The sequence below is a fragment of the Burkholderia sp. LK4 genome (assembly GCF_001043615.1).
GTDB classification, from domain to species: Bacteria; Pseudomonadota; Gammaproteobacteria; order Burkholderiales; family Burkholderiaceae; genus Burkholderia; species Burkholderia cepacia.
Genome location: NZ_LDUL01000029.1, coordinates 173014 through 223742 on the forward strand (window position 1 = coordinate 173014; position 50729 = coordinate 223742).

Annotated in this window: 44 protein-coding genes and 1 pseudogene (1 of these 45 running past the window's edge); 30 read left to right on the plus strand and 15 right to left on the minus strand. The window is 63.8% G+C overall.

The genetic code is table 11. The features are described from left to right. Positions 1 to 124, minus strand: the 5' end (the start) of a protein-coding gene (locus tag VK92_RS15700; protein WP_048028133.1) for a flavodoxin family protein. 368 nt of this gene lie to the left of the window's left edge; the window shows 124 of its 492 coding nt (coding positions 1–124); the start codon lies at positions 122 to 124; its stop codon lies beyond the left edge, outside the window. A gap of 188 nt (positions 125 to 312) precedes the next feature. Next, positions 313 to 966 (minus strand): TetR/AcrR family transcriptional regulator, encoded by a 654-nt coding sequence (locus VK92_RS15705; RefSeq protein WP_048028135.1) that lies wholly within the window; start codon positions 964 to 966, stop codon positions 313 to 315. 83 nt (positions 967 to 1049) lie between these two features. Between VK92_RS15705 and VK92_RS15710 the strand changes: the two genes are divergently transcribed. After that, positions 1050 to 2174 (plus strand): MBL fold metallo-hydrolase, encoded by a 1125-nt coding sequence (locus VK92_RS15710; RefSeq protein WP_048028137.1) that lies wholly within the window; start codon positions 1050 to 1052, stop codon positions 2172 to 2174. A 125-nt stretch (positions 2175 to 2299) separates the two neighbouring features. Next, positions 2300 to 3316: an AraC family transcriptional regulator gene (locus VK92_RS15715; protein WP_048028138.1), complete on the plus strand. Its 1017-nt coding sequence runs from the start codon at positions 2300 to 2302 to the stop codon at positions 3314 to 3316. Positions 3317 to 3821: 505 nt separating this feature from the next. Here VK92_RS15715 and VK92_RS41815 read toward each other — a convergent pair. Further along, the gene (locus VK92_RS41815; protein WP_131723256.1) at positions 3822 to 4124 is read right to left on the minus strand and encodes a hypothetical protein; all 303 of its coding nucleotides are present in this window, start codon (positions 4122 to 4124) and stop codon (positions 3822 to 3824) included. 998 nt (positions 4125 to 5122) lie between these two features. On the opposite strand from VK92_RS41815, the gene VK92_RS15720 reads away from it, so the two are divergent. Then, complete coding sequence (locus VK92_RS15720) at positions 5123 to 5818, plus strand: ParA family protein (protein ID WP_011350423.1); 696 nt, start codon at positions 5123 to 5125, stop codon at positions 5816 to 5818. Continuing rightward, a complete protein-coding gene (locus tag VK92_RS15725) occupies positions 5811 to 6842 on the plus strand; it encodes a ParB/RepB/Spo0J family partition protein (protein ID WP_048028140.1) in 1032 nt (343 codons plus the stop codon). The genes VK92_RS15720 and VK92_RS15725 overlap by 8 nt, the downstream gene beginning before the upstream one ends. Before the next feature lie 94 nt (positions 6843 to 6936). Here VK92_RS15725 and VK92_RS15730 read toward each other — a convergent pair whose 3' ends face one another. Together VK92_RS15730 and VK92_RS41820 are read right to left on the minus strand one after the other, a co-directional pair. Continuing rightward, entirely contained in the window at positions 6937 to 8253 is a 1317-nt protein-coding gene (locus VK92_RS15730) for a replication initiation protein (protein ID WP_021163671.1), read from the minus strand. Positions 8254 to 10072: 1819 nt separating this feature from the next. Then, positions 10073 to 10510 carry a hypothetical protein gene (locus VK92_RS41820; RefSeq protein WP_131723257.1) on the minus strand — a complete coding sequence of 146 codons (438 nt, stop codon included), beginning with the start codon at positions 10508 to 10510 and terminating at the stop codon, positions 10073 to 10075. Between the two features lie 293 nt (positions 10511 to 10803). Between VK92_RS41820 and VK92_RS15735 the strand changes: the two genes are divergently transcribed. Further along, positions 10804 to 11115 (plus strand): hypothetical protein, encoded by a 312-nt coding sequence (locus VK92_RS15735; protein ID WP_048028142.1) that lies wholly within the window; start codon positions 10804 to 10806, stop codon positions 11113 to 11115. Between the two features lie 187 nt (positions 11116 to 11302). On the opposite strand, the gene gcvA is transcribed toward VK92_RS15735, so the two are convergent. Beyond that, positions 11303 to 12208 (minus strand): transcriptional regulator GcvA, encoded by a 906-nt coding sequence (gene gcvA, locus VK92_RS15740; protein ID WP_048028143.1) that lies wholly within the window; start codon positions 12206 to 12208, stop codon positions 11303 to 11305. 140 nt (positions 12209 to 12348) lie between these two features. On the opposite strand from gcvA, the gene VK92_RS15745 reads away from it, so the two are divergent. Both VK92_RS15745 and VK92_RS15755 read left to right on the plus strand, forming a co-directional pair. Continuing rightward, a complete protein-coding gene (locus VK92_RS15745; RefSeq protein WP_048028144.1) occupies positions 12349 to 13647 on the plus strand; it encodes an adenylosuccinate synthase in 1299 nt (432 codons plus the stop codon). Positions 13648 to 13945: 298 nt separating this feature from the next. Further along, positions 13946 to 14887: a LysR family transcriptional regulator gene (locus tag VK92_RS15755; protein ID WP_048028146.1), complete on the plus strand. Its 942-nt coding sequence runs from the start codon at positions 13946 to 13948 to the stop codon at positions 14885 to 14887. 210 nt (positions 14888 to 15097) lie between these two features. Here the strand turns inward: VK92_RS15755 and VK92_RS15760 are convergent, their stop codons facing one another. After that, the gene (locus VK92_RS15760; protein WP_048028148.1) at positions 15098 to 16066 is read right to left on the minus strand and encodes an AraC family transcriptional regulator; all 969 of its coding nucleotides are present in this window, start codon (positions 16064 to 16066) and stop codon (positions 15098 to 15100) included. A gap of 596 nt (positions 16067 to 16662) precedes the next feature. On the opposite strand from VK92_RS15760, the gene VK92_RS15765 reads away from it, so the two are divergent. The 4 genes from VK92_RS15765 to VK92_RS15780 all read left to right on the plus strand — a co-directional run bounded on the left by VK92_RS15765 (position 16663) and on the right by VK92_RS15780 (position 23777). Next, complete coding sequence (locus VK92_RS15765; RefSeq protein WP_048028150.1) at positions 16663 to 17547, plus strand: LysR family transcriptional regulator; 885 nt, start codon at positions 16663 to 16665, stop codon at positions 17545 to 17547. Positions 17548 to 17778: 231 nt separating this feature from the next. Further along, positions 17779 to 19035: an efflux RND transporter periplasmic adaptor subunit gene (locus VK92_RS15770; RefSeq protein ID WP_048028152.1), complete on the plus strand. Its 1257-nt coding sequence runs from the start codon at positions 17779 to 17781 to the stop codon at positions 19033 to 19035. 15 nt (positions 19036 to 19050) lie between these two features. Further along, a complete protein-coding gene (locus tag VK92_RS15775) occupies positions 19051 to 22242 on the plus strand; it encodes an efflux RND transporter permease subunit (RefSeq protein ID WP_021156318.1) in 3192 nt (1063 codons plus the stop codon). Positions 22243 to 22244: 2 nt separating this feature from the next. After that, positions 22245 to 23777 (plus strand): efflux transporter outer membrane subunit, encoded by a 1533-nt coding sequence (locus VK92_RS15780; RefSeq protein WP_048028154.1) that lies wholly within the window; start codon positions 22245 to 22247, stop codon positions 23775 to 23777. Between the two features lie 133 nt (positions 23778 to 23910). Here VK92_RS15780 and VK92_RS15785 read toward each other — a convergent pair whose 3' ends face one another. Beyond that, entirely contained in the window at positions 23911 to 24624 is a 714-nt protein-coding gene (locus VK92_RS15785) for a dienelactone hydrolase family protein (protein ID WP_048028156.1), read from the minus strand. Between VK92_RS15785 and VK92_RS41825 the strand changes: the two genes are divergently transcribed. Continuing rightward, the gene (locus tag VK92_RS41825) at positions 24623 to 24931 is read left to right on the plus strand and encodes a hypothetical protein (RefSeq protein ID WP_131723258.1); all 309 of its coding nucleotides are present in this window, start codon (positions 24623 to 24625) and stop codon (positions 24929 to 24931) included. The two genes, VK92_RS15785 and VK92_RS41825, sit on opposite strands and share 2 nt — an antisense overlap. Positions 24932 to 24938: 7 nt before the next feature. On the opposite strand, the gene VK92_RS15790 is transcribed toward VK92_RS41825, so the two are convergent. Together VK92_RS15790 and VK92_RS15795 are read right to left on the minus strand one after the other, a co-directional pair. Next, positions 24939 to 25250, minus strand: coding sequence for a DUF4148 domain-containing protein (locus VK92_RS15790; protein ID WP_011349305.1), 312 nt, complete (start codon positions 25248 to 25250; stop codon positions 24939 to 24941). 322 nt (positions 25251 to 25572) lie between these two features. Continuing rightward, complete coding sequence (locus VK92_RS15795) at positions 25573 to 26538, minus strand: GlxA family transcriptional regulator (protein WP_048028157.1); 966 nt, start codon at positions 26536 to 26538, stop codon at positions 25573 to 25575. A 214-nt stretch (positions 26539 to 26752) separates the two neighbouring features. On the opposite strand from VK92_RS15795, the gene VK92_RS15800 reads away from it, so the two are divergent. The 4 genes from VK92_RS15800 (at position 26753) to VK92_RS15810 (ending at position 29533) form a co-directional block, all read left to right on the plus strand. After that, on the plus strand, positions 26753 to 27394 hold the full coding sequence (locus tag VK92_RS15800; RefSeq protein WP_048028159.1) for an HD domain-containing protein: 642 nt from the start codon (positions 26753 to 26755) through the stop codon (positions 27392 to 27394). 92 nt (positions 27395 to 27486) lie between these two features. Beyond that, positions 27487 to 27618: a hypothetical protein gene (locus VK92_RS42950; protein ID WP_269434865.1), complete on the plus strand. Its 132-nt coding sequence runs from the start codon at positions 27487 to 27489 to the stop codon at positions 27616 to 27618. Between the two features lie 983 nt (positions 27619 to 28601). After that, entirely contained in the window at positions 28602 to 29057 is a 456-nt protein-coding gene (gene parS / locus VK92_RS15805; protein ID WP_006480981.1) for a type II RES/Xre toxin-antitoxin system antitoxin, read from the plus strand. Next, positions 29054 to 29533 carry an RES family NAD+ phosphorylase gene (locus tag VK92_RS15810; protein ID WP_027792217.1) on the plus strand — a complete coding sequence of 160 codons (480 nt, stop codon included), beginning with the start codon at positions 29054 to 29056 and terminating at the stop codon, positions 29531 to 29533. Before parS ends, VK92_RS15810 begins: the two co-directional genes overlap by 4 nt. 38 nt (positions 29534 to 29571) lie before the next feature. Here VK92_RS15810 and VK92_RS15815 read toward each other — a convergent pair whose 3' ends face one another. Further along, positions 29572 to 30510 carry a tyrosine-type recombinase/integrase gene (locus tag VK92_RS15815; RefSeq protein ID WP_048028161.1) on the minus strand — a complete coding sequence of 313 codons (939 nt, stop codon included), beginning with the start codon at positions 30508 to 30510 and terminating at the stop codon, positions 29572 to 29574. A 261-nt stretch (positions 30511 to 30771) separates the two neighbouring features. Then, positions 30772 to 31809 (minus strand): AraC family transcriptional regulator, encoded by a 1038-nt coding sequence (locus VK92_RS15820; RefSeq protein WP_048028163.1) that lies wholly within the window; start codon positions 31807 to 31809, stop codon positions 30772 to 30774. A gap of 291 nt (positions 31810 to 32100) precedes the next feature. Here VK92_RS15820 and VK92_RS15825 point away from each other — a divergent pair, with 291 nt between their 5' ends. The 6 genes from VK92_RS15825 to VK92_RS15850 all read left to right on the plus strand — a co-directional run bounded on the left by VK92_RS15825 (position 32101) and on the right by VK92_RS15850 (position 38281). Next, positions 32101 to 32886, plus strand: coding sequence for an enoyl-CoA hydratase/isomerase family protein (locus VK92_RS15825; RefSeq protein ID WP_048028165.1), 786 nt, complete (start codon positions 32101 to 32103; stop codon positions 32884 to 32886). Between the two features lie 51 nt (positions 32887 to 32937). Then, a complete protein-coding gene (locus VK92_RS15830) occupies positions 32938 to 34179 on the plus strand; it encodes a thiolase family protein (RefSeq protein WP_048028167.1) in 1242 nt (413 codons plus the stop codon). A gap of 10 nt (positions 34180 to 34189) precedes the next feature. Beyond that, the gene (locus VK92_RS15835; RefSeq protein WP_048028168.1) at positions 34190 to 35347 is read left to right on the plus strand and encodes an acyl-CoA dehydrogenase family protein; all 1158 of its coding nucleotides are present in this window, start codon (positions 34190 to 34192) and stop codon (positions 35345 to 35347) included. 23 nt (positions 35348 to 35370) lie between these two features. Further along, the gene (locus VK92_RS15840; RefSeq protein WP_048028170.1) at positions 35371 to 36147 is read left to right on the plus strand and encodes an SDR family NAD(P)-dependent oxidoreductase; all 777 of its coding nucleotides are present in this window, start codon (positions 35371 to 35373) and stop codon (positions 36145 to 36147) included. Positions 36148 to 36221: 74 nt separating this feature from the next. After that, positions 36222 to 37814, plus strand: coding sequence for a class I adenylate-forming enzyme family protein (locus tag VK92_RS15845; RefSeq protein WP_048028172.1), 1593 nt, complete (start codon positions 36222 to 36224; stop codon positions 37812 to 37814). A gap of 83 nt (positions 37815 to 37897) precedes the next feature. Next, positions 37898 to 38281 (plus strand): BON domain-containing protein, encoded by a 384-nt coding sequence (locus VK92_RS15850; protein WP_048028174.1) that lies wholly within the window; start codon positions 37898 to 37900, stop codon positions 38279 to 38281. 426 nt (positions 38282 to 38707) lie between these two features. Here VK92_RS15850 and VK92_RS15855 read toward each other — a convergent pair whose 3' ends face one another. Next, positions 38708 to 39799 carry an AraC family transcriptional regulator gene (locus tag VK92_RS15855; RefSeq protein ID WP_048028176.1) on the minus strand — a complete coding sequence of 364 codons (1092 nt, stop codon included), beginning with the start codon at positions 39797 to 39799 and terminating at the stop codon, positions 38708 to 38710. A 236-nt stretch (positions 39800 to 40035) separates the two neighbouring features. Here VK92_RS15855 and VK92_RS15860 point away from each other — a divergent pair, with 236 nt between their 5' ends. From VK92_RS15860 to VK92_RS15875, 4 genes are all read left to right on the plus strand, one after another. After that, positions 40036 to 40452, plus strand: coding sequence for a hypothetical protein (locus tag VK92_RS15860; protein WP_048028178.1), 417 nt, complete (start codon positions 40036 to 40038; stop codon positions 40450 to 40452). 159 nt (positions 40453 to 40611) lie between these two features. After that, the gene (locus VK92_RS15865) at positions 40612 to 41736 is read left to right on the plus strand and encodes a porin (RefSeq protein ID WP_048028180.1); all 1125 of its coding nucleotides are present in this window, start codon (positions 40612 to 40614) and stop codon (positions 41734 to 41736) included. Positions 41737 to 42095: 359 nt separating this feature from the next. Continuing rightward, positions 42096 to 43130, plus strand: a complete 1035-nt coding sequence (locus VK92_RS15870; protein ID WP_048028182.1) for an MBL fold metallo-hydrolase — start codon at positions 42096 to 42098, stop codon at positions 43128 to 43130. A 131-nt stretch (positions 43131 to 43261) separates the two neighbouring features. Beyond that, complete coding sequence (locus VK92_RS15875; protein WP_048028183.1) at positions 43262 to 43756, plus strand: hypothetical protein; 495 nt, start codon at positions 43262 to 43264, stop codon at positions 43754 to 43756. 174 nt (positions 43757 to 43930) lie between these two features. Here VK92_RS15875 and VK92_RS15880 read toward each other — a convergent pair whose 3' ends face one another. Together VK92_RS15880 and VK92_RS15885 are read right to left on the minus strand one after the other, a co-directional pair. Then, the gene (locus tag VK92_RS15880; RefSeq protein ID WP_048028243.1) at positions 43931 to 45292 is read right to left on the minus strand and encodes a uracil-xanthine permease family protein; all 1362 of its coding nucleotides are present in this window, start codon (positions 45290 to 45292) and stop codon (positions 43931 to 43933) included. Between the two features lie 59 nt (positions 45293 to 45351). After that, a complete protein-coding gene (locus VK92_RS15885) occupies positions 45352 to 46476 on the minus strand; it encodes an aryl-sulfate sulfotransferase (protein WP_048028184.1) in 1125 nt (374 codons plus the stop codon). A gap of 102 nt (positions 46477 to 46578) precedes the next feature. Here VK92_RS15885 and VK92_RS15890 point away from each other — a divergent pair, with 102 nt between their 5' ends. The 4 genes and pseudogenes from VK92_RS15890 to VK92_RS15905 all read left to right on the plus strand — a co-directional run. Continuing rightward, positions 46579 to 47535 (plus strand): LysR family transcriptional regulator, encoded by a 957-nt coding sequence (locus tag VK92_RS15890; protein ID WP_048028186.1) that lies wholly within the window; start codon positions 46579 to 46581, stop codon positions 47533 to 47535. Positions 47536 to 47759: 224 nt separating this feature from the next. Next, positions 47760 to 49748 (plus strand): gamma-glutamyltransferase family protein, encoded by a 1989-nt coding sequence (locus VK92_RS15895; protein WP_048028188.1) that lies wholly within the window; start codon positions 47760 to 47762, stop codon positions 49746 to 49748. A gap of 82 nt (positions 49749 to 49830) precedes the next feature. Next, positions 49831 to 50196, plus strand: coding sequence for a hypothetical protein (locus VK92_RS15900; RefSeq protein WP_231616451.1), 366 nt, complete (start codon positions 49831 to 49833; stop codon positions 50194 to 50196). Between the two features lie 328 nt (positions 50197 to 50524). Beyond that, positions 50525 to 50729, plus strand: a pseudogene (locus tag VK92_RS15905) (hypothetical protein); the annotation flags it as partial.

Sequence of the window (50729 nt, forward strand, 5' to 3'; positions counted from 1 at the left end):
TCGCGTCCGCGCGCTGCAGCCTGACGTCGACGCCGGATTGCTCGCGCGCCGCGCCGGCAGCCGCTTCGGCCATCTGTTGCGTGCCTCCGGTCATCGTGTGATAGACGATCAACAGTGTCTTCATGCGTCGTCACTCGCGTTCGGCTTCAGGTAAGCCGGCGGCATCGCCGGGTTCCGCTGGATGGCCAGCGATCATATGAGGCGGTTCTGCATCCGTGGAACTGCCGGTTTGCCGACGCGTCATGCCAGGGCGCGCATCGAACATGCACATTGTGCCGGCCTCGCTTTGCGCATGATCGACCGGATGCACGATCAGTCCGCTGCGGCACGTGATGCGTCGGGGTCTTCCGGTCGCGCGTAGTACGCGAGAAACATGTCTGCGGCTGATTCCGCGACTTTTTGTTGCTCCGGCGCCGCGAGTGGCGGCTGGCCCATCGTGATCTGCGGCCAGAACGCGAATGCCTTCACGACACCGTGCAGCTGATGCGCGGCAAACACCGGATCGGTGACCGACAGGCGTCCGGCCGCTGCGGCCGTTCGCACCCAGACCGTCATGTCTTCCTCGCGCTCGCCGAGACGCTCGACCATGTCGCGCGCGCGTTCCGGCGAATGGATGGCCGCACCGATCGCGACACGTGCGAGCGCGAGAAATGCCTCGTCGCCGAGCAGGCGCATTTTGCGCTCCAGCAACGCGAGCAATTGCTCGCGCAGCGGCACGTCGGGACGGTAAGTTGGCGAACTGCCGGTTCGGGTCGCATCCCACAATTTTTGCAGGATCGCGGCGAACAGCGTTTCCTTGCCCGGAAAGTGGTTGTAGACCGTGCGTTTCGACACGTCCGCGCGCGCGGCGATTCGGTCCATGCTGGTCGCGTCGTAACCCGACGCGAGAAATTCCTCGATGGCCGCGTCGACGATGGCCGTGCGCTTTCGATCGGTCAGGCGCTGAGGGGGAGTGCTGGTATCCATTCGGAAATTTTACACCGCGTAGTTTACTTATCCCAAAAATAAACTACACTGTTTAGTGTACTTTATTCTCCGGACGAACCCACATGGCATCGCCTCTCGTTTTGATTCATCGCATTCTGGGTCTTGCGGCCGCCCGACGCGGCCGCGTGCTGTCTGGCGGCTCGCCGCAGCACAATGGCGAGCGCTTCAGCAATGTCGCGCCCCGGCCGGCCGAGGGGTTGGGCAAGACACTCGGCATCGCGTGGAACATGTTGTTCAACAAGCCGCGCCATACCGTGCCCGCAGGGGTGCTGCCGGTCGATTCGCTGACCCGCGCGGAACTCGACGCGGCCCCCGATCGCAGCCTGTACCGGCTCGGCCATTCAACGCTGCTGCTCAAGCTGCGCGGCGAATTCTGGCTGACCGATCCCGTCTTTGCCGAGCGCGCGTCGCCGTTTCGTCGCGTCGGCCCGAAGCGTTTTCATGCGCCTCCGATCGCACTCGAAGATCTTCCGCCGCTGCGCGGCGTGATCCTGTCGCACGATCACTACGATCACCTCGACCGCGACACGGTGCTCGCGCTCGCGGCAACCACCGGGGTGTTCGTGACAACGCTGGGTGTCGGCGACCGCCTGATCGAGTGGGGAATCGACGCGAAGAAAGTCCGTCAGCTCGACTGGTGGCAGAGTGTCGACGAGGCCGGCTTGACGCTGACCGCCACGCCTGCCCAGCATTTTTCCGGGCGCAGCCTGTTCGATGGCAACAGCACGCTGTGGGCATCCTGGGTCATCGTCGACGACGACTTGCGCGTGTTCTTCAGCGGCGACACGGGCTACTTCGATGGTTTCCGGACGATCGGCGAGCGCCTCGGGCCGTTCGACGTCACGCTGATCGAAACAGGCGCATACGATGCGCAATGGCCGTACGTCCACATGCAGCCGGAAGAAACCGTGCAGGCGCACATCGATTTGCGCGGTCGCTGGCTGGTCCCGATCCACAACGGCACGTTCGATCTCGCGATGCACCGCTGGCAGGAACCGTTCGAGCGCGTTACGGCGCTGGCGATCGTGCGTGGCGTCGAATTGTCGACGCCCAGGATGGGCGAGCGCCTCGCTCTGGCCGAGCCGCACCGCGGCGAGCGGTGGTGGCGCACGGTGGACGAGCGCGTGCCATCCGTTGCCACGAAATCGCGCCGCTGGTCGCTTTGCGCGTCGCAAACGGCGAAGTAGGCCCACCGGACGTTGCGCATTTTCCCGGGAGCGCGGCAATGCCGCGCCTCCGGGAAGTTCGTTTCCGGCGTACCTGCATGTCGATGGGCCGCGCCTGTAGACCCGATTACCCGAGTAGAGAAGTCATGCATCCGGCACCTGTCCAATACTCCCCCGGCCAACAGGTCGACACCGCCCCCCTCGCTGCATTCAATCGCGTCCCTCCCCGATCGACCCGCCAGAGCCGGGAGAGCGACCTGCGGCTGACACTCGCAGAACGCGTCGCGAGGTGGACGGATGGAGTCGACCACCTCACCACGGCCATTCCGAACCTGAGCCTCCATCGAAGGGAAACACCGACGCAGCCGATGGGCTGCATGGTCGAGCCAAGCTTCGGGCTCGTCGTCCAAGGCACGAAGCGGATCATTCAGAGCGGCGATGTGTATCTATGCGATGCCAACCGTTTTCTGATCACGTCGCTCGACTTGCCCGGTTCAACGCAGGTCATCGAGGCCAGCCGCGAAACGCCGTTTCTCGGGATCGGGCTCAAGCTTGATTTTCGCGCCATGGCCGAACTGATGGCGCAGGTCGCACCGGATCACGAGGATGCCCCCGCAGGTCGCGGCCTCGTCGTCGGCGACATGACCGAACCGCTCTACGACGCAGTCAACCGGTTGCTGGCGTTGCTCGACGATCCCAACGCCATTGCAGTTCTCGCTCCGTACGTCGAGCGGGAAATCTACTACCGGCTGCTGGCGAGCGACCAGGGCGGCCGCCTGCGTCAGATTGCGTCCGCCGGCAGTCAGGGCAACCGCGTGTCGCGGGCGATCCAGTGGTTGCGAACCCATTACGACGAGTCGCTGCGAGTCGACGATCTGGCGACGCAGGTTCAGATGAGCAGTTCGACTTTCCATCACCACTTCCGCCAGCTCACTGGCATGAGTCCGCTGCAGTATCAGAAATGGATACGACTCAACGAAGCACGTCGGCTGATGCTGTCCGAGCGACTCGACGCCACGTCGGCATCGTTCCGGGTTGGATATGCGAGCCCGACCCAGTTCAACCGCGAATACAGTCGGTTGTTCGGCAATTCGCCGAGAAGAGATATCGATAACCTGCGCAGCGGAACGGATGTCGTTCTGTCGGTGGCGGCAACTTACTGATCGCCGGAGTTGTACCGAAGATGCAGGATGCCGATTTTGGCGGTATCCGCGGAATGGTTGGATCGGTTTCACACCTGATCCGGGCGAGTCACACGCTCGCAGCGGGACGCGCGCCTCTCGATTTCTTGCCGACTCAGGACTGATGGCTTGATGGCCGCCTGAGGACTTGCAATTGAGTATCGAGCGATTCGTGAGCTCCCCTCGGAGTCGGAAGTTTCGCCAACTTGCGATCAAAGCGCAGACACAAGCAGGTCGTCCCATACCGTTCTCATGAGCCGGTGATGACTTCGCCCCCTCTTCAACGACCAGGCCCCTTGACGGTCTCCCCGGCGCTCTGCCACAAACTCTTTGGTGCCGGGATTCTCGCGTCACTCTGTCATCCAACGAGTTGAGCAACCCATGCGCGTTGTCACGTGACAACTCGCGCCGATTATTGGCGCGGACACCCGATCAGAGACTCAACAGCGTGCCGTGGTGTATGTGATCCGCGGGAGTTTGATTTGTCTCAGATACCTGGCGGGGCCACATAAATTTCAAAAACTACATAATACGTATCAATAGATACAAATCGACGCATCTTTATACGAGCTGCCGGATGCAGGGCACGAAATGACCATGCGCCCCCATTTAAACGCGCGATCTTGTCGATATTGCGTGAAACAACATGAAGAATATTGCGCAACCGCTTGCTGGATAAGGATTTCCACGAACATCGAATTTCTTGAAATTGTTTCACGATCTGGCCCGTTTGAGCTATCGCGCGACCTTCAATCGCGGAGTTTGCCGCAAATCGACGCCTGGCACGCACGACCGTCGCGTGAAGGCTGAGACTGCGCTGGCGGGAACGGGGGTAGGCACGACAGAGCGTCGCCCTACCCTGCTGGCTAACGTTCGATGAAGATGCAACTGAGCGGTCCAGTTAAATGGGGTCACATCATGGACGCTTATGATATGCGGTTGGCTTGCTGTCCCAGTGAGGAGCTCCATCGTTTTGCAGGGGGTGTGAATGCAGATGGCCCACCACGATGGGAGCAGAATCTGCGATCAATCGATGCATCAAACTCTTCGATACAGTGTGTGCCGCCCGACGCGCAGGCCAGCGTGCCACTCAACGCACACGCGCCTCAAACAACACTCCAGTTGTCACGTGACAACTCAGCAAACAACCGCCCCGGAGAATCTCTTCGCGGCGAGCCAACAGCGACAAACCTCTCCTTTACCGATCTATCTGTTCATTCTCAGCGGAGTTCGGTCGCAACGGGGCTGACAATCGACCCAGAGCGGTCGTCACCGTCCGCTCTTGAGGCGATTGTCACGTGACAACTCACCTCGGCTGCGAGGTAGTCGCGCGAAACCAGCGATCGAACGTTGAAATAACTTCGCCGAGATCGTCACCGCGATCTGGCCAAAGATTCTTCGGTGTCTGAGTGCACCGGAAAGCACCAAATCTCTACGTCTTGTCACGTGACAACTGAGCTTCCCGACGACATTCTCCAAGCCGACCTACTGGAGTCACTGAGAGTTTTGCCAGAAATTTCGCAAGATCAATCGGCCAGCCTCCAGGCGTTAATCCGTCATCACTGTTAAAGCTCGTCGAACTTTCTATCGATCTTTGTACGTGATTTTCGAGCGATATCGTCAATTTTATTTTTACTCGATCACCGCCCATCGCTGACTCGTTAGCCATTCGGCTACTTGTCACGTGACAACCATCTTGATCATCAAGTCATACATTCCGTCGAAGGCTTTTTCTGGACATTTCGCTAATAACTGCATATATTACGCAAAACTCCGTGGAGAAATTTAATGGCTTTCAAGATCGCCGTCAGTAATCAAAAAGGTGGGACTGGGAAGACAACCATCTCCGTCAATATCGCGGCTGCGTTCGAAGCAGGCGGCAACAAGGTCGCCCTGATCGATGCCGACCCTCAAGGCACGTCCGTCCGGTGGGTAACGAGCGGCGAGAACACGCTGCCGATGACGGTACTCTCGCTGGCCCCAGCCGGCCGAGGCATTGGCGGCGAAATCAAAAAGCAAGACGCGAACTTCGATGTGATCGTCGTCGACTGTCCCGGCAACCTCGAAGATCCGCGAATCGCATCGGTACTCGAAGTTGCCGATTTCTGCCTTGTGCCGCTGTCGCCGTCGCCGGCCGATCTTTACAGCACCGTCGCGATGATCCGCATGATCGAATCGATGCGATCCGTCCGTAACCCAAATCTGTCTTCCGCATTAATGCTGAATAGCGTTAATGGAAAAACTAAAATGCGTGAAGAAATTTTAAAAATTCTAAGAGCAGAAGAAATAGGGGAGCATCTGCTCGACAGCCAGATCGCGCAACGCGAGGTCTACCGTCAGACGTTTGCGCTCGGCACCACGATCCATCATCACAATCGGTACCTGAAGGGCCTGAAAGAAGCCCGAGCGGAAATCGAAAAGCTGGTCACGGAAATGGCCCAATACATCGCGTCGACGCGCGCTACCGGAGCCGCCCATGGCTAAGGACACCTCGAAAGACAAGAAGCCGACCGGCAACCTGCATCTCGCAGCCGGCCTGCTGCGCGGGCTCGCGCAGGAAAATGCGGCACTCGAAACGCGGCTGCCCGAACCGGCGGCCGCACCGAACGCCATCGCCGAATCGGCGCCCGCCAGCGCCCCGACCGCGGCCGCACCCGCCGTCACGGCCGATCTTGGCGCGCCACAGAAGGTGCTGCTCAAGGATTGCATTCCGAACCCGTTCAACCCGCGCGTGTTCTACTCGGAGTCGAGCCTGCACGAGCTCGCCCTGACGCTGAAACGGGAAGGGCAGATCGAGCCGATCAAGGTGACGCGGCTGCCGGAGTTTCCCGGCAAGCTCGTCGTGATCGACGGGCAACGCCGGCTTCGCGCGACGAGCATCAACGGCGACGAAACCATCAACGCCACGTTCCGCACGGATCACACGCCCGAGCAGCTCTACACGATCGCGTATCGCGCGAACCACGACCACGAACGCCAGACGATCTTCGACGATGCGGTCGCGTGGAAGCGTCTCCTCGACGAGAAGGTCTTTTCCGACCAGAACACGCTGGCGGAAAAAATCGGCAAGGACAAGGCATCGATCAGCAAGACGCTGTCGCTCAACGCACTCCCGAACACACTCCTTGAACGGATGGCGAGCGCGAACGACGTGGTCGGCCTGCAGGCGGCGTATTTCCTGAAGCTGATCTTCGAACGCCTGGGCGAGCCGACGGCCGACCGGCTGCTGACGGCCGTGATCGACCGGAAAAAATCGGTTCGTGATCTCGAGAATTTCCTGCGTGCGCAGAGCGACGGCAGCAAGAAGGCAGGGCGCACCCGTTACAGCGTCCGGCATGACTTCGCGCTCGAATCGCAAGCGATCGGTCAGTTGAAGACCTATCCGGACGGCCGCCTGGATCTGCAGCTCAAGGGCGTCGACGCATCGCACCAGGAGGCGCTCGCCGACAAGCTGAAGACCGTCATCGACGCGTACGTTGCCGAGCTGGCAACGGCTACGCAAAAGTAACGCGCGAAAAGCAGAAGGCCTCGCATCCGCGTTGCATCGCGAAGCCGGACGACGACGTCCGGCACGCGACACGCACCCGACTGCGAGGCCTCGTTCAGTTGCCAGCGAGACTGCTTTTCAGCAAGAATTCCAGCAAGTCGTCCGAGGTCGGTTCGCCCCATGTATCCAGCGCGAGCCATCGGAAGAAACTGGTCTGCGCAAGTTTGCTCGCCTTCTTCTTCGGCGACAGCGTCAGATCCTTCGAGCCTGCCACCGTCTCGTTGTAACGCTCGATCAGCTTGGTCTGGTCGTCGATCTCCAGTTCGCGGAAATACGCGCCGGCTTCCTCGACCTTCGCCGCCAGATATTTGTCGCGAATCTGTTCCTGCTTGCTCTGCGCGGATTCCTTCGCCGGTGCGGCCGCCTCCGTTCCCTGCCCGTCGGCCAGCGTATAGCCGTGCGTCAGCGCCTTGCGGAAGTATGCGGCCACGTTGTCGACCGGCGCCGCATTCTTCTTCGTAGTCCGATTGAGCGTGTAGGCAATCGCAGCCTTGATGCGCTGCACGCCGTATTGCGTGATCAGCCGGCGCGCTTCCGAACGCGGAATGCCGAACTTGGCGACCTCCTCGACCAGCGCTTCGTTCTTGACGTCGCCGTCCTCCACCGTATCGGCGCTCTGCTTGCGCGTCACCTTGAACTGGACGGCTTCCACGCTCCGGCCGGACTTGTGTTCGATCAGCTCGAGCGTGTGATCCGAAACTTCGTTCACCTCCTGAATGCACGGCACCAGGACCTTGCTCTTGAACAGCTTGTATTCCTTGTACGACTGCGACGCCTTGTCCTGGCCGAGAATGAGGTCACGAAATTTCGGCAGCGGGATCTTCGCGGTGATGCCGATTCCTTCGTAGCGCACCGTGTTTTCCCACAACGCGAGCGAGTGCGACCGCCGGAACTCGCGGGCGATCCGCATATCGATCAATGCGTAGATCTCGGGGTTGAGCAATTCGCTGCGAATCTGGTCGGAGAAGCTGTACTTCAGCACCGATTGCTCGAGCTCCGCGCCGGCGAGGAGGCCTGACGCTTTCCAGACGGTGGATCGGTCCGCGGCCAGGTAGTCCCAGTTGACGACGGTACTGATCAGCGAGTTGACCGTGTCCTTCACGTATTTCGTGTTGTTGCTGTTCAACCCGCTCTCGTGCGAGAGCGACGCGATCGAGATCGAAAAGCTCGTCCGGCCCGGCTCGAAAGCCTCCTGCCGAAGCGCGTTCTTGATCAGCGAGCTGAACATCTTGCGCTGCTGCAGCCCGATCTTCCCGGACTTGGGCGCGATATGAATCGCCTGGACCGCCTTGCGCAGCAAGTCGGGAGGCTCGGGTGTCTGAAACAGCGAAACCTGTTTGTCTGAGCCTTTGCTTGCGGGCTTGCGCGGCATCGTAATGTCCGGATAAGGTCACCTTGTTGAGAGCGGACTTTATACCTTTTCGCGGCGACGGGCAACGCCCTTGTTCCTGCTTTACTTGCACTATCTCGGCTAACCTTCAGATACAAAAGGAAAATCTTCGATCAGACGATTTTTTCGGGGCCCCATATCCATCTACCTTTCGACCAAAATGCTTCCCACAAGCTGCTACCTTTCATGCCCGGTCACGGAAACCCGGCACGGGATTTGCCCTCGCCAAGGTAACCATCCATGGGAAACAGATGTGCAGAATCGAGATCGTTGGGCACATTCATGGTGCCTTGCAGCACAGTCTCGTTTTCCTCCCATAACTTGCTACCTTCATCGATTCCCACAGAAGGGTACCTTTCAACCGGCCTTGATTGCATGGATGCCGCAGACAGCTCCCATAAACGGCAACCCTCCGGTTTCCCCATAAAAGGTTACCTGTCCGTGCCGTCGATCCTGTCCATGGGAACCAACCACTGGAAAATTTGGAAAAAGGCAATCAGGTGGCCCCGGATCCTACCCATAACCGGCTACCTTTGAAGCGCCCCATAACCGGCTACCCAAGAAAAATCTCTGTGCATTCAAGCATCTACGGATCAAAAAAATGCCCCATAAAAGGCTACCTGCATACGTTCCCATAGACGACTACCCAACGTGTTCTGTGGCCGATTTCCCATAACCGGGTACGCTTGCCCCATATCCACAACCCTGACTCCCCACAACCCGGTACCCCAAACCCCAAATCCACAGACCTGAAACCCCAGACCCTTACACCTGTGCTCCCATAAATGGGTACCGAACACCTGTCAAACCCTTGTGGGATAAGGCTGTGAGCCGTCTAAAAGTAGTTAAAGAAGTAAACGTCGTTAACAAAAGATGTAAACACACGTGCGCGTCCACAGAAAGACGAACCCCATAAACCGCTACCATTGAGTAGCCGTCTATGGTGTTGCAGGCACCTCAACGCTTCGATTCAGGATTGGGAAACAGTGACCGGGCTCCTCGTTTCGCACAGGTTCCAGGCCCAACAAGGCTTCCAGAAGAGGTGAGTACATACTCACATCGACTGAAACGTAGAAACTTATGGGAGAAAAACAGGAGGAAACTGCCCGTTTCCAGGTACAGGTTCCCGTTTATGGGATCGAAAAACCGTCCCCGTAGCCTCGCGAATGCACGTTATCGACCGGCAAAGTCCATCGGCCCGCCGGAAACATAGATCTCTTCGGTTTCGTTCACAGCAGTTTGAAATCATCCGCTACGGCTGGCGAAGGAATTTTTACACTCAGGCCTGCTCGTCTACGAAGAAAGTTCTCCGATCGTCGGCTCGCGTCTCCGCTCAAACCCAGCCTGTCGGCTGTGCACAGAGGAAATCGCCGCAACTCGCTTCGCCGCGCCCGGGGCGTCCAACTTTCTACCTTTGGCTCCATCAACCGAAAATCAATGCTGTGCCTCCCATCCACAACGAGAGGCCCTGGAACGGCTTTCCCGAGATCAAGTAGGGGGGCGGCATCATTTGCACGCGTTGCCGGGTCCTGGGTCGATCCAGCATGCGTCGCGGGCCAACGTGAAGATGGAGGGATCACGAAGCTCACCCCAGTCGAATTCGAGCGATGATCCCGAACATTCTCACCTTCCGACGCTTTCGAATCTCGTGAAAGCTCGCCGGCCTGACTAGGCCACAGGTATCGGCATGCTGTGCGGGCGGCAATGCTCGCCACGATGCATTGAGGCCAAGGTCGCGGAATGAAAATCCTGTGTTTCGGGCATGCGGTCCGATGCGTTCCTGCGCAGAATCGGCCGGATCTCACCTGGCCGCGACATCATTTCTGCGGATCACGTTCGCCCGACGACCGTGGTGACATCCGCGCGATGCCGTCAGCGCAATCGTGAAGCGGTCCGTGCCGATGTCTTCACCGTAGGCAATGTCGACGCTTTTCGTCATACGGACCACATGGCGACCGTATTTGCCCGCTAAGGCAGCCCTCGGGATCACTGTTCGGCGATTGGTTGCTGTATCGAACTGCAAACGCTGTGTGCGATGCAATCGTGCTTGCCTTGATCGCCATAACATCGAATCGTGGTCGTTTATGGGAGGAACTGTCGCTTGAACCACGTCGACCGGCAACGTGACACACAGTTCGACTGCTGTGACTGCGGTGATCGTGATTGGCCGAATGACGATCACGTCCCGGGTGAGCGCGCCGGCATCCCCACCTATGAAACAGTCATGGGTATTTCGCATCGCACCTCCATACATCAATCGTCCGCGTCTTCAGGGCGCAGGCACGTCGCCGGTTTCCGGTTCCCCAATGGCGCGATCCACAATTCCCGTCCTGTCAGTGACCGTCCCGGTCGAGTGCCATCCACGTTTTCTCCCATACGTGTATCCCCGAACCCCGTTGCACGTTGACGCCATATTTTTCACGACGCGGTTATGATGCACAGGTCCCGGATGCGGCATGACAACCGACCGGGGCAGGGGCGGTATCTCGATGGTCTTCCAATCCGTGATAAACCAGAAAAGAGAGTTCAGCGATGCGAATCCAGATCAGAAAACTCACGTTGGCTGCTACCGCAGCCGCGTTCCTGTTCGGCTCGGCAGTTCCCGCGTTTGCGCAGACCGACGCCAGCGCGTCCGCTGCACAGGACGCCAAGGCAGCGAAGAGCCAGGCACGCAAGGCGGCCAGGGCCCAGCGCAAGGCAGAGCACAAGGCCGCGCGTGCGAAGAACAACGCCGAGCTGAAGAAACTCGAAGATGCCGGTTACAAGCCGGCGGCCAATGATCCGAACTATCCGCAGAACCTGCAGAACGCGGAGAAAAAAGCCGGCGTCGGCGCAAGCCAGTAAGCGTCTTCCGGCGGCAAGCCACGGATCGATCCGCGGCTTGCCGCATGCGTCGCCGTTCCACGGCGCACATCAAACGCAGCAATCCCGGTATCGACGAAAGCCGAAGACAATACGCAATCCAGTCGCTTGCGTTATTTGATTCGCATTCCTGCATTTTGTGGCGCGTGCCACCCGCACTCCGACGCGGTCAGCTCCGCCCGCCCGGCGCAGCCGCATTTCCCGTCACCCTCAGCCAGTCCTTGAACGCCCGTACTGCGTCGTCGTTCGCGCGTGCGGAGGCGACGTACGTGAAGTAACGCCACGGCGGCAGCGCCGGTTCGCGGAACGGCTGCACGAGCCGACCTTCGGCGATGTCGTCCGCGACGAGCGCGATCGGCCCCATCGCGACGCCGAGCCCGTCGAGCGCACCCTGGAGCGTCAGGTAGAAATGCTCGAGCGTGAGCGAGTGGCGCGGCACGAGATTCGGATGTCCGGCTGCCGCGAGCCATTCAGGCCACATGCCGGGATAAGTGGCCGCGTGCAGCAGCGTGAAGCCGGCGAGATCGGCGGGCGTATGCAATGGTCGCCCTTCCAGCAGCTTCGGTGCACACACCGGCAGCCGGACTTCCGACAGGAATTCCTCGGCAACGTAGCCGTCGATGGCCTGCGGGCCGCCGCGCACAATCAGGTCGACCTTGTCGCGCAGCTTGTCGATCGGCTCGTTCGACGTCGACAGCCGTACCTCGATGGCTGGATGGGCGACCTGAAACGACGACAGCTTCGGCACCAGCCAGCGCAAAGAAAACGTCGCGGGTGCACTGACGCGCAGCACGCGCTGCTGCGCATGGCCGAAATGCTGCGCGGTGGCGAGCGCGATCCGGTCGAACGACGCACCGACCTCGGCGAGATACGCGCGGCCCGCGTCGGTCAGCTCGACCCGCCGGTTATGGCGTTCGAACAGCGGCCGTCCGAGCCACGCCTCCAGTTGCTGAACGTGCCGGCTGATCGCGCCGTGGGTCACGCACAGTTCGTCGGCGGCCAGCGTGAAGCTGCCGTGGCGCGCGGCAGCTTCGAACGCGCGCAGCGAATTCAATGGAGGGAGGCGTCGGGCCATTGCGTCATTTCACGTGATATTTACTCACGCGATGGTTCAGGTTTAATCGTTTGATCGGGTGCTCAAGCTTCGCCAATATGGCACACAAACGGCCGGCTCGGCCGAACGATTGTCTGAATTTCTCACATGGAGTGCGGAGCATGCCGAACGTGGTGGTCGTGGGCGCCCAATGGGGCGACGAAGGTAAGGGACGCGTCGTGGACTGGCTGGCGGCACAGGCCGATCTCGTCGCGCGCTACAACGGCGGCCACAACGCAGGTCATACGCTGGTCGTCGGCGGCAAGACATACAAGCTCGCGCTCCTGCCGAGCGGCATCGTGCGCGGCAAGCGCGGCGTGATCGGCAACGGCGTGGCGCTCGATCCGGAAGCCTTGCTCGCGGAAATCGCGCGGATGGCCGAACTCGGGCTGTCGGTGACGCCGGACAACCTGTCGATCGCCGAGAACGCGACGCTGGTGCTGCCGATCCACCGTGCGATCGACCAGGCTCAGGAGCGTCTGCGCCGCGAGCCCATCGGCACCACGCTGCGCGGGATCGGGCCGGCCTACGAGGACAAGGTCGGGCGTCGCGGGTTGCGCGTCGGCGATCTCGCGGAACCGGGCCGGCTTGCCGCCAAACTGGATGTGCTCGTCGACCATCACAACGCGTGGTTCCGCGGCCTCGGGCTCGACGAGCATTCGCGCGATGCGATGCTGGCGACGCTCGCCGACCTCGCGCCGCGAATCCTGCCGTTCGTCCGCCCCGTCTGGGCCGATCTCAACGACGCGACCGACCGTGGCGAGCGCATCCTGTTCGAGGGGTCTCAAGCCGTGATGCTGGACATCGACTGGGGCACGTATCCGTTCGTGACGTCGTCCGGCACCGTTGCATCGGCGGCGGCGGCCGGCACGGGGCTCGGCGCGTCGAAGCTCGGCCACGTGCTGGGCGTCACCAAGGCGTATGCGACACGGGTCGGCGGCGGGCCGTTCCTCACCGAACTGTCCGACGCGACCGGCGAAACGCTGCGCGCGCGCGGGCAGGAGTTCGGCGTGAATACCGGCCGGCCGCGCCGCTGCGGATGGCTCGATGCCGCGCAGTTGCGTCAGGCGGTCAGGATTTCGGGCATCGATTCGCTGGCGCTCACCAAGCTCGACGTGCTCGACGGTTTCGAGTCGATCGAGCTGTGCGTCGGCTACGAACTCGATGGCGTGCGGGTCGATCATCTGCCGGCAAGCCTCGATGCGCAGTCGCGCGCGAAACCCGTGTACGAGCGGTTCGACGGCTGGCGCGGCACTGTGAAAGGGGTACGCGAACGCGCGGCGCTGCCGCGCGCCGCGCAGGATTTCATCGCGCGCGTCGAAGCGGTCGTCGGCGCACCGGTATCGATGATCACGACCGGCGCGGAGCGCGACGACACGATCGTGTTGCGCAATCCGTTCGATGCGGCCGCCACGGCCTGATCCGTCATACATGACGTGAATCGTGCGGCCACACCATGGTCGCCGGGTAGTTTTTGCCGATGCGCTGCGGTTAGCTTGCCGGCGCGTCCGGACGTCATGCACACGAACCGGACGACGCGTGCAGGGCTGCCCGGCGACACGATTCGGCATCCGGATCATGCCGCGTACGGCGAACTGGACACGTCTGCACCGCTGCTGTACTGTTCCGCACAATTCGCGCCAGGCCGGCCCGCGCCGGAACCGCCGGCACCATGGCCGCACGGTGGCGCGACGTGATCTCAATCCCGGGGACAGGTCGATGGACACGTTACAGATGATGCGCATTTTCGTCCGGGTTGCGGAGGAGGGCAGCTTCACGAGCGCGGCCCAGCGCCTGGACATCACGACAGCCTATGCATCGCGGTCGGTCGCGCAGCTCGAGACGCATCTGCGCACGCGCCTGCTCAACCGCAGCACGCGCCGCATCGCGCTGACCGATGCCGGGCAGCGTTATCTCGACCGCTGCCAGCGCATCCTCGGCTATATCGAAGAAGCGGAAGCCGAGGCGGCCGATGCACAGGCGAAGCCGTCCGGACGGCTGCACGTTCATGCGACGACGAGCTTCGGCCAGGCCTACGTGGTGCCCGCGGTCGTGCGTTACCGGCAGCGTTATCCGTCGGTCGCGGTCGAGCTCACGCTGTCGCAGCACGTGCCCGACATCATCGACGAAGGCTACGACGTGTCGCTGCAGTTGAGTACGACGGAGCTGCCCGATTCGGGGCTCGTGTCGCAGCGGCTCGGCGAGGTGCACAGCGTGCTGTGCGCGTCGCCCGCGTATCTGAAGGAGCGCGGTACGCCGCGTACGGTACGCGAGCTCGACGGCCACGCGTGCCTGCAGATCGTTACGCCCGTATTTCCGCGCGATCGCTGGCATCTCGACGGCCCCGACGGCCCCGAGACGTTCGACCTGCCGTTGCCGGATTTCCAGGTGAACATCGCCGATGCGCTGGGCGCCGCATTGCGCGCCGGCCTCGGCATCGGTTCGCTGCCGATGTCGTCGGCGCTACCCGCGCTGGCGAGCGGCGCGCTGGTGCGCGTGCTTCCCGACTACCGTTTGCAGAAGCTGACCGTCTACACGCTGTACGCATCGCGCCAGTATCTCGATGCGAAAATCCGCACGTTCGTCGATTTTCTGCGTGAATGCGTACCCGAAATGCTGTCCACCGACGAGGCCGCGCTGAACACTTCCTGCACGTCCTGAAGTCGCGCCGTCGAGGTGTGAGGATGACGCTGCGCGTCAATCGAACCAATAATATGCAGTCCTGTATTTGAGCCGGGTATCGAATTAATCTGTGCGACCGGCTCGACCAAGGATGCGCAGGCAACTGGCACGCCTTTATGAAAGTGCTTGCTTTCGATAGCGAACATCGTTGGTTCGGTGCATGGGTGCCGCGCACGTCACGTGCATGGCCTACGGCGCGACGCGGGATAGCGGCACCGCCTGGTCGCGCAGCTTCACGACATCGCGGCCCGGTGCATCGCCGAAGAGGCGTGCGTATTCGCGGCTGAACTGCGACGCACTCACATAGCCGACACTGCGGCACGCCTGCTGCGCATCCATTGCCGACAGGCACATCAGGCGGCGTGCCTCCTGCAGCCGCAGCATCTTCTGGCATTGCAACGGGCTCATCGACGTGACCGCGCGGAAGTGGTGATGGAACGTCGACGGGCTCATGTCCACCTGTCGCGCGAGCGATTCGACCGTCATCGGATCGAGGTAGTGGTCGCGGATCCAGGCGACCGCACGCGAGATGCGCTGTGTCGTCGAGTCGTCCTGGCCGACCTGCGCGACGCGCGCACCCGACGGGCCGCGCAGCAGCCGGATGAGGATTTCGTCGACGATCAGCGGCGCGAGCAGGTCGATGTCGTCGGGGTGTGCGATCAGTTGCATCAGCCGCACGACGGCGTCGACGATTTCGGGCGGCGCATCGTGCGTGTCGAGTGCGCCGCAGTCGACGGCCTTCGGCAGCCCGCGCGGAAACACGCGCGGTGTGAGCGTCGCGATGCGGGCCGGGTCGAGTTCCAGTTGTGCGCAAAGGAACGGCTCGGCCGGGCTTGCGCGCGTCACGCGGCCGGTGACGGGCAGGTCGGCAGTCGTAACCAGCATCCGCGATTCGTCGATCACGTAGGCGGCGTCGCCGACCCGTGTCGATTTCGCGCCTTGTCCGACGATGCTCAGGCACGCGCGGTGCACGCCATGGTTCCAGTGTGGCGGCGACGCGGACACGCGTGCGATGCGCAAGCCACGCACCGGGAGTTCGAACGTGCCGTCGTGCGGCGCATAGGCGGCGATCAGCGCAGCGAGCCGGGCCGTTAGTGACCGAGGGGCGTGATCGGGTGCGGTGCGCTGTAGCGGCGTCGTTCGGGCGTCGATTTCCATATTGCGTGAGCGGATGACCGAGGGGGGCGGTGCAAGGTGCGCGACTGCGATTCCCTGTCGGTGTCCCGGCAGGTGGATCGCGCGGCGGTCACATCGTACGGCGAGTCGCGCGCACGTGATTGCCTAAATCTGTCGGAAACCAGCCCAATCATCCGGATCTGCACGGCCGGCGGCCGCATGGCCCGTCGTTGCGCAGTGTGCAGCGCACAAATTCGGAAATTAAGGCAAAACAATCGCAGGATCAGGCAAGCCAATTTCCGGCGGTTTTCATACCATTGCACCTGCTGAAAGAAACGTGTTCCAGTGCGCTCGGGCGACGCAGGTATGAGCGTCGCCAGGCCGACGGATGCCGCCGGCGTTGCCGCTGGGAATCGCTGCAAGAGACTCAGGACTGCTATTCGAATATTCGTGCATCGGGCCAGCCGAGGCCGGCTTGCGTCCGTTGCATGCCGGTGCGCGTCCGGCGCGAGCGCACCGACCGATCCGGCGTGGCCGGCGTCGGTGCCATCGCATTGGCCGGGCCGTCACATGTCAGTCGGGACGCGGTAGCGGGTGTGCGCGTCCAGGCGGCCGACCGCGCAAGGGAATCCGGACAAATGGACCAACTTCAATCGATTCGGGCATTCGTGACGGTGGCAAGGGAAGGCGGTTTTCGCCGGGCGGCGACGCGGCTGCGCGTGTCGACGGCGATGGCGAGCCGGCTGGTCGATGCGCTCGAGACGCGCCTTGGTGCACGCCTGCTTCAACGCAGCACTTGCCACCAGTCGCTGACGGAAATCGGCGAGTTGTATCTCACGCGCGTCGAACGGATTCTCGGGGCGATCGACGAGATCGACGGTCGTTTCGTCGCGATGGGCAGCAAGCCGGAAGGCGCGCTGCGCATTGCCGCGCCGGTCGCGTTCGGGCTCAGCCAGTTGAGCGCGTTGCTCGATCGTTTCGTGAGCCGGTTCCCGGACGTGCGGCCGACCGTGACGCTGACCGACGCCCATGTCGATCTGACATCCGAAGACATCGATGTCGCATTCCTGACCGACGGCATGCCGGTGACAGGTGCGCACGCGTTGCACACGCTGGCCTCTTACGAATCCGTGCGCGTCGCGGCACCGGGTTATGTCGCCGCACACGGCGGCGCGGCTGCGTCGGGCGACTGGCCGGATCTTGCGGCCGTGCGGCTCGATCTGCCGGCCGCCGGCGGCGGCGACGCGGCTGCGTTCCGGCCCGACGCGACGCCCGGCGGCAGTCAGGGCGTCGGCCATCTCGAGATGGCACGGCGGCTGGCCGTGGCCGGCATGGGCGCCGCGGTGCTGCCCGCGTATCTCGTCGACGCCGATCTGGCGGACGGCGCGCTGGTGCGCGTTGCACCGGTTCACTCGCTCGCGCCCGTCACGCTGAAGCTCGCGCATGCGCGTACCGCACGTCTGCCGGCCGCTGCACGGGCATTCATCGAATTTGCCGGCACCGCGTTCCGGCCCGCGAGCTAGCGGCCCGGTTGGTCGCCGCGGCAACGCCTGCCCGCCAGTGCCGCGGGCTCATGACGCTTTTTCCACGGAAGCAGTTCGACGAACGAACGCTCCGCAGGGCGCAACGAACGCCCGACATACGCAACCGCATCCGCGGCAAACAGGAAGCGACAGCATTCCGGCCGCGCGTGCAGGTTACGAGGAGATCTGGTGATTCCAATTGAAGGTCGTCTATTTGCGAGAGGTCGCTCCATGCGCGTCGAACGGGTTCCATACCGCTTAATCACTGCTGCAACGGCTGTCGTTTTCCTGGCCGCGTGCGGGAAAAAAGAATCGGCACCGCCGCCGCAAACGCCGGAAGTCGGCGTCGTCACCGTCCAGCCGCAAGCCGTACCGGTCTTCACCGACCTGCCGGGCCGCACCAGCGCGTTCCTCGTCGCGCAGGTCCGCGCGCGGGTCGACGGCATCGTGCTGCGTCGTGAATTCACCGAAGGCACCGACGTCAAGGCCGGTCAGCGCCTCTACAAGATCGACCCGGCGCCTTACATCGCCGCGCTGAACAGCGCGAAGGCAACGCTCGCGAAGGCGCAGGCGAACCTCGTCACGCAGAACGCGCTGGTCGCACGCTACAAGGTGCTGGTGGCCGCGAACGCGGTCAGCAAGCAGGACTACGACAACGCGGTGGCCACGCAAGGCCAGGCCGCGGCGGACGTCGCGGCCGGCAAGGCGGCGGTCGATACCGCGCAGATCAACCTCGGCTATACGGATGTCGTGTCGCCGATCACCGGCCGCGTCGGCATCTCGCAGGTGACGCCGGGCGCGTACGTGCAGGCGAGCCAGGCGACGCTGATGTCGACGGTGCAGCAGCTCGACCCGGTGTATGTGGACCTCACGCAGTCGAGCCTCGAAGGGCTGAAGCTGCGCCAGGACGTGCAGAGCGGGCGCCTGAAGGCGAGCGGCCCGGGCGCGGCGAAGGTGTCGCTGATCCTGGAAGACGGCAAGACCTATTCGGAGCCGGGCAAGCTGCAGTTCTCGGACGTGACGGTCGACCAGACCACCGGCTCGGTGACGATCCGCGCGGTCTTCCCGAACCCGGGCAAGGTGCTGCTGCCGGGCATGTTCGTGCGTGCACGGATCGAGGAAGGCGTGAACGAGAACGCGTTCCTGGTGCCGCAGATCGGCGTCACGCACGACCAGAAGGGGCAGGCGATCGCGATGGTGGTGAACGCCAGCAACAAGGTCGAGCCGCGTCCGCTGAAGACGACGGGCATGCAGGGCCCGAACTGGGTGGTCGAAGGCGGTCTGCAAGCGGGTGATCACGTGATCGTGCAGGGCGTCGACAAGGTGCGCCCGGGTGCGACCGTGAAGACGGTCCCCGCGCAGCTCGCACCGGCGCCGGACGCCGCGTCCGGCACACCGGCAAGCGCCGCGAATGCGTCCGGCGCCGCGCCGGCGAGCACCGCCGCCAATGCTGCCGCGAGTTCGACCGCTGCGTCGTCCGCGCAATAACAAGGAGTCCGTTTCATGGCCAAGTTTTTTATCGATCGCCCGATCTTCGCGTGGGTGATCGCGATCGTGCTGATGCTGGCCGGCGTCGCGTCGATCTTCAAGATGCCGATCGCGCAGTATCCGACGATCGCACCGCCGACGATCCAGATCCAGGCGAACTATCCGGGCGCTTCCGCGAAGACGGTGGAAGACACGGTGACGCAGGTGATCGAGCAGCAGATGAGCGGTCTCGACAACTTCCTGTACATGTCGTCGACCAGTGACGACTCGGGCAACGCGACGATCACGCTGACTTTCTCGCCGGGCACGAATCCGGACGTCGCGCAGGTCCAGGTGCAGAACAAGCTGTCGCTCGCGACACCGAACCTGCCGCAGGTCGTGCAGCAACTCGGCATGCAGGTCACGAAGTCGAGCAGCAACTGGCTGATGTGGTTCGCGTTCAACTCCGAGGACGGCAGCATGTCGAAGGAGGACCTGACGAACTACGTGGCGTCGCACGTGCTCGATCCGCTCAGCCGCGTGAACGGCGTCGGCCAGACGCTGCTGCTCGGTTCGCAGTTCTCGATGCGCATCTGGCTCGATCCCGTCAAGCTGACCAACTACAGCCTCACGCCGACCGACGTGTCGGCGGCGATCTCGCAGCAGAACGTGCAGATCGCGGGCGGCCAGATCGGCGGCACGCCGGCGAAGCCGGGCACCCTGCTGCAGGCGACGATCACCGAATCGACGCTGCTGCGCACGCCCGAGCAGTTCGGCAACATCCTGCTGAAGGTCAACCAGGACGGCTCGCAGGTTCGCCTGAAGGACGTCGGCCGCGCGGCGCTCGGTTCGGAAAACTACACGTTCGACACGAAGTACATGGGGCAGCCGACGGCCGGTCTCGGCATCCAGCTCGCGACGGGCGCGAACGCGCTCGCGACCGCGACGGCGCTGCGGGCCAAGGTCCAGGAGCTGTCGAAGTACTTCCCGCACGGCCTCGTCGTCCACTATCCGTACGACACGACGCCGTTCGTGCGCCTGTCGATCGAGGAAGTGGTCAAGACGCTGCTCGAAGGCATCGTGCTCGTGTTCCTCGTGATGTACCTGTTCCTGCAGAACCTGCGGGCGACGATCATCCCGACGATCGCGGTGCCGGTCGTGCTGCTCGGTACGTTCGCGATCATGGGCCTCGTCGGCTTCTCGATCAACACGCTGTCGATGTTCGGCCTCGTGCTCGCGATCGGCCTGCTGGTCGACGATGCGATCGTGGTGGTGGAGAACGTCGAGCGCGTGATGGCGGAGGAGGGCTTGTCACCGAAGGAGGCGACCAGGAAGGCGATGGGCCAGATCACCGGCGCACTGGTCGGCGTGGCGCTGGTGCTGTCGGCGGTGTTCGTGCCGGTGGCGTTCTCGGGCGGTTCGGTCGGCGCGATCTATCGCCAGTTCTCGCTGACGATCGTGTCGGCGATGGTGCTGTCGGTGCTCGTCGCGTTGATCCTGACGCCGGCGCTGTGCGCGACGATCCTCAAGCCGATCCCGCAAGGGCATCACGAAGAGAAGAAGGGTTTCTTCGGCTGGTTCAACCGTACCTTCGACCGCAGCCGCGATCGTTATACGGGCGGCGTGAACCACGTGATCCGGCGCTCGGGGCGCTGGCTCGTGATCTACCTGGCCGTGTTCATCGCGGTCGGCGTGATGTTCGTGCGCCTGCCGAAGTCGTTCCTGCCGGATGAAGACCAGGGCTACATGTTCATGATCGTGCAGACGCCGTCCGGTTCCACGCAGGAAACGACCGGCAAGACGCTCGACAACATCAACACGTACCTGACCACGACCGAGAAGGATGTGGTCGACTCGGTGTTCACGGTCAACGGCTTCAGCTTCGCGGGCCGCGGCCAGAACGCGGGCCTCGTGTTCGTGAAGCTGAAACCGTACGAGCATCGCCAGCGCTCCGACCAGAAGGTGCAGGCGCTGATCGGCCGGACCTTCGCGCACTACTCGCAGTACAAGGACGCGATGGTGATCCCGTTCAACCCGCCGTCGATTCCCGAACTCGGTACGGCTGCCGGCTTCGACTTCGAGCTGACGGACAACGCCGGTCTCGGCCACGAGGCGCTGATGGCCGCGCGCGGCCAGTTGCTCGGAATGGCCGCGAAGGATCCCACGCTGGCGCTCGTGCGCCCGAACGGCCTGAACGATACGCCGCAGTACACGGTCGACATCGACCGCGAGAAGGCGAACGCGCTCGGCGTGACGGCTGCGGCGATCGACCAGACGTTCTCGATCGCGTGGGCGTCGCAGTACGTGAACAACTTCCTGGATACGGATGGCCGGATCAAGAAGGTGTACGTGCAGGCGGATGCGCCGTTCCGGATGACGCCGGAAGACATGAACATCTGGTACGTGCGCAACAGCACCGGTGGCATGGTGCCGTTCAGCGCGTTCTCGACCGGCCACTGGAGCTACGGGTCGCCGAAGCTCGAGCGCTACAACGGCGTATCGTCGATCGAGATCCAGGGGCAGGCTGCGGAGGGCAAGTCGACCGGCCAGGCGATGGCCGCGATGGAAGCGCTCGCGAGCAAGCTGCCGGAAGGTATCGGCTACTCGTGGACGGGCCTGTCGTTCCAGGAAATCCAGTCCGGCTCGCAGGCGCCGATCCTGTACGCGATCTCGATCCTCGTCGTGTTCCTGTGTCTCGCGGCACTGTATGAAAGCTGGTCGATCCCGTTCTCGGTGATCATGGTGGTGCCGCTCGGCGTGGTCGGCGCGCTGCTCGCGACGATGCTGCGCGGCCTCGAGAACGACGTGTTCTTCCAGGTCGGCCTGCTGACGACCGTGGGCCTGTCCGCGAAGAACGCGATCCTGATCGTCGAGTTCGCACGCGAGTTGCAGGCGAACGAGAACATGGGGCCGGTGCGCGCGGCGATCGAGGCGGCACGCCTGCGGCTGCGCCCGATCCTGATGACGTCGCTCGCATTCATGCTCGGCGTGCTGCCCCTTGCGATCAGCAACGGCGCGGGTTCGGCGAGCCAGCATGCAATCGGCACGGGCGTGATCGGCGGGATGATCACGGCGACGTTCCTCGCGATTTTCATGATCCCGATGTTCTTCGTGCGGGTTCGCGCGATCTTCAGCGGCGAGACGGAAAACGTCGACGATGCCTGGCGTCTCGTGCAGGGCGACCTGCAGCGCGGTCACGGCGACGCACACGATTCGAAGGGGCAGTAACGATGCAAAAACATGCTTTGACTGCAAGTGCGGTCGCGATGGCTGCCGCGCTGTTCGCCACGGGCTGCACGATGGCGCCGCATTACAAGCGGCCCGACGCGCCCGTCGCACAGGCGTACCCGGCCGGCGGCGTCTACGCGACGCAGCCGGGTGCGGCCGGCGCGCGCAGCGCGAACGGCCAGGCGGCGACCGCCATCGGCTGGCGCGAGTTCTTCGTCGATCCGCGCCTGCAGCGGCTGATCGAGATCGCGCTGAAGAACAACCGCGACCTGCGCGTGTCGGTGCTGAACATCGAGGCGGCGCGCGCGCAGTACCAGATCACGCGCGCGGGCCTGTTCCCGACGCTCGACGGTACGGGCACGGGCAGTGTCCAGCGCATTCCGCAGGGCTTGTCGACGACCAATGCGCCGCTGATCTCGCGCAACTACAACGTCGGGCTGTCCGCGTCGTGGGAGCTTGACCTGTTCGGCCGCGTGCAGAGCTTGAAGGACCAGGCGCTCGCGCAGTACCTGTCGACGTCGTATGCACGGCAGGCATTCGAGATCTCGCTGGTGTCGCAGGTGGCCGATCAATACCTGACGCTGCTGTCGACCGACGACCTGCTGAAGGTCACGGAGGACACGCTGAAGTCCGCTCAGGCGCAGTACGACCTGACCAAGCTGCAGTTCGACAACGGCACGGGCTCCGAGCTCGAGCTGCGTCAGGCGCAGACGGTGGTCGAGCAGGCGCTGTCGAACCAGCAGCAGCAGGCGCGTGCGCGCACTCAGGCACTGAACATGCTGGTGCAACTGATCGGCGAGCCGCTGCCGGACGACCTGCCGGCAGGCATGCCGCTCGACGCGCAGAACCTGCTGACGGACGTGCCGGCCGGGTTGCCGTCGGACCTGCTGACACGTCGTCCGGACGTGATGCAGGCCGAGCAGACGCTGCTGGCCGCGAATGCGAACATCGGTGCGGCACGCGCGGCGTTCTTCCCGCGCATCTCGCTGACGGGCGCGTTCGGCACCGGCAGCCCGACGCTGGGCGGCCTGTTCAAGGCCGGCACGGCGGCGTGGTCGTTCGCGCCGCAGATCACGATGCCGATCTTCGAAGGCGGGCAGAACATCGCGAACCTGAACCTCGCGAACGTGCAGAAGCGCATCGAGATCGCGAACTACGAGAAGGCGATCCAGTCGGCATTCCGCGAAGTGGCGGATGGTCTGGCCGCACGCGGCACGTACGACCAGCAGATCGCGGCGCTCGAGCGCAACGAGCACGCGCAGCAGCGACGTTTCGACCTGTCGGACCTGCGTTACAAGAACGGCGTCGACAGCTACCTGTCGGTGCTGACCGCGCAGACGGACCTGTACTCGGCACAGCAGACGCTGATCAACGCACGTCTGGCGCGTTGGACGAACCTGGTCACGCTGTACCGTGCATTGGGCGGCGGGTGGATCCAGCGAGCCGGCGAGACGCCGCGCGCGCCGGATGCGCCGGTCGACTACGACAAGGCGGCCGCTCCGGCGCCTGCGTCGGCAGCGGCGACGAACGGATAAGTGAAAGGCGGGGCAGGAACGGGCAACCGCTTCTGCCTGCCGAACCGGCGAGATGCAAAAGCGAAAACGCCACGGATGAAAATCCGTGGCGTTTTCTTATTGCTCGGCTGCTCACATCCGAAGCGATGTTGCGCTATGCCTGCTTTGTCCAAAGCGTGCGGCCGAAGAACGTCAGCGTGCGATCCCATGCCATTTGCGACCACACCGGATCGAACTGCGTGCCGGCGATACGGCCGGGGCCGACGGCCGTTTCGTTCGCGAACGCATGATGCGCGAGATAACGATGGAATTCGAAACCGACCTTCGCGCCGGTCAGCTTCTTCTCGAGCGCATCGACCTGGTCGATCGCGAAGAACGCATCCTGCGTGGCCCAGTGGCCCATCAGCGGCACCTTGAGCTTCGCCGGATCGAGGTAGTCGAGCGGCGGGAAGCCGTACCAGGTGACGCCCGCGTCCGCATCGGCGAACTGCAGCGACAGCAGCGTGAGTGCGCCGCCCATGCAGTAACCCGTTACCGCGACACGCGACGCAAGCGTCTTCAGATAGGTCACGGCGCCCGGAATGTCCTGCGAGGCCGCGTCGCCGAAATCGAGCCCGGTCATCAGGTGGTGCGCTTCTTCTTCCTCGACCGTCGACTTGCCGCGATACAGGTCGGGCACGAGCGCGAAGTAGCCGCAGCGCGCGAGGCGATCCGCGACGCCGCGGATCTGGTCGTTCAGCCCCCACCATTCCTGGATGACGACGACCGCGGGCGCGCCTTCGGTCTTTGCCGGCGTGGCGAGATAACCCTGCAGTTCCTGGCCGTCCGGGCGTTGAAACGTGATCATGGAACCGGATGTTTGAGACATGAAACCGCTCCTTTTCGAAAAATGCGATGAGTGCGGCATCGGGGCCGGCCTGCGGTGCGGCGACGATCGGGCAAGCCGGGCGTCGTGGTTTCCGCTCGCGTTCGTTTCGGCCGGCGCCGACCACGCGGCCATTCTATGCGCAAACACCGGCTGCCTGCGTGAACGGCACCGCGTTCGCAAGATCGCGTGCGATGGGGGCGATCCGTGCCCGGAACGGATGACCGAAAAGCAACACCCCGCCCCGTTGGAACGGGAGCGGGGTGTTGTGAGGTGTGCCGCGCGCGTATCGGAATACGCCGGCGCGTGACGGGCGCTTACTGGCCGAAATACACGGAGTCGCGGCCGTCCTGCTTGACCGCGATCGCGCGGCCGGCACGCACACCAGCGGCGGCTTGCGCGCCGTAGCCGGTTTCATCGGCGTTCGTCACACGGGCCTGTGCGGTCTGCAGCGCGCGCGGGTAATACTGATCGGAGACTTCGGGCTTGTAGCCGGCCTGTTCGAGCTGGACGAGTTCCGCGCGCACCTGGGCACGCGTCAGTTGGCCCGACGGATTCGACTGTGCGAATGCGCCGTACGAGGCGGACAGGGCGGTGGCGGCGACGACAGCGTAGATGAACGACTTCATGATGACCTCCGGTTTCATTGATTTCGCGCTTCGCTTGTTGCGTTCAGCGGTTGATTGCATCGTAGCGATCGCGTTACCGGTCGGAAATACGCGTTCCAGCGAATAATTATTGCAACTGGGTAAACGATCTGAACGGGTGAGTATTTCGTCTGACGATTGCGAGCCTGTCCGGCGCTTGATCTGGACCACGGGCGAGGCCGTCAATGGAGCGCTGTCGTCGCTCGGCAAGTGGCCGGACAACGATGAATAAATCGTATTCCGAAGTGTTCGAATGGGGCTGACGACATCATCGATCGTGTCGTATCGCGTGCGTACTGCCGTGTCACTCGGCCAGGACTGCCTGCCGTTTCCGGTATTCGGCAGGTGTGATGCCGACGTGCCGGGTGAAAGACCGCCTGAGCGTATCGACATTCGCGAAGCCGCATTTCGCGGCGACCTGTTTCGGCGTGTCGTGGCCATTCTCGAGCAGGTGGCGGGCTGCCGAAATGCGGGTCGCCTCGACCCATGCGGCAGGCGTCATGCCGACTTCCGCGCGGAACAGCCGCGCGAAGTGGCGCGGGCTCATGCCCGCATGCTTCGCCATCTCCGCCACCGAGTGCTCGAGTTCCGGATTGGCCGCGATCCAGCGCTGGACCTCCTGCAGCACCGAGCGCCCGGCGGGGCGCGCCTCGCCCTTGCGGCTGAACTGGAGTTGCCCGCCCGGTCGCTTGAAGAACATGACCAGTTGCGCGGCGACGCGCCGCGCGATCTCGCGGCCGAGATCTTCCTCGACCAGCGCGAGCGCGAGATCGAGCCCGGCCGTCACGCCGGCGCCGGTGCGCAGCTTGCCGTCGCGCACGTACAGTGCATCCGCGTCGACGGCGAGCGACGGATAGGCTTCGGCAAGCGCGTCCGCGGCAGCCCAGTGCGTGGTCAGGTGACGCCCTTTCAGCAGGCCGGTGGCCGCGAGAATGAACGCGCCGGTGCAGATCGAGCCGTAGCGCTTGCTCTGCACGGCCGCCGCTCGCAGCCACGCGAGCACGTCGGTGCGCAGTGCGATCCGGCCGGCGCTCGGCGCGCCGGCGACCAGCAGCGTGTCGATGCGCTCGGGAATGTCGGGAACGATCCAGTCGGGCAGCAACTGCGCGCCGGACGAACTGCGGATCGGGCCGGACTCGCCCGCAATGATCCGCAACGTATAGAACGGTTTCCCGCATTCGGCGTTCGCTTGCGCGAAGACGTCGAGCGGTGCGGAGACATCGAGCAGTTGAACGCCCGGAACGGCGAAGATTCCCACGACCTTCGGCATGATCGATTGCGTGTTGTTTCTAACGTGACGGGTAGCAGTATAGAGGGGCCAGCGATGCACGGAGTGCGTGGCGGAGCCTGTTTCCGGCGTTCTTCCTGGCGTGCGGGCACCGTGTCCGTCTGTCGCGCAAAATGGCAGGATTTGACGCAATACGTCTATTGAAGACAGCTGTCGGGCTCCGGAGAATCAAGGGTGTTTTCAATGGAGGTCGATCATGACTGAGAACGTTGCAGGCATCACCATTCCCGATAGCCAGTTGACGCGCGAGATCACCGAACTCGTGCGCGATACCGCGTCGCCGTTGCTGTTCCATCATTCCAGCCGCGTCTTCTATTTCGCTGCGCTTGCGGGCCAGCGGCGCGGTCTGAAATACGATCCCGAGTTGCTCTACTGCGGCTGCATGTTTCATGACATGGGGCTCACGCACAAACACAGCAGCGCGTGCGAGCGGTTCGAGGTGGACGGCGCCAACGCCGCCCGCGATTTCCTGACGGGCAAGGGCATCTCGCAGCAGGATATCGACGTCGTATGGACTTCGATCGCACTGCATACCACGCCGGGCATCCCGCAGCACATGCATCCGGTGATCGCGCTCGTGACCGCGGGCGTCGAGATGGACGTGCTGGGCCTGACGTATCCGGAATACAGCGACGTCGAACGCGAGGCCGTCGTCCGTGCACATCCGCGTACGCAGCACTTCAAGGAAGACATCATCCAGGCGTTCTACGACGGGATCAGGCACAAGCCCGACACGACGTTCGGCAACGTGAAGGCCGACGTGCTCGCCGACAAGGATCCGCATTTCCGTGCCGGCAACTTCTGCAGCGTGATCCGGTCGTCCGCGTGGGCGGGCTGATTGTTCACGGTATGGCGCACGACCTCGGCTGCTGAGCGGAGATCGTGCGCGCCACGTGAATCGCGATTCGCGCATTATTCAGGAGTGCGATCATGTTGGGCCCGGTGAACGATCGAAAGCTGATCGGAGCGAACGGCGCGCCGGTCGAAGATGACGTCAACATCCAGACGGTCGGCCCGCGCGGCCCCGCGCCGTTGCAGGACGTCTGGCTGATCGCGAAGTGATTCCGGAGCGGCGCACGCGTGCGAATGAATCCGATGCGTACGGCGTGTGGTGTGGCACAAGGTATTCGCCGATACACAAGGGCGAAAACCTTCACGGCAATCGGCTGGCGGTGGTGGTGGTGGCGCGTTTTCCGACGTTCACCGGTGAACTTGGTGTGGCCGACTCTGTTGGTCAGCACCACGCGTCGGGTTTTTGGGGAGTCGCGGAACATCCTCCACGACAAGTCGGCAACTGTGTGAAGGCCGGATCGACATACGGCGTGGACATCACGGCGACATCGGGGCGGCTTGTGGTGTCGTCGAAGCAAGCCGGGCGGTACGGCGACACGGCATCGCTGCATCACCAGCGGAAAGGTAGCCGTTTATGGGGGCGTGATTCGTTGCGCTTCCGGATTTTCGACCCATACGAGTGTTTCGATGGCGCCCACACCTCACGACATCTCCGACAGCCCGGGTGTCGATGTGTGCTCGACACTGTTCGACGATGCCTGCAAGGGGGAGCCCGAATGGCCGACGAGGTCTCGCACCGGGTGTTCATGATCGACGACGGGAAACGTGCGGTGTGGGAACGCATCCGGCGCGAGGCGCGGCGATGTGTTTCCGTCGTGACGAACGGTGAATTGCCGGGAGCGACGTTCCGACCCGGGACCGGGGGCCGCGCTTGACGAAATCTCCGTGTCCTTGGCGAACCTCGGCCTTGTCAGGAAGAATGGGCGGCGGAGTGGGAGCGGATGAAATCAGTAAAGATGTTGTTACGTGACAACCACGTGATATTTCCCAGATTTTATATACTGAAAAAATGCCTCCCGTCACCCTGGCGAATCTTCGATTCGCCCCCCAGTAACGTGCCTCCAGCCAGGTGGGTCATGTTCGCCCCGCTTTTGCAGACGCCCTGACCTCCACCACAGCCACACTCTCCATCCACCTTCCGCCAGTTCCCGGCAAAACGCCTATAATGATTGGGCAAATTGCCTGGAGAAATCATGAGCACCATTGCTTTTCATCCTTCGGGCGTCGCGCATCCGCGTCAGGCCGAATTCACGATTCTCGAACAACTGCTGGCGATCCGAGTCCGGTCGGGGGCCGATCTTGCCGAGCTGGCGAGCGCGCGCGTCGACGTCTCGGTGATCGACCGGCTGTCCGAGCGCGGGCTGAAATCGGACGAACTGGCCTTCATCATTCCGCGCCGCACGCTGAGCCATCGCCGCCAGGCGCACGAACGCCTGTCGCCCGAGGAATCCGACAAGGCGATCCGTCTCGCGCGCATCGTCGCGCAGGCAACGGCCACGTTCGGCGACCAGGACAAGGCGATGGCGTGGCTGCGCAACGGGCTCCAGCGCTTCGGCGGCCGCACGTCGCTCGACATGGCGAGCACCGAGCATGGTGCGCGGCTCGTCGAGGAAGCCCTCACGCAGATCGACGAGGGGTATTTCGCTTGACGACGCTGTGGCGGATCAGCAATTTCGCCGACCTGAAAGGCATCGGCGGGTTGCGCGCCGGCGGGCGCTGGCACTTCGCCGGGCAGCCCGTCGTGTATCTCGCCGAGCATCCGGCGCTCGCGCTGCTCGAGACGCTCGTTCATTTCGAGATCGCCACGGTCGCGCAATTGCCGAGCGGGTACCAGTTGCTTCGCATCGAGGTAGCCGATTCGGTCGATATCGCCGAAATCGCGGAGGGCGACGCGCCGGACGACTGGCGATCCAACGTCGACTGGACCCGCAGCGCCGGTACCGAGTGGCTGCACACGCAGCCGAGCGCGCTGCTGCGCGTGCCGAGCGTCGTCGTGCCGCACGCGCACAACTTCCTGCTGAATCCACTGCATCCGGCTGCTTCCGAGGCCCGCATTGCCGAAGTCATGCAATCACCGTACGACACCCGGATTCTGCGGCTGGTCCAGTCGAAGCCGGGTGAATAGCGGAACCGGACAGCACAGGTACCGTGCCGGACGCGGGATCAGCGCTCGTGTGCGGCGCGATCCGCGGCCGCATCGGGCGGTAGCGTCTGCCGGATGCGCGTGACCGTTCGTGTACTGACGAGACCGAGCATTGCACTGACGTCGGCATGAGCATGACCGGCAAGCAACTGGCGGCGCGCAACCGTATTGCGCAGCACGCGCGGGCTCATGTCCGCCGCGTGGAAGCCGATCGCGCTCAGCGCGTCGCGCACCACGAGCAGCAGGAACATGTCGTTCATCGCGCCACCGCCGCGCGGTGCGGGAAACAGCAACGCGGATGCCGGCGCGTCGGCCGAGCGCGCACGCCATGCGGCGAGCGGCGCCAGTGCAAATTCGGCGAGCGCGATCCGGCGCGCCGGCCGCGCCCGATCGCGCGGCACGGATAGCGCCGGCGGCCGCGCGTCGAGATCCAGCGAGTCGTGCGTCGTCGCACGTATCTCCGCCGAAGTGATGCCGCTCGCGAGCAGCAGCGCGACGATCGCGCGATTCCGGCAATCGGCCGGCGTGTCGTCCGGTCGAGGCTGCACGTGGTGCTGAAGCGCCGCGTCGGCATCGGGCGGCAGGTAGCACGGCTCGGGCTCGCCGTCCGGCCATGCGAGATCACGCGTCGTCCGGCCGGCCGGATGAATCGTGCGCACGCCGGCCTCGACCAGATGCCGGCCCAGCCGGTCGATCAGCTTCGCGTAGCGCACGCGAGTCGACGTGCCGGGCGCACAGGTGCGCTCGAGTTCCGCCAGGAAGGTCGCGACGTGGTCGGGCCCGAACGTGGCCAGCGACACGCGGTGCGCAATCAGATGACGCAGGAACCGTTCGAACATCGCGACGTGCTGCACGACCGAACGCGGCGCGAACGGCCGGCGGTCGGCACCGGTCGCGGCGGTTTCCTGCCATGCCCGGAAGGCGCCGACGGGGTCGTGGGTCCAGCGATTCGTGTCCACTGCTTACGAAAAGGTTTGTTGGAACGACGTGTGTGTAATGTGTAATGCGTGGATGCTTCGCACCAGTATGCGACAGTGAGTGACCGGCGGCGGTTCATCATGTCGCCAGCGCATGTTCCCCGGCTGTCAGGGAGCGTCTCCATACCGATTGGCCCGGACCGATGCATGAGCGTTGTCCGGCTGATCCGCTCGAGGTTTCCGGATCAGATCCAGGGCGATCGCGACCGGTTCGATTGCTTCGTATTCCTGCGACAAAACTTCCTACTCAGGTGGAGCATCCCGGAATTGCGTAGGGGATACACCGGTCCATCGCTTGAATGCGCGGGCGAAATTGCTGGTGCTGGTGAATCCGAGCAGGAACGCGATTTCGGTGACGGAGCTTGTCCGCTGACGGATGTAATTGCGCGCGAGGTCCCTGCGCGTGTCGTCCATGATCTGCAGGAAATGGGTGCCGCGTTGTGCCAACCGCACCTGCAAGGTAGCCGGGCTCATGCATAACGCTTCGGCAACCTTCTCCCTGCTGCAGTCGCCGGAGGGCAGCAATTCGATGATCTTCTGCGTGACGCTTGTCACCACGTCGCTCTTGTCCAGCCGTGCAAGATATTGATTCGCGATGGCGTCGTTGACTTGTGCCAGTTCCGGACAGGCGCCGCCGAGCGGCTGCATCAGCTCGTGCCGGTCGAAAGTCAGCGTCGTGGCCGGATTCGAAAAACTGACCGGTGCCCGCATCAACGCGCGGTACGGCTCGTCGCCTTCGCGCGGCATCGCACGATGGAATTCCACGGACAGCGGACTGAACCCCGGCTTGTACAACAGGCGCATCGTCTGCACCAGGAACCCGACGAAGGCGTCTTCGGTTTCGCCGCAGACCTCGACCTTGAAATCGGTGGCGCACACGGCGATCGTGTCGACGTCTTCAACGATGCGAACGGTGGCCGCTTGCGACACCAGCCGGAAGTACTGTTCCAGCCGGTGACAGAAGTCGAGCAGCGTGCTGCTGGCGGCGAGCGCGTAGCCGAGCGCATGCAGGTTGGAGATATGGATGTGCCGGGCGACCGACAGGCCGAAATACGCATTGTGGGTGGCCTCCACGCAGGCCCGGTATAGCCGGGTCAGGGTGGAGACAGGCAGCCGGACCATCGGGCCGTTCACCATGTGGGGTTGCACGCCGACGGAGCGAAAAATGCGCTCGCTGTCCATTCCGCTGGCTTGCAGGGTTTTGGCGATTGCCGTGCAGTACCCCCCTATGGTCGTCGCTTCCTGCGTGGCGACGCGGGAGGGTTGGCGGTCGGGTTTCAAGGCGCGGCGATGTCGATGGACGGTGGTGCGGCTGATTCTACACCGCCGCTGAACCGTTCAGCGCGCACCCGCGGCGATCCCCGTTCGATCGTGCGGAGCGACAACCGTCCCCTCCACAATCACCAGCTCGCTGGCGCGTGACGTCAATGTTTACCGCGAATCGCTTTGCGGAATGCACTTTTCGCTCCAAAGAGCCGCGCGTTCATTTCCCCCTGCCTAAGATCACTTCCTATCGCGGGCAGGTATGTACCTCTGCGCCACCACAACATTCCAAGACAATCCGGAGACGTCATGACTGAAGATGCATTGCTGTATGAAGCGACTGGCGCGGTCGCACGCTTGACGCTGAATCGCCCCAAGGCGATGAACGCGATGAATATCGCGCTGCTGACCGAACTCGACCGTCGGCTGGCCCAGATCGCCGCCGACGATAACATTCGCGTTCTAGTCGTGACCGGCGCAGGCCCCGCATTCTGTGCCGGCGCGGACTTGAAGGAGGTGCTGGCCAGCCAGAAGGCGGAGGTCGGCGAAGCCGATTTCCTCGACCGCGCCGATGCCACGCTTGCGCGCCTGCGCAATTTCCCGAAGCCGGTGATCGCCGCCCTCAACGGCGTCACCATGGCTGGGGGCCTCGAGATCGCGATGTGTGCCGACATCGTCATTGCTGCCGAGAGCGCTGCCATCGGGGACGCCCATGCCAACTTCGGCGTCTATCCCGGCGCCGGCGGCGCGGCGGTCTTGCCGCGCCTGATTCCTCAGAATATCGCGATGTATCTGCTGTTGACGGGCAAGACGCTTTCGGCGGCCGAGATGAAGGCTTACGGCTTCGTATCCGAAGTGCATCCGGATGCTGAATTGTCTGATGCAGCGATGAAGCTGGCTGGCCAGATCGCTGCAAAGAGCCCGGTCGTGTTGCGGCGCATGAAGGAAGTCGCGCGCACCTCCACCGACAAGAGCCGCGACGACGCGTTGCTGCACGAGCAAGTCATGTTGCGTCGCCATCTGCGCAGCTTCGACCTGCAGGAAGGCTTGCAGGCATTCGCCGAAAAGCGCGTGCCGCGATTCCAGGGCCGTTAAGGCATCCAGATTTCCTCTTACCGTATTTCTTATTCCTCTTTCGGGCATTACATGAACGATATCTATGTTGCCGGTGTCGGCATGACGCCGTTCGGCCGCTTGCTGGAGCGCAGCGTCTACGACATGGTCGGCGAGGCCGTCACGCTGGCATTGAACGATGCCGGCGCAGAAGCTGCCGACATCGGCTCGGCATTCTATGCGACGCTGACCAATGGTCAGTTCCAGGGGCAGACGGCGATTCCCGGGCCGATCGCTATGCGTCGGCTCGGCATCGCAGGCATTCCGGTGTTCACCGTCGAAAACGCGTGCGCCTCCGGTTCCTCGGCATTCAACCTGGCAGTGCAGGCGCTGCGGGCCGGGACCTGCGACGTCGCGCTGGCCGTCGGCGCGGAAAAGATGAACATCGCCGACAAGGCCAAGATGTTTGCTGCGTTCGATGGCGGCTGGGACGTCTCGACCGTCGACGAAAACAAGAAGACGCTGCTGGCATTGGGCGAAGGCGTCGAGCTCCCGCCCGGCACGATGTCCGATCGCCCTTACAGCGTGTTCATGGATGTCTATGCGGCCATCGCCCGCAACCATATGAAGCGTTATGGCACCACGCAGCGCCAGATTGCCGCGGTCGCGGCCAAGAACCATCAGCACTCGGTGCATAACCCGCTGGCGCAATTCCAGCAGCCGATGACGATCGAGCAGGTGCTGGCTTCGCCGCCGATCACCTATCCGCTGACGACGACCATGTGCTCGCCGATCAGCGACGGCGCCGCCGCCGCGGTGCTGTGCACCGCCGCCGGCCTCAAGCGCCTGCGAGGCGAGGCGAGACGCGCAGTGCGCGTGCTGGCCAGCGTCATTCAGACCGGTATGACGCGCAGTGTCGATGAGCCGCACAAGATCATCGCCCATCTGGCGGCGAAGAATGCCTACGACCAGGCCGGTGTCACGCCGCAGGACGTCGACGTTGCCGAAGTGCACGACGCGTCGGCGATCGGCGAGATCCTCAACGCCGAATCGCTGATGCTGGTGCCGTTCGGCGAAGGCGGCCCCGCAGCCGAGCGCGGCGACTTCACGGTCGGCGGACGCATCCCGATCAATCCGTCCGGCGGCCTCGAATCGAAGGGCCATCCGATCGGCGCGACCGGTCTCGGCCAGATTCACGAACTGGTGACGCAGTTGCGCGGCGAAGCCGGACAGCGTCAAGTTCGAGACGCACGCATCGCCATCCAGGAAAACGGCGGTGGCCTGTACGGCATCGAAGAGGCCGTGGTCGGCGTCAACATCCTGGGCAAACAATAAGGAGGCGGACATGGGACACGTATTTCGCACCGAAGAGCAGCAGGCAGCCGTCGATGGACTGAAACGCTTCCTCGACGCCGAGATCGATCCGATCTTCAGCAAGCAATACCGCGACAAGTTCGTGCCACGCGACAAGATGGCCGAGATCATGCGCCGGCTGACGGAATTCGGTCTGGTGTCGGGCATCGCGAGCGAAGCCAACGGCGGCATGGGCCTGGACTGGCTGACTTCGCTGATGCTGTTCGAGGAGGTGGCGACCACCTCGGCCGACCTGTCGGTGCCGGTGCTGATCAACTCGTTCGGCGTCGTGCTGCTCGAGAAGATCGCGCCCCCGCATTTGCGTGAACGCTACCTGCCCGGCCTGTTGAGTGGAGACAGTTTCGTCTCGATGGGCATTTCGGAACCCGACGTCGGCTCCAATGTACTGGAGATCAGAACGCGTGCGCGCCGTGATGGCGATCATTTCATCATCAACGGCGAAAAGACCTGGATCAGCAACGGCGAATACTCGGACTTCCTGATCTGCACCTGCCGCACCAGCGACGATCCGCGCAAAGGGTTGACGCACTTCCTGCTCGACCGCAAGGAACATCCGTACGAAGTACGCGGCATCCACAAGATCGGCTTCAACAGCCAGTCCACCGCGCAGATCTTCCTGACCGATGTGCGCGTGCCGGCCTCCAACATGATCGGCAACGAAGGCGAGGGGCTGCGCAATACGCTCTCGCTGTTCGAACGCTCGCGCGTATTCGTCGCCGCGCAGGGCCTGGGCATCGCTCGCCGCGCGCTCGAAGAGGCGGTGCGTTACGCCACGGAGCGGCGCCAGCACGGCAAGGTCATCGCGGGTCACCAGTTGATCGCGGCGATGCTGGCCGATATGGCGACCAACGTGGACGCGGCGCGCCTGTTGACCTATCGCGCGGCGTCGATGATCGAAGCGGGCGTGCCGGCCGAGATGGAAGCCGCGATGGCCAAGTATTTCGCCTGCGAAGCCGCCGTGAAAGTCGCCCGCGAGGCCGTGCAGATCCACGGGGGTAACGGCGTCACGACCGAATTCCTCGTCGAGAAGCTCGCACGCGAGGCGATCATCGCGCCGATTCCGGAAGGCACGACGCAGATTCAGCAACTCATCATCGGCCGCGCGTTGACCGGCGTGCCGGCGTTCTAAGAACCATCGCCACAGGACACATCATGCGCATTGAAGGAAAGGTCATCGTCATTACCGGCGGCGCCTCGGGCCTCGGCCTCGCCACCGCACGTTATCTGGTACAGGAAAAGGGCGCGCGCGTCGCCATCTTCGATCTGAACGCCGAAGCCGGAGCCAAGGCTATTGAGGAAATCGGCGCCGACCACGCGATGTTCGTGCAAACCGACGTCGCCAGTGAGGAGTCCGTGCAGAACGCGGTCGCAGCCGTGACGGCCCGGTTCGGTACGGTTCACGTCTGCATCAACTGTGCGGCGTTGCCCACGCCGTGCAAGGTGTTGGGCAAGGACGGCAAGGCCACGCCGTTGGCGAAGTTCGCGCAGGTAACGGCGGTCAACGTCAACGGCGTGTTCAACGTCATGTCGAAATGCGCGGAGCAGATGGTCAAGAATGAAGCGGAAGCCGGCGAGGAGCGTGGCGTGGTCATCAACATTTCGTCGGGTGCTGCCTACGAGGCGCAGATCGGTCAGGTGGCCTACGCCGCCTCCAAGGCGGCGCTGCTCGGCATGAACATGCCGGCGGCGCGGGAACTCGGCGACGTCGGCATCCGTGTCAATGCCATCGCGCCGGGCCTGTTCCTGACGCCGATGGTGAAGACGCTCGACGAAAAGATCGTCAATGCGCTGACGTCGCAGATCGAAGCCCCCCGGCGCCTCGGCGACATGCGCGAGTTCGCGCACTGCTGCGCATTCATCATCGAAAACGCGTACCTCAACGCGGACACGATCCGTCTGGACGCAGCGTCGCGCCTGCGCGCGCGCTGAACGCGCTGCACCGGCGACAGTGCCGCCCTTCCTCTGAAGACGAGGGAGGGCAAAGGAACAGAGGAGACAAATCCATGAAGATGAACTTTTGCCGCATCATGTGCCTGATGACGCTGCGCTTTCGCGACCGGCAAGCAATCGTCAATGTGGAGCGTAGCCGTAGCTACAGCTACCACGAGTACCACCTGTTGACCAACCGTATCGCCGATGCGCTGCGCAACGCGCTCGGGGTCGGCAAGGGTGACAAGTTCCTGCTCATCCTGGAAAACGACAACCTGAGCCTGATGATGCTGCCGACCGTCCTCAAGCAGGAAGGCACGGTGGTCATGACCAACCTGCGCGATGCGCCGGAAGAGCATGCGCGCCAGATCGAACTGGTCAAGCCGAAGGTCGTGTTCATTGAAACGCGCATGCTCGACGGCTACTACGACATGCTGCGTGCAGCCGGTTGCGAGATCGTCGTCATGGACAACCCGACACCGGAGCAGGCCGCGCGCCCCGGTGTACGCGCGTTCTGGCATCTGGTTGACGCTGCGTCCGAACTCGACGCCGACGTGGAGCTGGACGACGATGAGCACATCTGCATGTTGCGCTTCACCGGCGGTACGACTGGGCAGGGCAAATGCGCGATGTACTCGATCGACAATCTGATGGCTTGCTGCGATGGCGGCTTCCGCAACCCGGATTTCGGCTTCAACGATCGCACACGTATGTTGCACGTGGCGCCGCTCTCGCATGGCGCCGTGGTCGCTTTCATACTGACTTTCTATGCCGGTGGCGCCAACATCACGCTCAATCAGCTCGATCTCGAGCAATGGCGGGAAACGGCCGAGCAGCAGTGCGTGACCCATTCGTTCCTGGTGCCGACCGTGCTGTACCGTCTGCTCGAGTTGCAGCGCACGAACCCACGCAATCTCTCTTCGCTGAACACCCTGATCTACGCCGCGGCGCCGATGAGTCCCGCCAAGCTCGATGACCTGATCACGTGCTTCGGCCCCATCTTCGCGCAAGCCTACGCCGCCACGGAAGTCCCCATGTTCGTGTCGACGCTCGACAAGGCCGAGCACGAGACCGCGCATACAACGGGCAGCGGCACCAAGCGCCTGTCTTCGGCTGGCCGCACAACGCCGGGCGTCGAGGTTTATATCACCGATGAGCAGGGCAACCCACTGCCAACCGGCCAATGCGGCGAAATCCGCATCCGGAGCCGAGCTGTTATCAAGGGGTACTACAACAATCCTGAAACGACGGCCGCCGAGTTCTCTGACGGGGCATGGAAATCGGGCGACCTCGGCTACATCGACGAGGACGGCTATCTGTACATCGTCGACCGGTTGAAGGACATGATCATCAGCGGCGGCTTCAACGTCTATGCGGTCGAAGTCGAAGCGGCGCTGGCTTCCCATCCGGCCGTCATGATGTGTGCCGTGGTTGGCATACCGCATCAGGAGTGGGGTGAGGCCGTGCACGCGGAAGTGGTGCTGCGTCCTGGTGCTTTGGTCGAGGCCGCTGAACTTATCGCACACGCCAAGGAAAAACTCGGGAGCTACAAGGCGCCGAAGTCGATCGTATTTGTCGAACAATTGCCGACCTCGGTGGTCGGCAAGGTTCTGCGGCGCGTGGTCAAGGACAGGTACTGGCAAAACATGCAGCGCAAGGTCAGCTAGGCCGTTCCATGTGGCAGGTAGGCGGGAGTCGACGCAGGGTTGTGCCGTTCTGATCCCGCCCTTCACAACAACCGGAGCATGAGATGATACGTATTCAGGTACGCGCGTTGGCGCTTGCCGCATTGATTCCGGCTGCGTCCGGCAGCGCATGGTCGCAGCCGGACCAGTCTGCCGGTGCACCTGCCGGTATGCCGGTCGCATCCGCCGCGGAAAGTGTGGTCGCACCTGTCAGCACGAGGAAAGCCGATCGCGCGTTGCGCCGGAAGGTGTATGCCGCCATCGGCAAGCACAAGAAGATCAGCGCCGGCAATATCGGCATCGTAGCCCGAGGCGGTGCGGTGACGCTGAGCGGCACGGTCACGGATGCCGCACAGGTGAATGAAGTTGCTCAGATCGCGAAGGCGGTTCCTGGCGTCACCTCCGTGACCAACAAGCTCGTCGTGCAAAAGCCGTTCGACGGGGCGTAAAGGTAAGAGCGCGCACATTGGGGGAAGCAGCTACGAGCGTGCGTACGCCGGCGGGTTCGGGTGTCGGAGTCGACCGCCAGGGCCACCTGGCCCGGAAACCCGTGCTTCTCCCGATGACTTGCCCACACCTGTTCCCGGCCGGCGCGATTGCCATGCCGGCGCGTTTTCCCGGTCGCGCCGCGAACCCGATGCCAAGGTGCACACCTTCACGGCATGCGTCATTTCGGCGATGGACGTCGCTCCAGCCACCATCTCGCTTCCCACGCGAACCTCTTCGCGCGCAATCCCTGCGGCGCCACGACGCTTGTGTTCACCGGCCATTCCCGTCGATCGATGATTTCGAAGCCAAGCACCATGCCGTGCAGCCTTGTCACTTCTGGTGACGCGGTAGGACGCCAGCCTACGCAACCTGTACGAATCAGGGCGTCAGGACGTGCCCTGCAGCTGATGCAGAGTGTCCTGCGTTGATCGCGAGGCCGTCTTGTCGCCCCGGAAGTCCGACGGCGAGTGACCGGTCCAGCGCTTGAAGGCGCGAGTGAAATTACTGCTGTCGGTGAAGCCGAGTAGAAAGGTGATTTCGGTAATCGATCGCGCCGGCTGCAACACATACTGACAGGCCAGATCCTTGCGCGTTTCGTCGAGCAGCGACTGGAAGCTCGTATCGTGCCGAGCGAGGCGAGCCTGCAGCGTGCTCTCGCTCGTGAGCATGGCATGGGCCACGCGTTCGCGCGTGCAATCGCCCGTGGGCAGGAATTCGATGATCTTCCGACGCGTCGCGGCAACGACGTCGCCCTTGTCCAGGCGAGCGAGATACTCCAGCGTGAGACTATCGTTGTGAAGGGCGAGTTCGGGGCATGCACCGGCAAGCGGTTGCTGGAGCGCGCTCATTGGCAGCGTCAACGCCGAGCGCGGTGCGTCGAACGTGACGGGCGCACGGAACAGCCTGACATACGCATCGTCGCCCTGCGGCGGCGTGGGATGATGCATGGCCACCTGCAGCGGATTGAAATCCTGTTGGTGAAGCATCCGCATCGACAGCACGAGGAATCCCAGGAACGCATCCTCGGTCTCCCCGCACACGTTGGTCAGATGCTCGACGCGCATCACGACCTCATCGTCACGCTGCTCCAGGGACACTTCTCCAACCTGCGACGCGAGCTTGAAATAGCGTTCTACCCGCTTCAAAAAGTCCATCAACGTGCTGCTGGCAGCCAGCCCGAAGCCCAGCGCATGCAGGTTCGAGATATGGATGAAGCGGGCCACGGTGAGCCCAAAGTACGGATCCCCCGTGACATCCACGCAGGCCTTGTACAGCTGCGTCACGGTATCGACCGGAAGGCGCGACATCGGATCGTTCGCGATGGCCGTGTCGATATGAAAGGGGCGGAACAGCTGCGCCGGGTCCACGCCGTAGCTTTTCAGGGCTTTCGCAATCGCCAGGGCGTACCCGCCAATCGTCGTCAGCGAGCACGTCCGGAGTGTTGGGCTGGCCGCGCGTGGCGAATGGGGGGCAGGCATGGTGTCAGCGCAATCACAAAAATCCCATTCTTTTGCACGTACCACAACCTGTCAAGGCCGCTGTTCCAGACCGGATTTCCTCGCGTTCGCACGCATTCCTTCCGAAAGACCGAATGTCGATCGCAAATGACCGGCGACTGTCGGCGTACAGGAATAGTGTTTTGTCCAAGGGAACGGGGTGGATCGGTGGCACATACCAACAGCTTCTTCCGCATGCGCGCCTCTAAGGATGAGACATGAATTTGCACGAACTGCATGGCGTTGCCGTCGCCGCTTGGCTTGTCGTTCTCGCGGTGGAGGCCGCTGTCGAGGTGCAAGCGCGAGCGCCCGGGGCTCACCCCACAGTCGCGGCCATGCATGGATGGATCGGGCTGTTGGCGGAAGCGCCGCTGATTGCGATCACCGTGGTCACGGGGATGCTGCTGATGATGCGCATGTGGCCGGTTTCAACACTTGTCCTCGTCAAGGCCGCGTTGGGCCTCGTCGCGGCCGCTGCCAACAAGTTTCGCGTACTGCTGGCCACGCCCCGCATCTGTGTGGACGACGACGTGAAGCGCATCCGGTTGACGCGCCGGATCACGCTGGCCGGAACGGCAGTCCCGATCGGTGCCGCCGCCTGGTTTATCGGGTACTTGTATTTGCATGGGGAGTAGAGGGAGAACGCTGCTTCCCGTGCCACACCGAACTAGTAGCACAGCGCTACTAGCAAGCCCTCGACGAGCGCAATGGGCGTCGAGGCGAAACATCCGACGTAATCAGTATGTACAGCGGTCGCAACAGGCCGCTTCAACGCAAAAAAATCCGGAGACGCAATGAAATTGAAGTGGATCGCTGCTGCCGTTCTGGTGGCAACAGGTAGTGCAGTACACGCTCAGTCTTCAGTGACGCTGTATGGCGTCATCGATTCTGGAATGTTGTATCAGAGCACGTCGGCGGCAACGTTGAGCCCGACGGCGCCGAACCGCGGCAAGGTCTATCGCTACAAGGATGGCGGTATCTTTGCGAGCGCATGGGGCCTCAAGGGGTCGGAGGACATCGGCGGCGGCTATCATGTCAATTTCAAGCTGCAAGGCGAGTTCGACAGCGGCAGCGGCAGGTTCAACCTGTCCGATACGCCGGGCGCGGCGGCCCAGTTCAACCAGATCGCGACCGTAGGCGTGACCGGACCGTTCGGTACATTAAACCTCGGTCGACAGATCGTGCCGATTGCGTATGCAATGGCTGAGACCGACGTACGGGGAGCTCACTATTTCGGCAGCATCCTGACAGGGTGGCTCGGCATGAACCAGGCTGCCGGCTGGCAGGGCGCCAGCACCAATGCGCCAATCGGCGCGTTGTACGACAGCAATGCAATTGTCTATGAATCGCCGAAGTTTGCCGGCCTGTCCGCGGCACTCGAGTATGCCCCCGGGGGTGTGCCGGGCAGCTTTCAGGGCGGGACGAGGGAGTCCGCCGTACTGAAATATTCGAACTATGGCCTTCGTCTTGCGGCCGGTTACTACGTTGGCCACGACACGAACCCCGGCCCGACGACGGTGGCCACCGGGCTGGCCAATAACCGCCTGATCTACGTGGGCGCGCTCTACACGTACCGTGCGTTCTCGGTTTCCGCATCGTATTCGAACGGCAGGAATCCGGCGCATTCCGACCTGATCAACATCGACCTGTATTCGGCCGGCCTCGGCTACCAGTTCTCGCCGGCCTTCAAGGTGACCAGTGGTGTGTACTACCTGAAGGACCGCAACAACTCGACCAACAAGTCGACCGAAGTTGCGGTCGGCGCGGAGTACAGCTTGTCGAAGTCGACGCTCGTCTATGGCCAGGTGGGGCATGTAAACAACCGGGGAACGATGAACCAGCCCATCACGTTCGGGCAGCCCGTGGCGCCGGGCGTGAGCACGACCGCGGCCATGCTGGGTATCCGTCACGCTTTCTAGCGACTGCGTACCTGAACGGGAGCGATGACGGGGCGAGGAAAAACTGTGGAGAGCCACATTTCGCGAGCAATCCCATACGTGCGCCGCAGCGTCGACGAGCGGGAAGCCCGGGACGCTGCACGGACCGGCGAATCGGCTCCACGGACCGGTGTGCGCACGATTTTCTCTCCATCATCGACCACCATGCGTGACACCTCCGTCGACGCGATCGATGGTGATCCGTTGGATTCGCACCGGGCGCACCGATCAGCGTCGGTGCGGTCTCTTTGTTCTGTATTCCCGAGTCCGGCTACGTGAGCGGTCAAGCCACACACCGTACGGATGGACTTCATCAGGAATTGACTCCCTCGATCGACACCATGGCACTTCTGTACCCATTCGCCCCTCCCTTGCCGCGCCACACCGTCGAGGTTGCCGCCGGCGTGCGCTGGATCCGGCTGTCCATGCCGTTCAAGCTAGATCACATCAACGTATGGTCGATCGACACCCCCGACGGCTGGATACTGGTCGACACCGGCCTGAACGCTCCCGACACCGTGGCGGATTGGTTGGCGCTCACGGAGCAGGGCCCGCTGTCCCGGCCGCTGCAGGGGGTGTACGCCACGCACATGCACCCGGATCACATCGGCCTGGCAGGGTGGTTCACACGGCGCACCGGGATGCCGCTGCACATGAGCCGCCTTGAATACCTGTCCTGCCGCGTGTTGCATGCCGACACGAATCGCGAGGCGCCGCTCGACGGCGTGCAGTTTTGTCGGCGCGCCGGGTGGTCGGATGCAGCCATCGAAGGCTATCGCAGCCGCTTCGGCAGTTTCGGCAAGCATATTCACGCGCTGCCCGAAAGCTATCGGCGACTGCGGGACGGCCAGCAGATTCGGCTGGGCGAGCACGACTGGCGGATCATCACAACCGGAGGCCACTCGCCCGAGCACGTCAGCCTGTACTGCCCGGATATGAAGCTGCTGATCTCCGGCGATCAGGTGCTGCCGAAGATATCGTCGAACGTGTCGGTGTTTGCCAGCGAACCGGAAGCCAATCCGATGCAGGAGTGGTACGAGTCGCTTGGCAAGCTCATAAGCGTCGTGCCCGACGATGTGCTCGTGCTGCCTTCCCACAACGAGCCGTTCTACGGTCTGCATGAGCGCCTCGAAGCACTCAAATCCGGGCAGGACCGCGCCCTCGATCGGCTGCTCGTATCATTGGCGGCCGGACCCCAACGGATCGTCGACGCGTTTGTCCCGCTGTTCGGCCGCCCCATCGGGGAACGGGATGCGCAGCAACTGAGTCTTGCCACCGGCGAAGCGATGGCCTGCATGAACTACCTCATTGCCCGGCGCGTCGTGAAGTGCGCGGCGGACGAAAACAACATCGCCTGGTATTCCCTGGCAACTTGAAGCGGACGCACGCTTCGAGTTGTCGAACCGGCCAACCGGCTCGCACCTTTGCGAGTATTGATCGATAACATGTGCTCTCCTATGTCGCCGGTACTACGACGATCGGAGCCACTTTCGGAAGGAGTCGTCCCATGCCTCATCCCATTTCCTCTTTGGGCGCGGTTCACACTATTGTCAGTCTGGTGACGGTGGCCGCAGGTCTCTACAGCTTTGCCCGATATCGACGGATCGAGAGCACGACCCAGTCCGCGAAGATTTACGTGGCGGGGATGGTGGTATCGGTGTTCACGTCGTTTGGTTTGTCCAGTACCGGCGGCTTCAATGTCGGTCACGCCCTGGGCATCCTGGCGCTACTCGCGACATTGGGCGGGCTGCTCGCCGCGCGAACGAAAGCCGTGACGCCCGCGCGGCTGTACCTGTCTCAGTTCGCATTCACGTTCAGCTTCTTTCTGCTGCTGGTCCCGGGAATCAACGAGACGCTGACACGATTGCCCGCTGGTCATCCCCTCGCGAACGGTCCCGATTCCCCGATCGTGCGCGGATCACTCGCCGCGTGGCTGGGTGTTTTTGTGCTGGGGGCGATGCTGCAGTTCGTCTGGCTTCGTTCGTACCGCAGCCGTACATGAATGTAGGGCGTCCATCCCTCGACTGTTGTCCGAGCGCGTCCCCGATCTCCTGCAGTCTCGGTCCCGGAAATCTCCGAGGCATCGCGACCGTCAGTGTCAAAGAAGAAAACGGAACCAATTCATGAAAGCAGGTGAGGCGGGCGAGTCAGCGCGCACCGCTACCCGTCTTCACCATCAACCGTCGCGCGAAGGCGAGGAAGCCGCAACCGCTGTCGCGCTTGCCTGTCCACTGAGCCGCGCAAATGCGGCGAACGCCAGTTGCGTCGCGATGGCCGCGAGCGTGCCGGCCGCCATGCCGTTGCCGAGCACGATCTGCACGGCTGAGCCGAAATGGCGATACAGGTTCGGCACCAGGATCGGTGCAAGGCCGACGACGAACGCGGCCGCGAGCGTGTACTGGTTGGCGCGCGCGTGCAGGTCGACGCCGGCGAGCAGCCGGATGCCCATTACGCCGATCATCGCGAACACGACGAGCGCGGTGCCGCCGACCACCGCGGCCGGAATCGCATACGCGAGCCGCGCGAGCGGCGCGAACAGCGCGATGACGATCAGGATCGCGCCGGCCGCGGCCGTCACGTAGCGCGAGCGCACGCCGGTTGTCTGCACGACGCCGATATTCTCGGCGCTGGTCACGATCAGCGGCGTGCCGAACAGCGCGCCGGCGAGCGACGCCAGCCCATCGCCGCGTATCGTCTTCGGCACGTCGCGCGACAGCGAGATCGCCTTGCCGCACGTTTCGCCGACGGCGACCGTCTGCGCGGTGGCCTCGGCCATCGAGATCGCGGTGAAGATCAGCAGCGGCAGCGCGGCCAGCACGTCGAAGCGCGGCATCCCGAACGGCAGCCATACCGGATGCGTGAACAGCGGGCCGCGCCACACGTCGGCGAGCGCCGGCATCGCATCGAGCGCCCAGCCGAGCGTTGCGCCGGTCATCAGGCCGATCAGCACCGCGAGGCGCCCGAGCGTGCCGCGGAACGCACCCGCGACGACGACGGTGGCGACGATCGTCGCCAGCGCGAGGCCGAGCGCGCGCGGCTGGGCGAAGTCGGCCGAACCGGGCTGGCCGACGACGATCGTCGCGTAGATCCGGATCAGGTTGATCGACACGAGCAGCAGCATCGCGCCGACGACGATGCGCGGAAAGAGCCGCAGGCAACGCGTGAAGACGGGCAGCAGCACCCAGTAGAACGCGCTGGCGAGCAGCGCCGCGCCGGCGGCGGTCGGCAGGCCAGATTGCGCGGCAATGCCGGCGAACAGCATCGTCGGTGCGCCGCCGGGCACCATCACGAACGGCATGCGCGCGCTGATCGGGCCGGCGCCGAGCGATTGCAGCAGCGTGCCGATCCCGCAGGCGAAGAACGTCGCGCCGATCAGCTGGACCGTCAGGTCCGCCGGCAGCGCGAGCACTTTTGCGATCAGGAACACGGCCGTGATCGGGGACGCGGCCATCGACAGCACGTGCTGCAGCCCGAACAGCGCGAGCTGCCAGGCGGGCAGCCGTGTGTCGACGGGCGTTGGGATCGGATCGTGCGACACGGCAGGCCCCTCGGAAGCGAACGGCGACGAGCGCCGGAAACCGGCGGTGAACGGCAAGGTCAGGCCCGCAGCCAGGGCAGTTGCGCGGCGCTGTAGCGGAACGTCTGGAACACGCTGTTGAGCTGGCCGGGCCCGGTCTTGCGCGCGGCTTCGTCCGGGTATTCGGCGAACCACGGAATCACGTATTCCCAGACGACCTCGCCGGCGGGCGTCACTTCGAACAGGCGGCCTGTCGACGATTCGGTGACGTGCGTGTTGCCGTTCGGCAAGCGCTGCGCGTTGCCCATGAACGGCGTGTAGAACAGGTTCACGACGTCGTCCGCATACGACCACACGACGCGCTGCGTCGCCGGATCGATCTCGACGACGCGCGAGAACACGACGTGCGCACCGTGGCGGAAATTGCCGTTGTCGAACGCGAGGATGTTGCCGTTCGCGAGCGGCACCGGCGCGTGCTGGTGCGACACGACGTCGGGCCCGATCCGCAGGTCGACGCGGCCGGTTTCGCGGTTCACGCCGATGATGCCCGACGTCGTGCGCAGGCTCATCAGCACGCGGCCGTTCGCGTCGACCGCGAGGCCGTTGACGAGCGGCCAGTGATAGCGCCCGAAGCCCGCCGCGATCGGGAAATCCTCGGGTCGCAGGTGTTCGCGCGCACGCCATTCCCACACGATCTCTCCGGCCCGGTTTACTTCGCGGATCACGTCCGCATACATCACTTCGTCGTCGCCGTGCGGCGTGCCGCCCGGCACGCGCCGCGCGAACGCGGCGTCGACCGGTTCGCACGCGGCGTACAGCAGGTTGCCGTTCGGCAGCCACTGCGCGTCGTGATGATGCGCGGGGTCCTCGTAGCGCCACACGGTTTCGCCTTGCGGCGTGACTTCGTAGAAGTCGCCGCCATGCCACATCGACCACGGCGCATAGCGCGATTCGGAGTGCGGATGATTGCCGTTGTAGCCGAGGTTGCCGTTCGAGAGGATGACCGCATGGCGGCCGGGGCGCACGGGCATCTTCCACTGGTGCGCGACTTCACCGTCGATGCCGACGAGATAGACGTTGCCGTCGGCCGTCTGCGGCGCGATGAGCGTATAGCCGCCCGCGGACAGCGCGGGATCGTGGGCGATGAGGCCGACGCCACGGCGGCGCTGGGTAATCTGGTCGACGGTTGTCACTGCACGCTCCATTCGAATCGGACACGGGGATGCAGCGCAATCTAGACGATCCGGGCGATCAGTAAAATCGGATTATTCTTGACGGCCTGTTCGGAAAAAACTAACGGATCACTCATGCGTTCGATATCGCAGGCATTCCGCTGTTTCGACGAAGTCGCGCGACGCGGCTCGATTCGCAAGGCGGCCGACGCGCTGCACCTGACCGCCGCGGCGGTGCACCAGCAGATCCGCAACCTCGAGGAGCAGGTCGGCGTGCCGCTGTTCGACCGGCTGCCGCGCGGCATGCAGCTGACGCTTGCCGGCGAGATCGTGATCGCGGCCGTGCGGCGCGGTCAGCGCGACTTCGACAACGCGCTCACGCAGGTCGAGGACCTGCGCGCGCTGCGGCGTGGCCACGTGAACCTGGCGGTGCCCGCATCGACCGCAGAAAAGCTCGTGCCCGACGCGATCCTTGCCGCGATGCAGCGCTATCCGGGCGTCACGTACAGCGTGCGCTCGGGAAACGGCGAAAGCATCGTGCGCTGGGTCGAGACGGGCGAGGCCGACATCGGCTATGCGTTGCGCCGGCGCACGTCGGCGGGCGTCGTCGAGGTGCGGGCGTTCGCCCAGCCGCTGGGTGTCGTCACGGCGCCCGGCCATCCGCTCGCGGCGTCAGGCGGAAAGGTGCGGATGCGCGACTGCTTCGCGTATCCGCTGATCCTGATGACACCCGACACGGAACTGCGTGCGATGTTCGACCAGATCGATGCGCGACAGCCGCGCAGCGTGCGGCCGCTGGTCGAGACGGGTTCGGTGCCGATGGTGCGGCGCCTCGCGGCCGAAGGCGCGGGCGTCGGGTTCCTGATCGCCGAGAACGTCGCGGACGACGTGGCTGCCGGCCGGCTCGCGTGGACGCCCCTTGCCGATGCGGGCGCGCGCTCGTTCAGCTGCATCTACCAACGGGCAGACATGGGCGCGACTGTCGCCATGACGATGTTCCTCGAGTTCTTCTCCGATGCGATCGAAGCGATGGAACACGGTTTCGCGCAGGACGGCCGGACGGCCGGCAAGCGCCGCCGGGCAGCGCGATAACGACAGCGGCCACGCGAGCGCATCGCACTGCGATGCAGTGCAACACGCGTACCCGCGCGCGTGCGGTCGTGACGTTGTGCGTGCAACGTCCGGCGGCATTACTTCATTCCCTTATTGCGGAAAAAAATTTGTTCATGGGACTATCGAACGCGTTGTCGGCGCACCGAGGGGGTCGCAGGCAGCGTGATGTCCCTCGCAACGACTGACAAGAACATCGGCAGACAATGAACAGAACAGCGATCTTTCCGTATGCGTCCGCGTTGCTCGCGGCCGCCATGATGTCGGCCTGCGGCGGCAACGACATCGAAACCGACGCGGGCGCCACGACGACACCCGCGGCCGACACGAGTTGTCTCGCAATCGACAACAGCGGCTCGACTGTCGTAGTCGGGTCGAACCAGCCGGGCGACCCGTCACTGCCGGAAGCGTCGTCCGGTTATCGCACCGGGATGAAGCCCGTCCATGCGAAAACGTACCTGGTCGCCACGTCGAACGCCTACGCGAGCGCGGCCGGTTGCGCGGTGCTGAAGAAGGGCGGCACGGCTGCCGACGCGGCGGTCGCCGTGCAGGCCGTGCTCGGGCTGACCGTGCCCGAAGCGACGGGCCTCGGCTCGGGCGGTGTGCTGCTCTACTACGATGCGCGCGGCAAGACGCTGCAGGCGTATGACGGCCGGGAAACCGCGCCGGCCGCCGCGACGGAGAACTACCTGCGCTATGTCGACGATGCGACTGACCACTCCGCGCCGCTGCCGAATGCGCGTGCGAGCGGCCGCTCGATCGGCACGATCGGTGTGCCGAGGCTCATCGAGGCGCTGCAGCAGGATCACGGCCGGCTGCCGTGGCAGAACCTGTTCGGCGATGCGATCACGCTCGCGACCAACGGCTTCCCGATCGGTGGCCGGCTCGCCGACGCGATCGCGGCGAACGCCGCGAACCTGAAGCGCGACCCCGAGGCCGCCGCGTATTTCCTGAACGCTGACGGTTCGCCGAAGACGCTCGGCACCGTGCTGAAGAATCCGGCGTATGCGCGCACGCTGACGCTGATGGCGCAGTCGGGTGCGAACGCGCTGTACACGGGGCAGATCGCGCAGGACATCGTCGCGAAGATCGCCACGACGAAGGGCGCCGATGGCTCGACGCTCACGCCGGGCAAGACGACCGTCGCGGATCTGGCCGCCTACCAGGCGAAGCGCCGCGACCCGGTGTGCACGACCTATCGCAGCTACTGGGTGTGCGGGATGCCGCCGCCGTCGTCGGGCGGCATCGCGGTCGCGTCGGCGCTCGGCATTCTCGAGAACTACGACCTGAAGTCGCTGAAGCCGACGGCGATCGATCTCGAAGGCGGCAAGCCGACCGTCGCGGGCGTGCACCTGATCACCGAGGCCGAGCGGCTCGCGTATGCCGACCGCGACAAGTACGTGGCCGACACGGATTTCGTGCCGCTGCCGGGCGGCACGTGGAATACGCTGCTGAACAAGCCGTACCTGAAATCGCGCGCGGCGCTGATCGACCCGGCCAAGAGCATGGGGACCGCGCAGCCGGGCAATCTCGGTGCGGTGCCGCTCGGGGTCGACACGACGTTGATCGAGCACGGCACGAACCAGTTCACGATCGTCGACGGCGACGGCAACGTGCTGAGCGCGACGACCACGGTCGAGTCGAGCATGGGTTCGTTCCACATGACCAACGGCTTCCTGCTGAACAACCAGTTGACCGATTTTTCCGCGAACCCGGTCGACAGTTCGGGCAATCCGGTGGCCAACCGCCTGCAGCCGGGCAAGCGGCCGCGCAGCTCGATGGCGCCGACGATCGTGTTCGGTCAGGCCGCGGACGGCTCGCGCGGGGACTTCGTGATGGCGACCGGTTCGCCGGGCGGCGGCACGATTCCGCAATACGTGGTCAAGACGCTCGTCGGCGCGCTCGACTGGGGCCTCGATGCGCAGCAGTCCGCGGGGCTCGTCGACTTCGGCGCGAGCAACAGCCCGACGACCACGATCGGCGGCGAGCATCCGAACGTCAACACGGCGAACAACGGGGCGAACGATCCGCTGATCACGGGGCTGCTCGCGCTCGGGCACAAGGTGTCGACGTCCGCGCAGGCGAGCGGCGTCAACACGGTGATGCGCGTGACGGTCGGCCAGTCGCCCGCGTTGCAGGGCGGCACCGATCCGCGGCGTGAAGGCGTCGTGCTCGGCGATACGTTCCGGCCATAATCGGACGGTACGCGTGCGGCCCCGATCTGCCCGTATTGGCCGACGGGCGATCGGGGCCGTGCATCGTGAAGGAGCCGCAATGATGCATGCGTATCTGCTTGAAATGGACGCCATCCTGTCGGCGCCGGGCTTTTTCGATTTCCTCGCCGACCTGGATTGCGACCGCGCGCTGGACAGTCGCGACGCCGAGCCGTTCGACGCGCAGTGGATGGCGTCGTTCGACGAAATCGACGGTGATCCGGGCGCAGCGCTCGACCGGCCGGCCGTGGATGCGCTGAGGGAAAAGGCGTTCAAGCTCGCGTTCGGCGCGTCGGGGCATGCCGGCGTGGCGGCGTGCGTGTCCGACGACATCGAGCTGATCGCGAGGAGCCGGTTGTCAGGCCGCACCGACGGCTGGCCGACGAGCGTCCTTTGGAATGCTTATAGAAGTGGCCGGTTTCCCTGCTAGCCGTTTCCGGTCACTTCCGGCCGTTTTGCCTGTCTGGTTCCGATCCGTGCGATCGGCCTCGGCTCCGTCGCGGAATGCGCCGCGTGACACGCGTCCAGCTTTTCCCCGTCCGCCGGACTACACCGTCCCGATCCCGTTGCAATCGCCCGATTGTCAAACTGTGTGAATCAATCGTCAGCATTTGCAACCGAAGTAACAGTCCCCGCAAATCAATCGTTTTGCACGATCGCGCCGCTACATTAGCTCCACCTGCCGCACGTCGCGGCGAGGCATGCGACAAGCCGCACGAAGGCGGCCCGCAGCAACAACGTCTTTGGGGAGAATGACCATGAACAAGATCCGTACGATTCTGGTGGGTGCTGCACTGACGGCAGTGGCGACTTCGGCTGCGTTCGCACAGACGGCGCAAACCGGCGCCCAGGGTTCCGCGGGTGTCGGCGCGCAGGTTCAGACGCCGCTGCTCGGCGGTGGCGTGGGTGTGCAGGCCGGCGCCGGCGCGAACGCGGCAGGCTCGGGTTCGGGCGCGGGCAACG

What these genes read in the sequence shown, in the direction of transcription:
- VK92_RS15705 (WP_048028135.1), bottom strand. Translation starts at nt 966, where the DNA reads ATGGATACCAGCACTCCCCCTCAGCGCCTGACCGATCGAAAGCGCACG.
- VK92_RS15710 (WP_048028137.1), top strand. Translation starts at nt 1,050, where the DNA reads ATGGCATCGCCTCTCGTTTTGATTCATCGCATTCTGGGTCTTGCGGCC.
- VK92_RS15715 (WP_048028138.1), top strand. Translation starts at nt 2,300, where the DNA reads ATGCATCCGGCACCTGTCCAATACTCCCCCGGCCAACAGGTCGACACC.
- VK92_RS15720 (WP_011350423.1), top strand. Translation starts at nt 5,123, where the DNA reads ATGGCTTTCAAGATCGCCGTCAGTAATCAAAAAGGTGGGACTGGGAAG.
- VK92_RS15725 (WP_048028140.1), top strand. Translation starts at nt 5,811, where the DNA reads ATGGCTAAGGACACCTCGAAAGACAAGAAGCCGACCGGCAACCTGCAT.
- VK92_RS15730 (WP_021163671.1), bottom strand. Translation starts at nt 8,253, where the DNA reads ATGCCGCGCAAGCCCGCAAGCAAAGGCTCAGACAAACAGGTTTCGCTG.
- VK92_RS41820 (WP_131723257.1), bottom strand. Translation starts at nt 10,510, where the DNA reads ATGCGAAATACCCATGACTGTTTCATAGGTGGGGATGCCGGCGCGCTC.
- VK92_RS15735 (WP_048028142.1), top strand. Translation starts at nt 10,804, where the DNA reads ATGCGAATCCAGATCAGAAAACTCACGTTGGCTGCTACCGCAGCCGCG.
- gcvA (WP_048028143.1), bottom strand. Translation starts at nt 12,208, where the DNA reads ATGGCCCGACGCCTCCCTCCATTGAATTCGCTGCGCGCGTTCGAAGCT.
- VK92_RS15745 (WP_048028144.1), top strand. Translation starts at nt 12,349, where the DNA reads ATGCCGAACGTGGTGGTCGTGGGCGCCCAATGGGGCGACGAAGGTAAG.
- VK92_RS15755 (WP_048028146.1), top strand. Translation starts at nt 13,946, where the DNA reads ATGGACACGTTACAGATGATGCGCATTTTCGTCCGGGTTGCGGAGGAG.
- VK92_RS15760 (WP_048028148.1), bottom strand. Translation starts at nt 16,066, where the DNA reads ATGGAAATCGACGCCCGAACGACGCCGCTACAGCGCACCGCACCCGAT.
- VK92_RS15765 (WP_048028150.1), top strand. Translation starts at nt 16,663, where the DNA reads ATGGACCAACTTCAATCGATTCGGGCATTCGTGACGGTGGCAAGGGAA.
- VK92_RS15770 (WP_048028152.1), top strand. Translation starts at nt 17,779, where the DNA reads ATGCGCGTCGAACGGGTTCCATACCGCTTAATCACTGCTGCAACGGCT.
- VK92_RS15775 (WP_021156318.1), top strand. Translation starts at nt 19,051, where the DNA reads ATGGCCAAGTTTTTTATCGATCGCCCGATCTTCGCGTGGGTGATCGCG.
- VK92_RS15780 (WP_048028154.1), top strand. Translation starts at nt 22,245, where the DNA reads ATGCAAAAACATGCTTTGACTGCAAGTGCGGTCGCGATGGCTGCCGCG.
- VK92_RS41825 (WP_131723258.1), top strand. Translation starts at nt 24,623, where the DNA reads ATGAAACCGCTCCTTTTCGAAAAATGCGATGAGTGCGGCATCGGGGCC.
- VK92_RS15785 (WP_048028156.1), bottom strand. Translation starts at nt 24,624, where the DNA reads ATGTCTCAAACATCCGGTTCCATGATCACGTTTCAACGCCCGGACGGC.
- VK92_RS15790 (WP_011349305.1), bottom strand. Translation starts at nt 25,250, where the DNA reads ATGAAGTCGTTCATCTACGCTGTCGTCGCCGCCACCGCCCTGTCCGCC.
- VK92_RS15795 (WP_048028157.1), bottom strand. Translation starts at nt 26,538, where the DNA reads ATGCCGAAGGTCGTGGGAATCTTCGCCGTTCCGGGCGTTCAACTGCTC.
- VK92_RS15800 (WP_048028159.1), top strand. Translation starts at nt 26,753, where the DNA reads ATGACTGAGAACGTTGCAGGCATCACCATTCCCGATAGCCAGTTGACG.
- VK92_RS42950 (WP_269434865.1), top strand. Translation starts at nt 27,487, where the DNA reads ATGTTGGGCCCGGTGAACGATCGAAAGCTGATCGGAGCGAACGGCGCG.
- parS (WP_006480981.1), top strand. Translation starts at nt 28,602, where the DNA reads ATGAGCACCATTGCTTTTCATCCTTCGGGCGTCGCGCATCCGCGTCAG.
- VK92_RS15825 (WP_048028165.1), top strand. Translation starts at nt 32,101, where the DNA reads ATGACTGAAGATGCATTGCTGTATGAAGCGACTGGCGCGGTCGCACGC.
- VK92_RS15830 (WP_048028167.1), top strand. Translation starts at nt 32,938, where the DNA reads ATGAACGATATCTATGTTGCCGGTGTCGGCATGACGCCGTTCGGCCGC.
- VK92_RS15835 (WP_048028168.1), top strand. Translation starts at nt 34,190, where the DNA reads ATGGGACACGTATTTCGCACCGAAGAGCAGCAGGCAGCCGTCGATGGA.
- VK92_RS15840 (WP_048028170.1), top strand. Translation starts at nt 35,371, where the DNA reads ATGCGCATTGAAGGAAAGGTCATCGTCATTACCGGCGGCGCCTCGGGC.
- VK92_RS15845 (WP_048028172.1), top strand. Translation starts at nt 36,222, where the DNA reads ATGAAGATGAACTTTTGCCGCATCATGTGCCTGATGACGCTGCGCTTT.
- VK92_RS15850 (WP_048028174.1), top strand. Translation starts at nt 37,898, where the DNA reads ATGATACGTATTCAGGTACGCGCGTTGGCGCTTGCCGCATTGATTCCG.
- VK92_RS15855 (WP_048028176.1), bottom strand. Translation starts at nt 39,799, where the DNA reads ATGCCTGCCCCCCATTCGCCACGCGCGGCCAGCCCAACACTCCGGACG.
- VK92_RS15860 (WP_048028178.1), top strand. Translation starts at nt 40,036, where the DNA reads ATGAATTTGCACGAACTGCATGGCGTTGCCGTCGCCGCTTGGCTTGTC.
- VK92_RS15865 (WP_048028180.1), top strand. Translation starts at nt 40,612, where the DNA reads ATGAAATTGAAGTGGATCGCTGCTGCCGTTCTGGTGGCAACAGGTAGT.
- VK92_RS15870 (WP_048028182.1), top strand. Translation starts at nt 42,096, where the DNA reads ATGGCACTTCTGTACCCATTCGCCCCTCCCTTGCCGCGCCACACCGTC.
- VK92_RS15875 (WP_048028183.1), top strand. Translation starts at nt 43,262, where the DNA reads ATGCCTCATCCCATTTCCTCTTTGGGCGCGGTTCACACTATTGTCAGT.
- VK92_RS15885 (WP_048028184.1), bottom strand. Translation starts at nt 46,476, where the DNA reads ATGGAGCGTGCAGTGACAACCGTCGACCAGATTACCCAGCGCCGCCGT.
- VK92_RS15890 (WP_048028186.1), top strand. Translation starts at nt 46,579, where the DNA reads ATGCGTTCGATATCGCAGGCATTCCGCTGTTTCGACGAAGTCGCGCGA.
- VK92_RS15895 (WP_048028188.1), top strand. Translation starts at nt 47,760, where the DNA reads ATGAACAGAACAGCGATCTTTCCGTATGCGTCCGCGTTGCTCGCGGCC.
- VK92_RS15900 (WP_231616451.1), top strand. Translation starts at nt 49,831, where the DNA reads ATGCATGCGTATCTGCTTGAAATGGACGCCATCCTGTCGGCGCCGGGC.